This window comes from Apilactobacillus zhangqiuensis (assembly GCF_019656215.1).
In the GTDB taxonomy this organism is placed as follows: domain Bacteria; phylum Bacillota; class Bacilli; order Lactobacillales; family Lactobacillaceae; genus Apilactobacillus; species Apilactobacillus zhangqiuensis.
In genome coordinates this window covers 115,343-173,013 of sequence record NZ_BPLK01000002.1, presented here as the reverse complement: position 1 = coordinate 173,013, position 57,671 = coordinate 115,343, and the positions used below count along the sequence as shown (strand labels likewise).

The window sequence follows — 57,671 nt, the reverse complement described above, 5'->3', positions numbered from 1 at the left end:
TCTTAGCGACCAAGACAATTCCGGATGTAAAACGATCCAATCGCGTAATTAGATGTGGTCTTAAATCAGTGCTACCTTGTTTTTTTAAATAACCCTTAATGCGGTTAACTAACGTATCGACACGATTGGATGGCCCCGGCACACTGGTTAACCCAGCTGGTTTGTTCACCACTAACCAATTATCGTCTTCGTAGATGACATCGATTTTTTCATCACTAAATGCGACATCGTCATCGCTTGTTTCCGGTGGAAAGATTACTGTCACTTCGTCGCCCAAGGCAAGTTTATAATCCAAGCCAACTGCGTTACCATTCACTAGAATTGTACCAGTTGATTTAACATCATTATACATCCGATGCGAGACGCCATGGGCACCTAAGAACTTCTTGATACCAGCATTTTGTTCATCTTGATTTTGCCATGTAAATTGCACAATAATTTCCTCCGAGTTGTATTAATTACCATGTATGTTATATTAACATACTAGAAAAGCAAACTCATATTATTAATGGAAAGAAGATACATTTTGTATGTTAGATTACAATGAACAAAATAATTGGGAGAATGACTTTGGTCACCGCCAATCACCAATTATGCTATCAACTCATGACAGTCAACATTTTGCTGATTATCTGCCAATTCATGCCAATGAGTTCTACCAATTAAATACTGAAATTGATGACCACACTACCATTCGTTTAACAGGGATGGGCAATGCTACGATCTTTAATCGTGACTTTAAGTTCAAACAAGTGCATTTCCATGCTCCCGCTGAACATATCGTCGACGATAAAGTTAATCCGATTGAAATTCATCTAGTTCATGAAAATGAAATCGGCCAAACCGTAGTGGTGGCATTATTCCCAACTTTAGGTAATGCTAATGCCGAATTACAAGACATCATTAATAACTTTGAAGAAAGCAATCACCACGGTGTGTCATTAAAACTAACCAACTGGATTTCCAGTCTTTCAACTGGTTTCCACTACCAAGGATCACTAACCACCCCACCTTTAACCGAAGGGATTGAATGGTTAGTCATCGACAATTCCAAACTAACGGTGAGTCCAAAACAAGTCGATTGGTTCATCGCTCAATTTGGCAAAAACAATCGTGATTGCCAACCACTAAACGAAAGAAATGTTCAATATTACAACAAATAAAAAGAAGCCGTAGATACGGCTTCTTTTTTTAGATTTCATCAATTTCGTGTAATAACTTTTTGATTTGACCCTTTTGTTCTGCGTTTGGCTTTCCCTCACTAATATTCATGATATCTAATATTTGTTGTCCATCATTAATGACGTCTTCTGTCTTAGAATTCATGTTTTTTAGATAAGCAGTAGTTAAGATGGCTTGAAGATGTTCCATCGCATCCTCGTCGCCGTTCATCGCACGTTTACCCATACGATGAATCAACATCTTAACGTTGCGTAACTTACGCTTATTTTCAACGTGTTGGTTGTAGTAAGGAAGAAATAATGCGACAACGACTGAAGACGCTTCGGCAATTGCTGCAACCCATTCTGCAATTTCTCCACTGTGCATATGTAAACCTCCTTTATTTATTTTTATCTATATTATTTGTTTAAATACTTGAAAACTTGTTGGCCAGCTTGGCGACCAAAGACGACGGTTTCGGCGATTGAGTTTCCACCGATACGATTATTACCATGCAAACCACCGGATGTTTCTCCCGCAGCAAACAAACCGTTAATCACATCATCGTTGTCATCTAGCACTTGGGTGAAGTGGTTAATCTTAATTCCTCCCATGGTGTAGTGAACGGCTGGCGCAATGTGAATTGCCATGTAATCAGGATGAGTTAATTGACGGCTCATTCCGGTGGTACGACCTAAGTCATCCTTGCCACTTTCAACTGCTTGGTTCCACTTAGCGATGGTATCTGCCAATGTCTTTTCGTCGGCACCAATCTTGTCAGCTAGTTCTTCGATAGTATCGCCATGAATAACCATTCCCATGGAGTCATAGAACTTCACTGCTTGAGCGTGGTTAACGACTTCTTCATCTAAGATTAGGTATGCATGCTTAGTGTCTTGTTGGTTGATTGCGTCGGTCACCTTTTGTCTAGTATCCAATTCGTTAATGAAACGTTCACCCTTGGTATTTACCAGGATGGCACCTTCACCACGAATGGCTTCACCAATCAAGAATGCATGATCATTATCTTGTTGAACGGTTGGATGGACTTGAATCTTGTCCATATCTACCAATGCGGCTCCGACGTCGGTGGCTAGTTTCAAACCATCTCCGGTTGCTCCTTCTTGGTTAGTGGTACGGTAATGAGTCAAGTCATCACGGTATTGACCGATTAGTTTCTTGTTGGCACCAAAACCACCAGTAGCTAGAATGACCGCACCGGCCTTGATTGAATGATCGTTGCCATCGGCATCCTTAACTTCAACACCTGAGATGTCGAAACTGTTCTTATCAATATGTTCGACATCAACATTGTTGTAGACTTCGATGCCCATCTTTTCGATGATTTGTAGGAAACTAGTGACTAAATAAGCACCAATTGGAGCTTGTGAACTTGGACGGTGAGTACGCTTAGTATTCATCGCACCGGTAATTGTTAAGTCATCTAGTTTAATATCATGTTGGGCTAACCAATCAACGGTTAATGCAGCATGTTCAGTAAAGTATTTCAATAAATCAACGTTATTTTGTCTACCACCACCGATATATGTATCGTTGTAGAAATCTTGGAAGCTATCTACTACGTGGTGTTGTAATTGAACGGAAGTTTCAGCAGCATTCATTCCAGAAGAAGCCCTCGTTGAGTTACCACCTAACTTGTCCATCTTTTCTAATACGACTGGTTTTAAACCCAGTTCTGCAGCTTGAATTGCACTAATTAATCCTGTGGCACCTGAACCGACGATTGCTACATCGTATTGTTTCTTTATTTCTTTGATGTCATTTGGATGAAAAATATATTTAGCCATAACCAAACCTCCTAATGTCATTATTTTAGTACAAAAAAAGCATTGTCCAAAAGACAATGCTTTAATTAGTTAAAAATTATTTAGTAAAATCGATAACCATTCTACCAACAATCTTACCATTCTTCATTTCGTCGATAACATCGTTGATTTCTGATAGCTTTCTAGTGTGAACGATTGGCTTAACCTTACCTTCAGCACCGAATTGGAAAGTTTCACGTAGGTCTTCTCTAGTACCAACTAGTGAACCTTCAACGTGGATTCCGTTCAATACAGTTTGGGCAATGTTTAGGTCCATGTTACCTTTTGGTAGCGCAACGGCAACTAAGTGACCGTCTGGACGTAAAGCATTAATAGCTTGATCAAAGGCAATTGGGTTAACAGCAGTGATAACTGAAACGTGAGCACCACCGTTAGTTTCTTCCTTAACCTTTTCTGATAGGTTTTCTGAACGGTAGTCAATACCCTTCTTAGCACCTAATTCTTCAGCTTTTTCTAGGTTGTTACCACGAGCAACGGCGATAACATTAGCACCGAATACGTTGTTGGCGAATTGAACACCTAGGTTACCTAAACCACCGGCACCTACCATTTCAACCCATTGACCTGGCTTAGTGTGACCAACTTTTAGTGCCTTGTACATAGTAACACCGGCACAAGTTAATGAAGTAGCTTCGATTGGGTCCAAGCCTTCTGGAACCTTAACAGCGTACTTAGCATCAACAATTACTTGTTCAGCCATGGCACCGTCAACAGTGAAACCAGCATTCTTAACTTCACGACATAATGTTTCTCTACCACTTAGGCAGTATTCACAGTGACCGCATCCCTTGAAGAACCAAGCGATTGATACACGATCACCAATTTTTAGATTATCTACATCATCGGCAACTTGAATAACTTTACCTACACCTTCGTGACCGATAATACGGCCAGCTTGGTCACCAAAGTCTCCGTTGGCAACGTGTAAGTCGGTGTGGCATAAACCACAGTATTCAACTTGAACTAGAGCTTCACCATTTTCAATTGGGCGAAGTTCAACATCTTTAACATCTACATATCCATCTGAGTTGTCTCTTACTACTGCAGCTTTCATTGATAAAATCTCCTTTAATAAATACAATTGATACTGTTTTCACATATAATGTAACACCTTTTCATCCGATAATAAAGCTAAATATAATAAATTTTTAATAACATTTTTATCATTTTACTCTAACATTGTGAAAGATATCACTATTCATAAGGGTTCTATCATTTTCTAAAATTTCTATTCTAATTTATTTTTCTGTGGTAACGCTTGAACAAATGCCATCATCAAAATTAATTCCCCACCGATTAATTCGACAAAGGTTAACTTTAGATGCAGAAACGATACGGATAAAATCGCAGCAGTTAGCGGTTCAAACGAACTTAAGGTTCCGGTCACCGCAGGTTCTAAATAGTTTAGACTAGCGACGTAGAATAAGTAGGCAACCATAGTGCCTACAATTGTAATGAAAATCAATTCAAATATTAATGTTTCGTTTATGTTTACGTGCGGTGTGTCAATTACGACGATTGGTTGAATGGGTAAGCTACCAAGTAACATCGCCAATCCACATACTAACCTTGGATCATACTTATTTAAGAGTTTAATTGGAATCAACGTACAGTTTGCACCCGCGATTACAGCTCCAATTCCAAAGAATAATCCCAACTTAGAGATGGTTAATGATTCAAAGTCCCCTTTTGTCGCTAGTAAATATGTACCAACTGCGGCTAAAATAATTAGAATAACATCTAATCTGATAGGCAATTTTCGCCTCGAAATTGAATAATAGGGGATAATAAAGACAGGGGCAGTGAATTGTAAGACGGTTGCGGTCGCTGCGTTTCCGTACCTAACTGCTGATAGGTAGCAAACTTGTGACATCAACGAACACGGTACTCACCATTCCGAAGTAATCGTTTCTAACGACTATGCTGCCTGCGTCTACGTCAACGCCTCATCTCGTTTCACCGATGGTTTCGAATTTGGCTTTGGTGCCGAAATTGGTATCTCCACTCAAAAACTCCACGCCAGAGGTCCAATGAGACTAGAAGCATTAACATCATATAAATACGTTATTAATGGTAATGGACAGACCAGAAAATAAATAAAAAAGCTTAACCAAAATGGTTAAGCTTTTTCATTTATTTAATGTACTCGAATACTTTCTTTAGTGTTTGGTAATATTCTCTAGATGTATCCCATACTTTTCTTAAAGACTTGTATCCTGACTTACTTGGTTCGTCGCCACCATATTTATAGATTTTTCTAGTCTTCTTTTCGAAGTAGTACTTCATAATGTTGCCACGTAACTTAGATAACTTTTTCAAATCACTTCGTCTGATTTTGTTTAAAATCAATGGTACAACAGTTTTTTGCATTGAAATTACAGTATTACCTTCCATTATTACGGCTTGGCATTTACCACCGAAGTCATTTTCAAAACCATTCTTACCATAAACATAATAATCAGTTGCATTCATTCCAGCAATTAATAATTTTAGCTTGTATGCGAATGTCTTATATCCTGTTGGATATTTATTTGTTTGAACATAGTTATGATAAGTTTTTTCATATTTTTTTACGTTTGGAACATTAACTGAATAATTCTTAGATGGTAGATATTCATATCCTGTAAAATAATTCAAAGAATAATTATAAGCGTATCCTATATGAATTAGAAAATCTTTACTTGACTTTTTAACATGTTTCTTAACGTGCTTCCTAGAGGCATGTGCAGTCACATTACTTGTTTCAACACTAGTTAATGAACTAACAGCTCCCCCTAAAGTAAGCACTACAGCAAATGTGGCAAATACTTTTTTTGCACTGATCATTTTATTATCCCCTTTAATTACTCATCTTTGGTGTACTTAAGCCCTGTACCTAACGCAGCTAATCCTTCTGCACTGGTAATTTTAAATGAATTTCCGTCGTCTGATAGTTTCGCATGAGCTACAGTACCATCGTTAAACTTGAAAGTAATGTCGTTTCCGTCGATAGAGTACGTACTCTTAATGTCTTTTCCATACTTTCTTAATTCGGTTACTGTGTTTCCATCAAACTTCATTGTATCTTTAGAAGTCATAAATCCCGCATTGATAGTGGCAGTATAACTACCGCTTAATTGGTTTGGCACGAAAATGCTCTTACCAACATTGAAAATAATTAGGACGGCAACGATAATTCCACCAACCCATACGCATTGTTGAACTCGATTTAAAGTCTTGAATTTAGCTTTTAGATTATTCATATTTATTCACCCTATTATAATTATTTTACTTTGCGGTAGATGTGATGATCATATTGAACCTTTAAGTGGTTCTTATTAATCTTGGTGATTGTAATCTTAGAATTCTTTGATGATCTGAAGTTACCACCAGCATGTGTATCGTATAGAATGGTAAACTTATTGTGGCCAACCACTTTGTATCTTAAATGGTAGTTGTTCATTGGTGGCATTCCTGCTTCCCATGAAGTAAATGTCTTAGATCTCATATCCAATGTTTCCATTAGGTCAGCACCAAAGTGCTTTGTTACATAACTACCTCTTAGTGCTTTTGGCATACCGTGCTTCCAGACAGCCTTCCTATGTTTCTTGTGGTGCTTTGCTGCATTTGCAGTCACACCTGTTTGGACCATTTGGGTAGAAACAATTGCGCTACCACCCAAAATTGTTGCAACGGAAAGTGTTGCAATAATTTTATTTAATTTCATAATTTATCCCCCTTAGTATTTATGTATATGAAATAAATAAATCACTTATAAATAATACCATTAAAAAGAGAAAAATAAGAAAACACTAAGAATATTAATCTTTTCTTAAGAAAGTAAGACACATATATGCAAAAAGAGCTCAACAGCAAGTGTTGAGCTCTTTTATTTAGGAACTGATTATTCCCATTCAATTGTCGAAGGTGGCTTACTAGTAATATCGTATACTACACGGTTTACCCCTTCTACTTCGTTTGTGATCTTAGTTGAGATTTCTGATAAGACATCCCATGGAATCTTAGCAAAATCAGCAGTCATTCCATCAATGGAATTAACGGCACGGATAGCGATGGTGTAGTCGTAAGTACGACCGTCACCCATCACACCAACACTTCTAAAACCAGGTAGGATGGTGAAGTATTGCCAAATATCCTTATCTAATCCAGCTGCAGCAATTTCGCGACGTAGGATGTAGTCACTATTTCTAACAATTTCTAGCTTGTCTTCAGTAACTTCACCAATAACACGAATACCTAGACCAGGACCTGGGAATGGTTGACGCCATACTAGGTAGTCTGGCATCCCCATTTCTTCACCCAAGCGTCTAGTTTCGTCCTTGAATAATGAACGAACTGGTTCGATTAGTTTAAATTGTAGGTCTTCTGGTAGACCACCAACGTTATGGTGAGACTTGATAGTTTCAGCAGTATTAGTACCACTTTCAATAACGTCAGTGTATAGAGTACCTTGAGCTAAGAAATCAACATCCTTAAGCTTCAAAGCTTCTTCATTGAAGACTTCGATAAATTCATTACCGATAATCTTTCTCTTTTGTTCAGGATCAGTAACACCGGATAACTTGTCTAAGAAACGTTTGCTTGCATCAACTTGGATGATGTTTAGACCAAACTTACCTTCTAGACTATCCATTACTTCCTTCACTTCGTTCTTACGAAGTAGACCGTGGTCAACAAAGATACAAGTTAGTTGATCACCAATCGCCTTGTTCAATAGAACACCGGTAACACTTGAATCTACCCCACCGGATAGACCTAAGATGACCTTCTTATCGCCAACTTCTTCTCTGATTTGCTTGATTTGTAAGTCAATAAAGTCATTCATTGACCAGTTAGCTTCTGCGCCACAAACGTTAAACACGAAGTTCTTTAGGATGTCATTACCGTACTTGGTATTTCTAACTTCCGCATGGAATTGAATTCCATAGAACTTTCTAGCGGTATCTTGCATTGCAGTAATTGGGCAGCCTTCTGCAGTTGCCACATTTTCAAAGCCATCCGGAACCTTACGTACAAGGTCTCCATGACTCATCCAAACTGGTTCTTCCTTAGGCAAATCTTTGAATAGTTCCGCATTATCAGAGGTAATGTCGATGTCAGCGTGACCATATTGTCCATGATCTTCCCCATCAACTTGTCCTCCACCTAGGTTATATGCCATTAGTTGCATACCATAACAAATACCCAGAATTGGAATATTCATTTCAAAAATTTTAGGATCAACAGTTAATGCATCTTCTGCATACACACTGTTAGGACCCCCAGAGAAGATAATCCCTTTAGGGTTAAAAGCCTTGATTTCGTCGATGGTCATATCATGGGGCTTTAATTCAGAATATACACCAAAATCACGAATACGACGGGTGATTAATTGGTTGTATTGACTTCCGAAGTCAAGCACCAAGATTTTATCAAACGATGATAAATCCATTTCAGCCAAACCATTCACTCTCCAATCATTAAATTGTATTTATCATACATAGAAAAATGAATGGCGTCAAATTAAATCTAGTACTTTCTAAGCAAAATTTTATCGATACGATGGTTGTCTGTTTTGTGAATAATTAGATCCGCCCTAGTCTTGGTAGGCTTAATATTTTCCAACAAATTAGGTAAATTAATTTGTTGCCAAACATCCTTGGCAGTCTCGATAGCTTTCTTTCTATCAGTGTGAGCCATTTCGTAATAATAGTTAGATGGATTTTGGAAAGCGGTATCCATCAATTTTTCGAAACGTTCAATGTACCATTGTTCAATCAAATCATCATCGGCATCAATGTAAATTGAGAAATCGGTAAAATCAGAAACATAGATTTGTTGGTTACTTGGTAGTTGTAATGTGTTAATCCCTTCGATAATCAATACATCCGGTTGGTCGATGATATCGAACTCGTCTGGAATGATGTCGTAAACGTCATGTGAGTAGACTGGTGCTTTGACGTTATGCTTACCTGATTTAACCTCGTTTAAGAAGTTAATCAATGACTTCATGTCGTAACTTTCAGGGAAACCCTTTCTGTCCATAATGCCACGACGTTTTAATTCTGCGGAATTGTACAAGAATCCATCGGTAGTGATTAATTGGATTTTCTTGTCTTCGAAGTATCTTGATAGCAATACTTCCAATAGTCTTGCGGTAGTCGATTTACCAACGGCCACACTTCCGGAAATTCCGATGATAAATGGCACCTTTCGGTCTTGCTTATCCAAAAAGGCGGTCTTGGTCTTTTGCCATTGGTTGAAATTTTGGGTACATAGATCCAACAAATGGACGATGGGAATGTAGACGTCGCGCACGTCTTGAATTGAAATCTCATCGTTAAAGGCCTTAATTTGTTTTAGCCCGTCGGTAGTAACGGGGATCGAGCGTAACTTGTATAAGTCCTTCCACTCGTCTTTCTTAAATGCGTAGTAATTGATTGGATCTGACAATTTTACGCCTCCGTTCAAATAAAAGTAGTACGTCCATAATACCACCGAACATCTTATAAACGACAAAAAAGCGCCTAATCCCTATGGATAGGCGCTTTTATTTGTTACTAATTGCGATTATTGTAAATCATATAAATCGCTAGGCACAACATCAAACAAGTGAGTTGGCTTTCCTTCAGCTATAATTGTTAGTTCGTGCATAGCACGAGTACAGATTGTGTAAACCAGTTGACGGTCTGCTTCGTCACCAAAATGTTTGTCATCTGCGTCAAACATAACCACAGAGTCAAATTCTAGCCCTTTAGCAAGGTAAGCAGGTATTACTAGTGTTCCTGTAGTCAAACGTTGGTTTTCGGTCTGTATAAGCGTATTTTTTACATTTCTATCGTCTAATTGTTCGGATAATAACTTCGCATCAGCCAAAGTTTTGACAATAATGGCTGTTGTGTCGTGTTTTTCCTTATCATTATCGATTCTAGCGACTAACTTATCGAGAGCAGCATTCCTATTTTCAACCACTTGCATGACTGGTTTATCACCAACTCGAGCAAATGATTCGATTTGGCTACCGCCTTCTAGAATGTGCTTAGTAAAGTCAGTGATTTGTTCAGTAGAACGGTATGACTTAGTAAGTTGAACGACGTTAGTCTTTTCAGAATCGAACATAGTTGATAGTTCTGATAACAATGTATGACTATTTTCATGAGTGAAGATAGCTTGGTTCAAGTCCCCTAGTAATGTGAAACGAGCACGTGGGAATGTGAACTTCATAAATGCCATTTGGAATGCGGTGTAGTCTTGGACTTCATCAATGAATAGGTACTTGATGTCTGTCTTTGGACGTTTACCTGAGATACGGTCGAATAGATATAGGTATACTGAAACATCTGACATTGAGATGTGACCGTTCTTCATTTGATTGATTGAAGTATCAACTGACTTAGTCCAGTCTTCCTTGGTTAAGTCATACTTGGCTAGGTCAATTAGGTTTGGCACGTTTCTTAGGAAGTGTACTAGTTGGTTGTTCACCCCTAGGAAACGACCGTGGACAATTTGTTTTCTGATACGCTTAAAGGCACCTATAACAATGTGTCTTGCTAGGAAATCGAATTCCTTGTCAGCGTTTTCGAATTCGTCTGGATGTGCGTTTTGCACGGCTTGAATTTGTTCTCTACTCAAGTCTTGCACGGCTTGTTCTACCCAAGCCTTCTTCATTTCCGCCTTGACACGACGGTTCAAAATCTTGATCAAACGCTCCTTGGTAGCGTCTAGACGGTTTCTTAGGTTGTAGTTTTCATTGAAACTGTAGTAGATTTCTGCAATTTGTTCCTTTGAGATAAAGATATCGCCTTGGAACTTCAAGTTCTTGAACTTCATGTCTTCACTATTCAAATGGTTAGTGTAGGCAGTTTCAGCCTTAAAGAATTCTAGACTATTCTTAAGATTGTTGATATTTCTTAGCTTCTTATCTTCTGAATTATCTTCTTCGAAACGTTCTGAAAGAGTTTCAACCTTGAACTTAGGTACACGCAAACTACTGTATTGGTAGTAAGTCATTTGCACCATGTTTTGTTCACCTAATTCAGGCAACACTTGGTTGATGTAGTCGTTGAACAATTGGTTAGGTGAGAACAATACCACTTGCGCTGAACTTAGCTTACCTCTGTATTGATACAATAGGAAAGCGACACGTTGCAATACGGCAGCGGTCTTACCAGAACCGGCAGCTCCTTGCACGAATAACAAGTCTGACTTGGTATCTCTGATAATCTTATTTTGTTCTCTTTGAATGGTAGTAACGATACTCTTCATCTTGGTATTGGACTTACCATTTAAATTATCCAATAACATTTGATCCCCAACCACTTGGTCGGTATCAAAGATGGTTTCAATCTTTCCATCTTTAATTTGGAATTGACGTTTCAAAGTTACGTTTACGGTTTGTTCACCCATTGGTGTATGGTAGGTCAATTTACCAATCTTGCTATCGTAGTAGATACTTGAAATTGGAGCACGCCAGTCATAAATCAAGTAGTGATCTGGACTATCGGCAAAAGAACCTAAACCGATATAAATAGTTTCTGCCTTGTGTTCGCCTTCTTCTTCGAAGTCTAGACGAGCAAAGTAAGGACGTTCTTGCATCTTAGAAAGTTTGTCGTATTCCTTAGTTGCATGTTTCCAACTATTTTCACGTTCTTCTAGCATTTGTTGTTGTTGACGAATGGAGACTGATGTTTCCATCATTCCAGAGTAGGTACTGGTCTTCAAACGCACATCATTATAGAAGTTTTTATTGATATCATGCTCATCTTTTTCAGCACGATTAATTTTCTTAACGGCTTCAGCTTTAGCAACTTCAACCTTAGCTAAAACATCGTTTAAGTGTTTTTGTTCTTGTTCTTTAATTGATTCAGACATTTGAGCTACGCTCCTATCTTAAAATTTGGTTATTAATTTTAGCACATATATGATAGAAAGAAAAGCAAATCGGGACTTAACCTAATCTTTTCTCTACCCCTGCCATATATGATAAAATGTAGACATACAAATATGTCAGGAGGTTTTTTCTGATGATTAACATTTATCTTGTTCGTCATGGACAAACTTATTTAAATAAATACAACCGTATTCAAGGAATCGCCAACGCCCCTCTTACCGAAAAGGGAATTGCCGATGCCATTGATGCCGGAAAAAGATTAAGCTCAATCACATTCAATCATGCATATTCCAGTGATATGCCTCGTGCTTTTGATACTGGAAAATATGTATTGCAACAAAATCCCTCAGATATCGAAGAACCTATTGCAGATAAAGCTTTCCGTGAAGAAAACTTTGGTTACTTTGAAGGAAACGATAGTGAAGCTGCATGGCACCAAATTGGTGGACCAGACGGCTTGGACGATTACGGTAAGATGATCAGCAAACTTGGTATGGGTGGTACAGCCGATTTAATCGCTGCTCACGACCCTTACGGTGATGCTGAAAACAATCAAGACCTATTGCATCGTTTCATCCCTGGATTAAAGAAAGTCATTCAAAACGCTAACGACGGTGACAACATCATGATTGCGGCTCACGGTACCATCATCAGATGGGCTGTTGACCAATTCAAGGATGACACCATCGATGTTTCCGAACCAATCGAAAACGGTAGTGTTTCAAAATTAGTATCAAATGCTGACGCCAGTGAAATCAGCGTTGAATACTACAACAACTTAAGTAAAAACGTCTAATAAACATAAAAATAACCGTTACTTAATAAAGTAACGGTTATTTTTTTAGCTGTTTAAGCGATCCTTGTACATTTGAATTTCGTCATCGGCAGCACGAACATAATGGTTAGGAGCAATTTCAACTAACTTACGTTGCTTTCCGTCACTTTCAACACTTGCATCGTAATCTACGATCTCACGTTGTCTTTCAAATTCAGGGTCCGGTACCGGAACAGCTGAAAGTAAACTTCTGGTGTAATCGTGTAATGGATGAGCGTACAGTTCATCGGCATCAGCGATTTCTAACATACGTCCATAGTGCATAACACCAATACGGTCACTAATGTATTTAACCATTGATAAATCATGGGCAATAAATAGGTATGTTAGTTTACGTTTCTTTTGTAAGTCCTTAAGTAGGTTAACTACTTGGGCTTGAATTGACACGTCCAATGCTGAGATAGGTTCATCAGCGATGATGAACTTAGGCTTAACAGCTAAAGCACGGGCAATCCCAATTCTTTGGCGTTGTCCACCAGAGAATTCATGAGGATATCTGTTGGCGTGTTCTTTGTTCAAACCAACTGTTTCCAATAATTCTTCAACTTGAGCATCACGATCAGCCTTGTCTTTAGCTAAATGGTTAATGTCGATACCTTCGGCAATAATATCTTTAACCTTCATACGTGGGTTTAATGATGCGTAAGGATCTTGGAAGATTGTTTGAATATCACTTCTGAATTCTTTTTCATCTTTTTTAGTCTTTAGTTTTGAAACATCCTTGCCTTGAAAGATAATTTTACCACCTGTTGGTTCATACAAATGACTAATTGCACGACCTGTGGTTGTCTTTCCGGAGCCAGATTCACCAACTAGTCCAAATGTTTCCCCTTGATGGACGTTGAAGGTAATATCATCAACAGCTCTAACTTCGTCTTTACGACCAACGTTAAAGTATTGTTTTAAATTCTTTACTTCTAAAATTTTTGGTGCATCTTTATCTAACATATTGTCACCACCTATCCTTGTTTAGTCTTTTTAAAGTGTTCTTGACGCTTTACGATGTCAGCTGGTGGAGTCACCTTAGGAGCTCTATCATCTAACAACCATGTTGCTGCGTAGTGAGTGTCAGAAACCTTAAAGAATGGTGGTTGTTCAATTGTATCAATCTTTAATGCGTACTTATTTCTAGCAGCAAACGCATCCCCTACCGGTGGTTCCAATAGGTCTGGAGGAGTACCTGGGATTGATGGTAGTACATCTTCGTTGGTATCCAATGTAGGCATTGAACCTAATAGTCCCCAAGTGTATGGGTGCTTTGGATTGTAGAAGATTTCATCAACAGTTCCGTATTCAACGATTTTACCCGCATACATAACTGCAACACGATCAGCCATACCCGCAACTACCCCTAAATCATGGGTAATGAATATGATTGAAGTGTTAATCTTGGTTTGTAATTCCTTCATTAATTCCAGAATCTTAGCTTGAATGGTAACATCCAACGCAGTGGTTGGTTCATCAGCGATTAAGATTTCTGGGTAGTTTACTAACGCAATCGCAATCACGATTCTTTGTCTCATCCCACCAGAGAATTGGTAAGGATAATCATTGATACGTTCTTCGGCATTAGTAATACCAACTAGTTTTAACATTTCCAAGGCTTTAGCCATTGCTTTTTCTTTGGATAAACCTTGGTGAATCATTAGTGGTTCGGCAACTTGGCGACCAATCTTCATAGTTGGGTCCAATGAAGTCATTGGATCTTGGAAGATTTCAGCAATCTTGCTACCACGTATTTTACTTAATTCTCTTTCATCTAACTTAAGAATGTCTTGGCCATCAAATTCGATGGTACCGTCGACAACGTCGGCGTTAGGTGCGTTCAATCCCATAATGCTTCGAGTAGTTACTGATTTACCAGAACCGGATTCCCCAACGATTGCTAGGGTTTCACCCTTCTTTAAATCAAAACTAATGTCACGAATGGCTTGAACAGTACCTGCGTAAGTTTTGAAATTAATTGATAAATTTCTAACTTCTAAGATATTTTCCTTGTTTTCCATTCTAGTCACCTACTCTCTTGATTTAGGGTCAAATGCATCTCTTAAACCATCACCTAAAATGTTGAACGCAATCATTAATAATGAAAGAACGATTGCTGGAACCCACATTTGATATGGTAAGAATTGGAATGACTTTTGACCGTTACTAATCAAAGTACCTAATGAAGCTGCTGGAGCTGGAACCCCGATTCCGATAAATGATAGGAATGCTTCGAAGAAGATCGCACTTGGAATAGTGAACATAGTATTAATGATAATCACTGAAGTTAAGTTTGGTAATAAGTGCTTGAAAGCAATCTTAAATGAACTTTCACCCAGTGAACGAGCAGCTAGTACGAATTCTTGACTCTTCAATTCAAGTGTTTGAGCACGAACCAAACGAGCCATGTTAATCCAACTAGTAAATGCAATCGCAATGATGATTGCAGGAATACCTGGTTTTAATACCAATAGTAGAAGAATCATAACAACTAGGTTAGGAATTGATAGTAGGATTTCGATAATACGTTGCATGAAAGTATCAACCTTTCCACCAATCCAACCTGAGACAATTCCGTAAGCAACCCCGATAGTTAAATCGAAGAAAGTTGCGACAACAGCAATTAATAGTGAGATTCTAGTACCAAATAATGTTCTTGCGAATAAGTCACGACCTAAGTAATCACTACCTAACCAGAAGTAATGGTTGGCAGCATCACCTGTATAGGCGTTAATACGTGCTCCACCTTGCACTAAAGTTCCGTTAAATCCAGGAATGTCAATTCCAGGAATACGTGGTGGTAAGTTATTTAAGTTTGGATGTGTAGCAATATTACTGAATGCAGGAATAAATGCTGATCCAAATGATACGACAAATAAGAAAATCAAAATGTATAGTGAAATCATTGCCGCTTTATTTTTCTTTAGACGACGCCATGAATCCTTCACAAAAGTAAGAGAAGGTGCCGCGATTTTTTCATTATCTAAATGGGCACCATCTGATAATGGTTCAAAGGCGTCTTTTGGTAGTTGTTTTGCTTTATCTGCCATATTATTCTCTTCCCCCTGCTACTCTGATTCTTGGATCGATTATTCCGTATATGATGTCGGTAATTAATAATACGACACATAATAGGAAACAATACATAACTGTAAGTCCCATGATTGTTGGGTAATCGTTTGTTAACACTGAGTTAACAAATTGTTCACCAATACCTGGAATTGCGAAAATGTTTTCAACAACTAGTGATCCAGTCATGATGTTTACGGCCAATGGACCGATGATTGTTACCAAAGGAATAAGACTATTTCTTAAAGCATGGTGGTAAATAATACCGAACTTACTTAGTCCCTTGGCTCTTGCTAATTCAATGTAGTCTGAACTTAAAACGTCGACCATTTCAGTACGTACGAAACGTGCTGATTCAGCTAATGGCATTGCTGCCAATGCTAGTGTTGGAAGAATTGTGTATGCAAATCCACTCCAACCAGCGATTGGTAGTAATCCCCACTTCAAAGCAATTACGTATTGTAGTAATACTGAGAAGACGAATGAAGGAATTGAAATTCCTAAAATTGAGATGATAGTAGTTGAAGTATCAACCCATGTGCTCTTCTTGATTGCCCCGATGGCACCAACAATGATCCCAGCAATCACTCCGACAACCATTGCTTGAGCACCCAATAGAAGTGATGGTCCCATACGACTTGAGATTAGGTATGAAACCGGTTGATCACTGAATTGGAATGATGTTCCAAAGTTACCGTGAACGGCGTTCACTAGGTAACTAATGTATTGTTGCCAAACTGGTTGATCCAAACCGTATTGTTTTAACACCATGTAACGTTCGGCTGGAGAAAGTTTAGCTTCGTTAGTCAATGGAGTCCCTGGCATTAACTTCATTAAGAAGAATGTCACAGTGACAACTATGAATAACGTTAATAACAAGTAAAAAATTCGCTTTGCTAAAAACTTAACCATATTTTTATATCCTCGCAATCTTTCGGGGGAATCTCCCCCCTTTATGTACGGAAGAGTTTTAGATTCGACTACCTATATTATAGTAGCTATCTAAAACTCTTCACAATGAAAAACTTAATTTAATTAGTTTTTACTTCTTTGAAATAGTAGCATCTCTGAAGTCATAAGGTGAACCAGTAGGGAAGAATTGTACACCACTTACACGAGGCTTGATAGCTTCAGAATTTACTTGGTGGTATAGAGGAATAATTCCTTGGTCAGCCATTAATTCTTTTTCAGCATTTACTAGATCATTCCAACGTTTAGCAGGGTTGTTTGCATCTACGCCTTCAGCGTTCTTAACGTATTCGTCGTATTTAGCATTGCTCCACTTACCGTTGTTGTATGAACCATCAGAAGTAAATAGTTGTAGGAATGAAATTGGGTCTGGGAAATCAGCACCCCATGCACTAACAACCATGTCAAATTGACCATTTTGTGAACGGTTTAATCTTGACTTAAATGGAATGTTTTGTGCAGATACCTTTAGGCCAGGTAGTTTTTCTAGAGCAGTTTGTAGGAATTCAGTAGTCTTCTTACCTGAATCAGTGTCATCAGATAGGATTGAGTAGTCAACTGACTTCTTACCAACTTCTTTTAGACCCTTAGCCCATAGTTTCTTAGCTTCTGCTAAGTTGTAAGTTACACCAGTCTTGGTTCCAGCGTATTCAGTAAAGTCTTTACCGTTACGTTTTGACATATCAGGTGATACGTAACCTACAGCTGAGATTGAACCGTCACCTAAAGTGTTCTTAGTGTATTCATCACGGTCAATTGCTAATGAGATAGCTTTTCTAATATTTGCGTTCTTAAAGATAGGATCTTTCTTTTCGTTTAATTCAATGTAGAAAGTTGATGCTTGCTTTTGTGAGTGGAATTCGCTTGAATTCTTGTACTTAGCAACTTGTTGTGCACCTGATAATGCAGTTTCATCAAGTTCGCCAGTTTCATATTGGTTTAATGAAGTGTTGGCATCGTTTTGAACGTTGAACTTAACACCGGCAACCTTAATCTTGCTTGCATTGTAGTAGTCTTTGTTCTTAACTAAAGTCCATGAGTTGTTGGTACCAGTCCATCCTTCAACTTTGAATGGTCCGTTGTATACCATGTCCTTACTTGATGTACCGTAAGCTGAACCGAACTTTTTAACAGCTGATTCGCTTTGTGGTAAGAATGGTGCCATTGTTACTAAGTACTTGAAGTAATCTTGAGGCTTATTTAACGTAACAACTAGTTTGTAGTCACCTTCAGCTTTAACACCTAATGATGAAACAGGTGCCTTACCCTTACCGATTGCATCAGCGTTTGCAACGTTGGAGAATAGGTATGAGTATTGTGAAGCTGTCTTAGGACTTACAGTACGTTGCCAACCGTAGACAAAGTCTTTGGCAGTTACTGGCTTACCGTCACTCCATTTTGAATGACGTAAGTTGAATGTGTATGTCTTACCGTCTTTTGATACCTTGTAACTTTCGGCTACACCAGGTTTTAACTTGTTGTTAGCTGCATTGATCAATAGTCCTTCATTACTATTGTTTAATGCACCAAAACTAACTGTATCGGTTGCTTTTGAAGCATCCAATGTTGGTAATTGAGAACTGGTTTGCCAGTTAATATACTTACTTGTGGATTCTTTTGAAGAATTACCACAGGCTGCTAATAGGAATGCTGATGCTGCACCAACAACCCCTAGCTTTACTACGGATTTCATTTTCATTTCCATTACCCCCAATTTCCTTACTAAAAAGTTTTTGTTTAAAAGGATTGAGAAAATCATACCACCAGACGATTATAAAATGCAATACTTTTTCTAATTTAATTTTAATTTAGTTGAATTTTTCTAAATCTAAAAGTAAAGAAAATGTTAATGCATCAAGACTTGTGAATGGTTTAGATAATCTAATCATTATGAAAGTTATGCTCATAATTTTATTAAATCCCTCTAATTTTTTATTATATTTCATCTTTTGTATAATCATTCTTATTCACCATATGTAAATGGTATAATGGATAAAAATAACAAGGAGGTATTCATTTGGATACAGAACAACAAACTGCCGTTATCATAGGTTTAAACCTAGACAATGAGCAATTCGAGTACTCAATGACTGAATTAGCTGCCCTAGCTGAAGCTAATAACCTAGAAGTTGTGGCTCGTTTGGTTCAAAAGCTAGATCATCCCGATAAAGCCACATACTTCGGTAAAGGTAAAGTTGAAGAATTAAAGATGACCGTCTTGGATAAAGGCGCTGACATGGTCATCGTTAATGATGAACTATCACCTAGCCAAATCAGAAACCTAGAAAAGCAAACTGAAACGAAAATCATCGACCGTACAGGCCTAATTTTGGAAATCTTTGCTAACCGTGCTAGAACTCATGAAGCCAAGCTTCAAGTTCAATTGGCCAAGTTGCAATATCAACTTCCCCGTTTGCACACCAGTGCTAGTCAACGACTAGATCAACAAACTGGTAGCGGTGGTGGTGGATTCACCAACCGTGGTTCCGGTGAATCCCAACTTGAATTAAACCGTCGTGTGATTGAAAAGGATATTTCTCACATTAAACAAGAACTAAAGGATATCCAAAAATCAGACCTAACACAAAGAAAACAACGTGATGGTAAAAACATCCCTACTGTAGCCTTGGTTGGATACACCAACGCAGGTAAGTCGACCATCATGAACCAACTGGTTAACCGATACGGTGAAAACCAAGAAAAGCAAGTCATGGTTAAAAACATGTTGTTTGCTACCTTGGACACCAGCGTTAGAAAACTAATTTTCGATGACAACAAAACCATGTTACTATCTGACACCGTTGGTTTCGTAAGTAAGTTACCTCACCAATTGGTTAAGGCCTTCCGTTCCACTTTGGCCGAAGCTGCTAATGCTGATTTATTAGTTCAGGTGGTCGACGAAGCCGATGAAAATAAGGAACTAATGATGAAGACCACTGAGCAAACATTGAAGGAAATCGGGGTCGAAAACATCCCAATGATTACCGTCTTTAACAAGGCTGACATCCTAGATGAACCTCGTCCTCAACGTGCTGGTGATAACCTAATCATGGCAGCACTTGAAGAAGACTCTATCGACGAATTGGTTCAAATCATTCGAGAAAATAGTTACAAGGATTACGTTACTGAAGAATTTTTAATTCCGTTCGATAAGGGTGACATTGTTAACTACCTAAACACTGATGCCAACGTACTTTCAACCGAATACGTGGCCGAAGGAACCAAGGTCAAAGCAGAACTAACTGCAGTTGACAGTGAACGATTTAAACAATATCTTATTAACAACTAATTTTTTTATAAGGATGTGATGAGGTATCGACAATCAACTAACTGCAAAAGCAGCAATCAAAGATAGTATTCCCACCATGTTTGGCTACATCGGAATCGGACTCGCTTTTGGGATTATCGGGAAGTCCCTTGGTTTTAGCCCCTGGCTAGTCGCCATTTTATCGTTAACCGTTTATGCCGGATCGGCTCAATTCATTTTGGTATCAATGATGGCTTTACACAATCCCGTTTTCTCGATTGTGCTTGCGATTTTTCTGGTCAACTCCAGAATGATTCTAATGAGTATCACAACCGCACCATACTTTAAGAATGAATCGATGTTCAAAAACATCTTAATTGGTTCTTTTTTGACAGACGAGAGTTTTGCTTTGGGTATGAATAAGGTTAACTACACTGATAATCAGTTAACGTTTACCTGGTTTAATACCGCCAACATTGTCTCTTATTTCACCTGGGCCGGTGCCTCATTTGTCGGTGCCATCGCCGGTAGTTTCATCCATAATCCATACGCAATTGGATTAGACTTTGCCCTTGTCGCAATGTTCATCGGATTATTATACCTACAAGTGATTGCCAAAAATGGTATGCCATTGAAATTGAAACTATTGATGATTTTAATCACCTTCATCATGGTATTTATTGGATTAATCTTTATTCCAAGCAACCTATTAATCCTACTAGTAACACTGATTACTTGTCTGATTGGAGTGATTATCAAACATGTCTTCTTTTAATTTCACGCTACTAACCATTATTGGATGTACGCTAGTTACTTGGTTGTCACGTGTGATGCCGTTCATCCTATTAAAGAAATTCAAATTATCGAAACCAGTTGAAGAGTTTCTAAGTTTCGTCCCCATCGTGATTATGGCAACGTTATGGTTCTCAGAACTGTTCGTCCAACACCTGGGACACTTACCTTCCATCAACTGGGAAAACTTAATTGCTTCAGTTCCATCTCTCATAGCTGCTATTATCACTAAGAGTTTATTAGTAATTGTGATTATCGGAATTATCTCGTTAGCAATAATTAGATTAATATAAATAAAAAGACCTAACTTTACGTTAGGTCTTTTTTAGATTGTTTTGATTAATTCATCAACTTGGTTTTGCGCTTTTTGCCAATCATTATTTTCGATGATTGTCGCTACATCTTTTAAGTTATCTGGGATTTCAATGTCGCGCTTGTATTCATTACTATCAATTCTTTGATTAACATGTTCGATGTCATCGCCACGTTTAATCATTCGTTCACGAAGAATAACTGGATCGTTAACTTGGACAAACCAGACAATGGCTTGATCACCTAATTTTTGCTTGTATGTAGCAGCTCCTAAGGTATCAAGCACAATAATAGCTAAATCATTTTCGTTCCATGCTTCGTTAATCCCCTCCATTGAAGAGCCGTACTTAGCGTGTGAATATTGAACATGTTCTAATAAATGCAATTGATTAAATGATTCGTCATTTTCAAAATAATAATCAATACCATTTTGTTCACCATCACGCGGTGATCGAGTGGTATGCGTAATTACTTTAGCTGCGTGGTACTTGTCAATCACGTAGTCGCGAAGGGAAGTCTTCCCACTTCCAGCCGGACCGGTAATCACTATTAATTTTTTTGCATCCATTGGCTATCCCAGCTTTTCTACGATGTATTCGTTAGTCTTTTGCAAAATGTCTTTTAGATTATCAAAGGTAACTGTCTTGATTGCTTCATCATATGGAGCCCAAACATAGTCACTGATTTCTTCAGCTTGTAGCGTTACTTTATCACTATCGACTTGAGATGTATAGAAAGTAACCACTTTATGATGACCATTTTTCATGTCATAGTTTGCATCAATACTAAATTCAGTATCAATAGTGGCATCAATGCCGGTTTCTTCCTTAATCTCTCTAATCGCTGCTTGTTCTAGTGTCTCGTCACCTTCCACATGGCCCTTGGGGAACCCCCAGAAGTCACTAGTAGCACTTTTTTCTAATAGGTAGACTGGTTTGTTATTAACTACACGGTACACAATGGCGCCTCCGTCAATCTCTGTTACCATAATCATCCCTCCACGTTTTATTTGCTATCATTATATCATTTTGCTAGATTATCATTAAGTATTTATCAGTAAAACTAAATAGATGTTAGGCTTAATCTGATATAATGAAAACAAACCTATACATAGTTAGGAGAATAATTATGAAAAATCATCAATATGCAATTGCTGATTACAATTTAAAAGTCGCTAAGAATGAACTACGAGCAATTCATTTCTTAGACGATGAAACAGATAAAATTGATAATCCATCTGCTTTACTAAAACACTTCTTGATGACTTACTTCTTGGATTCACAAAGTTTAGCCATTCGAGGTCAAAAAATTTCACAAATCATGGCTAGTTTCGAAGATGACGCACTAACCTACCTAGACAAAAACGCCCCACTATCAAAGATTGCGTTTTACAACATTGCGTTACAACTTCTACAATTTAGCGTTGGCGAAGATTTCTTAATCGATAACTCAATCACTAAGATGCAAACACTAAATCTACCAGTCGCTGACGTTCATGATCCAATGAATTTATATGACGTAATTTGTGCATGGTATCTTCTATTAAATACCCACACTAAGTACGGCGTGACTCTAATCGACTACCTAGCCGGTGAAGGTTACTTCGCACAAAACTACAATCAATTCGATAAACCACTTATCTTCAATGGAAAGAGTATGCCAGTATATGACACTAATAATTTAATCCGTGAAGTTGTCTATGTGGAAGCACCAATGGACACCGATAATGACGGTAAGTTGGACTTGCTAAAGACTGAAATCATTCGTCCAAAGGAAAGTAATAAGAACAAGGTGCCGGTCATCTTTACCGCTAGTCCGTACAACCAAGGCACTAACGATGCCGACGGTGAAAAGTTAACTCATAACGTTAACAAAGGACTAAAGCACAAACAACCTAACACTGTGTCTCTATCAGATTTAAACAAGAAAGAAAAAGAACCAGAACTACCCGCTGCACGTAACGTTGAAGGTAAGACTAGAAAGGCAGAACAAACATTTAGCCGTGAACAATCATATACTCTAAATGATTACTTCTTGGCCCGTGGATACGCAGTTGTCTACTCTGCTGGAATTGGTACTTACGAATCTGATGGATTTAGAACCACTGGTGACAAGTATGAAACCATCTCAGCAACTGCCGTCATTGAATGGCTAGCTGGTAACCGTGTGGCCTTTACCAACCGTACAGACAACAACCAAATCGAAGCCTACTGGTCAAATGGAAACGTTGCAATGTCTGGACGTTCATACCTAGGTACATTACAAATTGCTGCTGCAACTACCGGTGTTGCCGGACTAAAGGCTTGCTTAGTTGAAGCCGCAATTTCTAGTTGGTACGACTACTACCGAGAAAACGGACTAGTTATGGCACCCGGCGGTTTCCAAGGAGAAGACGCCGATGTTCTAGCTGCCGAAACTTACAGTCGTAAGAAATCCGCTGCCGAAGACATCAAGAACGAAAAGAAATGGGAAATTCAATTAACCAATATTACTAACGAGCAAGATCGACAATCTGGTGATTACAACGCCTTTTGGAACAAACGTAACTACCTAAACGATGCCAAGAAGATTAAGGCTGACATGTTCTTCGTCCATGGTTTAAACGACGAAAACGTAAAACCAGTAAACGTCGCTAACATTTGGCATGCTGTCGACCCACTAAACATCTCAAAGAAGATGATTTTACACCAAGGTCAACACATCTACATCAACGCCTTCCAATCACTTGATTTCACTGACATGGTCAACCTATGGTTCACCAACAAGTTGATGGACGTTGAAAACAATGCTGACAGCCTAATTCCTAACATCTTAGTTCAAGACAACACTACCGACCAAAATTGGTATGAGGTAGATGAATTCGACGAAGATGAAAATCTAAAGCGTCTCGAACTAACAAAACCATCAGACAACTCTGAAGTTACTGACGATAAGGTTATCTTCTCTGATTCATTGGATCAAAATGATTTTGAAGCTTATTGCAATGACGTCAACAAATGGGAAAACAATCTAGTGATTGGAAAAGATGATGCTCCTATTGCTAACAACCGTGTCGTCTTCACCTTCGACAAACTATTAAAGGATGTCACCATCAACGGTAAAACTCACATCCACTTAACCGCGTCATCTTCAAAAGACTTTGGTATGCTAAGTGCTCAATTAATTGATTTAGGTGAAGACTTTAGATTAAACGCTCAACCTGAATCAGTTGATCACGCTAAGATTCAATTAGGCTACCTATGGCGTGAAGATAACCTTCGTGAATTCAAGATGAGCAAGAAGAAGACTCCATTCAAGAAAATTGCTGAAGGTCACATCAACATGCAAAACAGAAACAACGCTTACCAAGTGAGTGAACTTCAAGCTAACGAATTCTACGAAATTAACTTTGATTTACAACCAAATGTCTACAAGGTTAAGGCTGGTCATCAACTAGCTGTCGTAGTCTACGCAACAGACTTTGACAAGTCTATTCGTGGTAACCAAGATGTTAAGTACACTCTTGATTTATCAGACTCAGCTGTTGAACTACCCTTCAACAAGGACTAAGATTAATAATAATTTAGATTGAAACGAGGGATTGTCATGAAACAACAAACAAAAATTATCACTTTAGATAATGGCTATCATTTATGGACTCATACTTCTGGTGAAGGTAAGATTAACTTACTTGCTTTACACGGTGGCCCTGGTGGAACCCACGAATACTGGGAAAACTCAGCCGACCAATTAAAGAAACAAGGTCTAGATGTTGCCGTTACCTACTACGATCAATTAGGTTCATGGTATTCCGATACCCCTGATTTTTCAGACCCTAAAGTTGCTGACGAAATTTTAACTTACGACTACTACGTTGACGAAGTTGAAGAAGTTAGACAAAAATTAGGACTAGACGACTTCTATCTAATCGGTCAATCTTGGGGTGGTGTGTTAGTTCAACTATACGCACAAAAATACGGTGACCACCTAAAGGGTGCCATCATCTCATCAATGGTTGATGACATTGACGACTACACTAAGCACTTAGATGAAATTCGTGAAAAGGAATTTGCTCCTGACGAATTAGCCTTCATGAAGAAGTGTGAAGCCGAAAATGACTACGATAACGAACGTTACCAAAACGATGTTGACCAACTAAACAAGGGGTACATCGACCGTAAACAACCATCTAAGTTGGAACACCTAATTGGTATTTCAAACACAGATATTTACAACAAGTTCCAAGGTGACAACGAATTCGTTATCACTGGTAAATTAGGCGAATGGCACAACACTAATCATTTATCAGAAAACCACGTTCCTACCCTAGTTACCTTCGGTGAACACGAATCAATGCCAGTTGAAACTGGTAAGCGAATGGCTAAAATGATTCCAAACGCTAAGTTTGTTTCAACTCCTAATGCTGGTCACCATCACATGATTGATAACGCACCAGTATATTACGACCATTTGGCTACTTTCATTCGAGAAGTGGAAAACGATACATTTAATAAGTAATAACTCTTTGAAAAAGACCCACTGGGGCTGAAAAAAGAACCCACTGGGTTCTTTTTTTATATTATTTTTAATGTTTTCGTGGTATAACTATCTTTAATGAATTAAAGGAGTTCATCAAAATGCAAAACGTCTATAATATCGTGTTGAATCGAACCAACAGCAACAGCGTTGAACGATTCATCAACCTATTCAGAGAAGGCGCAATTATCCTTGTTGTCCTAGAAATCTTTGGATATCGAGTACCGTCTTTTCTAACCAATTCAATGAATAACTTCCTATTAAGTATCTTCTACTTAATTACAAGTTATAAAATTCCACTAATCTGCTTTATTCTCTTATGCGGATTATTCTTGGTATCAGAGGCATCGATGCACCATCGCTATCTTGATAACTTGCACCACAACTTCTGGCGTCAATTAATCAAGCTATACAAATACGTGTGGATTATCGTCTTCACTGTTTGTTTACTTGCGACAAACTTGGAAAGTCTAATCGACTTCAAGTTCATTATGGAAGCCAGATCATTTACCGCTGGTTCCAACTTCTGGCCAACACTATTTAGAAACTGTTTCGCCCTATTCATGTTCTTCTTGAATATTTACTGGTTCTTGGTTTACTTCTGTAATAGTGACAACGCCCTTGCAGAAAAACATCCCCGTCAAAACCAATTGAATTCAAAGGGATACATCAAGCTATCAAAACGTGAATTGGAATTCTCCAATCAACACGTTTACCTACAAATATATGTAAGAAACAATGAATCACAGGCATTAGATGATATCAAGGAATACTTCTTGGTTAAACAAGTCGCTTATAGAAACAATCGCCAACACAAAGAAGACATTACCATCATCAGTCAGTTCGCCTCATACAGTGATGCTAAGAACTTCATGAACGACTATGCTGACGAACCAAGCAACTTTATGTAAATAAAAAGAACCTATCGTAATTGATAGGTTCTTTTTTATTTAAAACAAACTAATTAAAATAAATAAAGCAAAACAGGCAGCTGTTATGACGCTGTATTTCGTATCAATCAGCTGGCCATTATCAACGTACAAATTGCGACCGCCGAAGAATAATACCAAGGCGATGAAAATCAACTTTACAGATAGCCATTCGATACATATAAGCGCCCAAATCAACATCATAATATCTGCGATGATTAGCCATACTTTTCGACTATTATAGATGTTGCCCGCCTCCTTATTGTAATTAGTTATTTACTTGTCCTTGTGCTTTAGCAATTTCATCGGCATCCCTTAGACTTAGTTTTTCAACATCTAAGACTTTGTCCACTAGTCCATTATAGAAGCTAGTTTCGTGAGATACGATGATTGCGTTTCCTGGGAAGTTATTAATTGCGTGTTTTAGTGATTCCTTGGTTTCGTCATCCAAGTGGTTAGTAGGTTCGTCCATGATTAAGAAGTTAGATGGAGTGAATTCCAACATCGCTAACTTAACCTTGGTTTGTTCTCCCCCGGATAATTCACCGATTGGTTTAGAAGCGTTAGCTGAATCCAAACCACACTTAGCAAGTTTTGTTCTGATTTCTTTTTGTTCCAACTTAGGGAACTTGTTTTGAATGATTTGCATTGGAGTTTCGTTGTTGTTGCTCCATACCAAATCTTGGCTAAAGTAACTGACTTTAGCTGATGGTGAGAATGTTGCTTTTCCACCCTTTGGCTTTAGGATTCCTAAGATAGACTTGATTAGAGTTGACTTACCAACCCCATTAAATCCTTGGAAACCGACCTTTTCATCAGTATTAACTGAGAAACTAACTGGTTTTAGTAATGGTTTGTCATAACCAACAGATAGTTCGTCAACAACCAGTGCATTTTGTGAACCAGTATCTTCGTAAGGGAAGTTAAAAGATGCATGGATGTTAGTCGAAGGTGGATCAACCAATTCCATATGTGATAGCATCTTTTCTCTTGATTTGGCCATTGTTGATTTTGAACCAGCCTTGTTCTTTCTAATGAAGGCTTTGGCCTTTTCAATTTCAACTTGTTGCTTATCGTATTCTCTTTGTTGAACCATTTCACGTTCAGCCTTTTGACGCATAGCTGACTTGAAGTCACCACGGTACTTGGTAATCTTACCAAAGGCGATGTTTACGATACAGTTTGTAACGTTTTCCAAGAAGTCGTAATCATGGGAAATTACCATAACGGCACCGTCAAAACCGTTGATGTAGTCTTCCAACCAACCAATATGGGCAACGTCTAGATAGTTAGTAGGTTCATCAAGTAAGATAACGTCTGGATCTTCTAGGATTAATTTAGCTAGGATAATCTTTGAACGTTGCCCACCTGACATGTTAGTGATTTGTTGATCACGTTTGACATCATCTAGACCTAAACCTGTGATTACTCGTTCAATTTCGGTCTCAATATCATAGAATCGTTTTGCTTCTAGTTCTTCTTGAATTCTTCCCGCTTGTTCTAATAACTTGTCATCAAAGTTTTCAGCATATTGTTCGTACAATTCTTGCATGTGCTTTGATTTATTATATAGGTCTTGGTAAGCAGTGTGTAGGAAATCAATTAATGTCATTCCTTCTGGAATATCAGCGTATTGGTCCAAGTAACCAACGCTAACATTGTTTTGCCACTTAACAGAGCCTGAGATTGGCAATTCTACCCCGGTGATAATCTTAATCAAAGTAGATTTTCCTACCCCGTTTTGTCCAACAATTCCCATATGTTCACCCTTATTAAGGGTGAAACTTGCTTCATCGTATAGCTTTTTGTCGGCAAAACCCATACTGATATCTTTAACATCTAATAAAGCCACAGTCTTTTTCTCCTTTTTCTATTCCGTACTTATATATAATTACAAAATTAACACATTTTAGGGCTAAACGTCAATTTTTCGGCGTTTTCAGCAATATTAAATCGTACCAATTCCTCCGATAATGGTATAATTGAGTATGTAAAAATTAAAAAAAGGAATGATCATAATGAAGGTCAAAGATATTGACCATATTACAATCTTTGCTAAAGATCTAAAGCTATGCATGCGTTTTTACCATGAAGTTTTAGATCTTCCAATCGTTGAATTCACTGATAACAGACTTGAATTTCAACTTGGCAAACAAAAACTAATCTTCCTTCAAAATGATAGCGATGATAATGTCCCGGAAAATCCTACACCTGGTTCATCAAAATTCTGCATCATTGTGAAGGACTCATTGACTGACTTAAGTGCGCATTTAGCCAACTATGGTGTCACCATTATCGACGGCCCCAAAAAAGTTCACGGTTCGAATGGCCCAATGAACTCACTTTTCATAAATGATCCAGAAAAAAATGTAATTGAGATTTGTGAATATTAATTAAGAATTATAATCAATATCACACTTTTTTTAATTATTTTTAAGTGCTAACAAACGTTATTATTATGCCCAATAAGCAGCAAAAACTGTGTCACAGTAGGTCTTTAAACATTTTACATGCACATGGATTTTTGTTAGTATACTCAAAGACCATGAAAGGAGTTTTATGAAAAAAAATAAGAAATCAAGAAAAGTAGGTTTATTTCAAATTGTAATGTTGGGACTTAGTTCCATTATTGGTTCAGGTTGGTTATTCGGTTCATGGGAAGCCTCCCGTGTTGCTGGTCCAGCTGCTATCATCTCATGGGTAATCGGTGCTATTGTTATCGGTGCTATCGCCTTTAACTACATCGAACTAGGTTCAATGTTCCCCGAAAGTGGTGGTATGAGTAAGTACGCTCAATACACCCATGGGTCTCTATTAGGATTTATTGCTGCCTGGTCTAACTGGGTATCATTAGTTACCTTGATTCCAATCGAAGCCGTTGCCGCAACCCAATACATGGGTTCATGGCCATGGAAGTGGGCTCATTGGACTCACGGTTTTATCGTAAATGGAGAAATTTCTAATCTAGGTTTATTTGTCGTTTTTCTTTTCATATTAGTCTTCACGCTATTAAATTATTGGTCTGTTAATTTACTAGCTAAATTCACTAGTTTTATTTCAATTTTCAAGCTAGGAATTCCGCTACTTACTATCATCATGTTGATCCTATCAGGATTCCATGGTGGAAACTTCACATCACAAGGCTTCATGCCTTATGGTAGTGCTGCTATTTTCTCAGCTACAACAGCATCAGGAATCATCTTCTCATACAATGCATTCCAAGTTGTTATTAACATGGGAAAAGAAATTAAGAACCCTAAACGTAATATCGCTTTAGGTATTACCATTTCATTGGCTATTAGTATTGTGATCTACGTCGCTTTACAATTTACATTCATTAGTGCCGTAGAACCATCAGTACTTGCAAAAGCTGGTTGGCATGGTATCAATTTCGAATCACCATTCGCTGACTTAGCAATTATGTTAGGCCTACATTGGCTTGCCGTATTGCTATACTTTGACGCTTTCATTTCACCATTTGGTACTGGAGTTTCATTTGTTGCTCAAACAAGTCGTACTCTTGCTGCCATGGTCCAAAATGAACATATGCCTAAGTTCTTAGGTAAAATTAACGAACGTTGGGGTGTTCCAAGAATTGCGATGGTTGTTAACATGATCATCTCCGTTCTATTAGTTGCACTGTTCAGAAGTTGGGGTACACTTGCTAGTGTTATCTCTACTTCTACATTGATTGCTTACTTAACTGGTCCAGTTACTGTAACATCATTGAGAAAAATGGCACCTAATTTCAAACGTCCAATTCGTATGAGAATGCTACAATTCATGGCTCCTCTTGCCTTCGTATTAGCTAGTTTAGCTGCTTACTGGGCAATGTGGCCAACAACTGTTAAGGTTATCGTAGTTATTCTATTAGGTCTTCCATTCTACTTCTACTTCGAATGGAAGACTGACTGGAAGAAGACCAAGAACCAATTCGCCGGAAGTTTCTGGATGATTGGTTACCTAATCTTCATCTCAGTAATGTCATATGTAGGTTCAACACCTTTCGGTGGTCAAAACTGGATTCCATATCCATTGGACTTCGTTGTGATTATTATTGTTTCCCTAGCCTTCTACAGATGGGGAATTTCCAGTTCAATGGTAAGTACTGATCTTCATAATGCTAAAGTGGTCAATGACCAAATCAATCTAGACGCATATGAAGATGAACCAACTGACGAAAATAAAGAAGACAAATAAAGCAAAAGAACACCATTTGGTGTTCTTTTTTATTTGCTCAATGTTTTATTTCTTGACAATTCTAATTCTTAAACTTAAAATGAACTTAACTTAAATTGAAAGGAGAAAGAACCAATGAAGAATATTTTATCAACAAGTCTAAGTTCTCGTTGGCAAAGCTGGTGCCTATAGGTCGCATTACTAGTATAGATGCGACTTATGATGCAATCATTGAGCGCATCTGTACCGGCTTCTTTCTCACGAATAAATAAGCCTGTGCGGATATGATTCGGACACCACAGGCAGAAAACGGGTAACCTGTAGTGTTTGGGTTATCCGTTTTTTTATTGCATTTATTTACCATTTTAAGCTTTATACCAAAAGGAGAATGAGTTATGAAAAGACTTTATACAGTCATATTTATCCTAGTCGTCTTGCTAGGATTTGGTTTTTACCAAGAAAAACAACCACATAAAATCAATCCAAACCACACACCTACTGTTGGAATCCTACAATTAACTGAACATCCCGCTTTAGATGCTATCCATAAAGGAATTATCGATGGCTTGAAAGAATCTGGTTACACACCAGGTAAGAACATCAATATCGATTTCCAAAATGCCGAAGGTGATCAAGGAAACTTAAAGACAATGAGTTCTAAGTTTGCGACCGAAAACGTCGACATGTCGATCGGTATCACTACCCCATCAGCACAAGTATTAGCCAACACAGTTAAAACTGCCCCACTTATTCTAGGTGCCATCACCGATCCTAAATCAGCCGGATTAGTTGATTCAAATGAACACCCTGGTCGTCAAGTTACCGGTGTTTCAGATTTTCCTCCAATGAAGGAAGAACTAAAGCTAATCAAGGAAATTATGCCTAATCTACATACTTTAGGGGTAATTTACACATCAAGTGATGATTCAGCTACATCTCAATACCATCAATTCGTAAAACTATGTAAAGAAGAACACGTTAACGTTAAGGGATACTCAATCTCAAACACTAACGACTTAAACCAAGTTGCAACAGAAATGGTTCAACATGTTGACGCTGTCTACGTACCAAATGACAACACCGTTGCCTCAGCAATTCAAACACTAGTTAACGTTGCTAACACTAGAAACGTACCAGTATTCCCCACTGCATCAACCGTTGTTAAACAAGGTGCATTAGCTACCATTGGTTTGAACCAATACAAGCTAGGTGTTCAAACTGGTAAGATGGCTGCCCGCGTTCTAAAGGGAGCTAATCCAGAAGACATGCCAATCGAAAAACTAAGTCATGGTGACCTAGCAATCAACTTAGGCCAAGCTAAGAAACTTGGTATCGAGATTCCTGACTACCTAATTAAGGAAGCCAAAAGAAACGGAGTGATTTACAAATGAGTTTAATTATTTCAGCAATCGGGCAAGGACTATTATGGGCTATAATCGGAATTGGTCTTTACCTAACATTTAGAATTCTAGATTTCCCTGATATGACCGTTGAAGGAACTTTCCCAATGGGTGCTGCTACAGCAGTTACAGCAATTGCTCATGGTGTTAATCCAGTTTTAGCTACTATCCTAGCCTTCTTAGTAGGATGTGTAGCTGGTCTTGTTACCGGTCTTTTATACACTAAAGCAAAGATTCCTGTGCTACTTGCCGGAATCCTAGTAATGACTGCTTCTTATTCAATCGATCTTCGTATCATGGGTAAACCAAACCAATCACTACTTGGTCTACCTACCCTATTAAGTGGTAAGTTTTTACAATCATTACCACCTTACTTCGATGGTGTTTTCGTTGGTTTCGTAGTCATCACCGTTGTTACATTAATTCTTATTTACTTCCTACAAACTGATTTAGGTCAAGCCTTCATCGCTACTGGTGACAACGAAAACATGGCCGAATCATTAGGTATCAACACAGACAATATGAAAATCATGGGTGTGAGTGTATCTAATGGTCTAATCGCTTTGGGTGGTGCTTTAGTAGCCCAAAACAACGGTTACTCAGACGTTAACATGGGTATCGGTATCATCGTTGTCGCTCTTGCTTCAATCATCATTGGTGAAGTTATCTTTGGTGATTTGACCATGAACCAACGTCTAGTTGCCGTAATCGTAGGTAGTATCCTATACCGCCTAGTATTACTACTAGTGCTACAACTTGGTTTCAACGCCAACGACTTGAACTTAATTTCATCAATTCTACTTGCGATTTTCATGGGTCTTCCCGCATTCGAAAGTCGTTTCCATCTAAAACATGTCTTGAAGAGGGGGCTAAAAAATGACTAAGACAATCTTTCAATTAAAAGACGTCGTAAAGACTGTTAACGAAGATACTCCCGAAGAATTAAACATCTTAGATCACGTTGACCTAGATATTCATGAAGGAGACTTCATTACCATCCTAGGTTCAAACGGTGCTGGTAAATCCACTTTATTCAATACCATTGGTGGTAACCTTCGCCCTACTTCTGGTCAAGTTATCTACAAGGACAAAGACATCACTAACATGTCAGTTGTTAAGCGTACATCATTTTTAAGCCGTGTTTTCCAAGATCCTAAACTAGGAACTGCCCCTCGTATGACTGTTGCAGAAAACCTATTACTTGCGGAAAAACGTGGTTGTCACCATCACCTAATCCCACGTAAGTTAAAGGGTGAAATGAAACGTTTTAAAGACATCACTGCTAAGATGAACAACAACCTAGATCATCGTTTAAACACCGCAACCGGTAGTCTATCTGGTGGACAACGCCAAGCATTGAGTTTCCTAATGGCAACCATCAAGAAACCTGGCATCCTATTACTAGACGAACATACCGCTGCCCTAGATCCTAAGACTTCTCAAAACTTAATGGACATCACCGATGAAACCATTAAGGAACAAAACTTAACTTGTCTTATGATTACCCACCACCTAGAAGATGCATTGAAATATGGAAACCGTCTATTGGTATTACACCAAGGTAAGATTTCATATGACATCTCAGGTGAAGATAAACAAAAGCTAACTAAAGAAGAACTACTTACATTCTTCAACGATATTCAATAAAAAAGAAGGCATCGTTTGATGCCTTCTTTTTTATTTGTCTTATTTATCGTAAATTTTGACAAGTCCTTGGGTTCCGTCATTACCTAATTGATAATCGTTAACCATCTTGTCATATAGTTGTTTAGCTATTTTGGTAGCTGGTAAATCGATGTGCATTTCTTCAGCACCTTCGAGAGCGATTCGTAAGTCCTTCAAGAAGTGCTTGGCTGAAAATCCTGGCTTAAAGTCACCCTTCAAAACACGAGGACCATAGTTATCTAGACTCCAGTTATCCGCACTACCACTTGAAACGGTGTCCATCATTGAAGCTAGGTCTAATCCGGCAGCCTTGCCATATTCGTACATTTCGACCATTCCGGTCATGGTACCGGCAATCATGATTTGGTTAGCCATCTTGGTGTGTTGACCCTTACCAGGTCCACCAAATAGTTTTACTTGGCTGCCCATGGTATCTAGAATTGGTTTAACTTTATCAAAGGTCTCCTTATTACCACCAACCATGATGGTCAATGTTCCTTTCTTGGCACCGACGTCACCGCCAGATACCGGCGCATCCAATGTTTCGATACCTTTCTTTTGACCTTCTGAAAAAATTTCTTCGTCTAATTTTGGTGTTGAGGTAGTGGAATCAATTAAGATGGTGTCTTTATCCGCACCCTTAAATAATCCATTGTCACCAAAGTAAATTTCTTTTACGTCATCAGGGAAACCTGCAATCGTGATCACTACATCTGAAGATTGAGCGATTTGTTCAGGTGTATCTAACCATTTAGCACCGTTATCGATTACGCTTTGCGCATGTGCCTTAGTACGGTTAAATACGTTCACTTCATATCCTGCTTTCAATAAATTATTAATCATTGAAGAACCCATTACACCGGTTCCGATAAATCCAATTGTCATGTTTCATCCCTCCTTAAATAAAACACTATAGCTATTTGACTATATCTTCAAACATTTAGCTTAATTCCTATCAAGTGCGATATTTGTTATAATATAGGTGCAAATCTTTTTTCCGAATGGAGGATTATTTATTATGAATAATGGTGACAATGACAACCGTATTCGTAAATATACTTTCGATGATACATTTATGAACTCCGAAAATAATCAGTCAAATTCAAATCACATTTGGCCAATTATTATCTTTATCGTCGTTGTGGCAGCATTAATCCTAGGTGGGGTCAAAGCCATCACCTACTTCACTAGCAGCCATGACAATCAAACCACTAAGATGACTCAATCAAGTAATCAAAGTAGTTCAAGTATGGATGAAGCAAACACATCTCAACAAAGTAAAAATAACCAAGCAAAGGGTAATTCATCAAGCCAACCGCAGAAGAAAACCATGTTTGATGGTACTCATATCTTTAGTTCTGTTGCTGATGCGCAAAATTACGCTAAGGCAACCCAAAGTCAGTGGATTCAAGCAGGATATTCAACCTACACTGTTTCAGCCGATTCACAAGGTTATTACATCCTAAAATTTGTTAGATAGGAGGATTTTTAATGAAAGTAAACGTTAAACTGGACAACAATCGTCTACCAGATAAGTACACTCGTCACGCAGCTGATGAATTTAAGCAAAACGATTTTCCAATCGTCTCATTCCCATTCTCAATAAAAGACGTTCCTGCTGACACCAAGGAAATCGCCTTTGCTCTAACTGACTTAGACTCAATTCCAGTCTGTGGGTTTGAATGGATCCACTGGTTAGTCGCTGGACTAGATGGCAAGGATGTGGACGTACCTGAAAACGCCAGTCAAGAAAATCCATTACACTGGACCCAAGGTAATAACAGTTCAGCTGGTCATATTTATAACCTAGGTGATCAACATATCAGTCACAAGTATATGGGACCTAAGCCACCAAGTGGTGTCCATGAATACACATTGACCGTTTATGCATTAGACCAAAAGTTAAACTTCAAAGATGGCTTTTGGTACAACGAACTACTTCACAACATTGATGGTCATATTATCGAACAAGTAAAAGTCGATTTACCTGTTGAAAATTAATAAAAAAAGCGTTGCCAATTTGGCAACGCTTTTTTTATAGTCGAGCAATTCGTTGAGCTTCATCTTCTAATCTAAAGCACAAGTCTAATGCATCCTTCTTGAAGTCTTCGATGAAAGTTTCACCATTTGATTTAAATTCAGCAATTTGACGACCACTGATACCGGTAACTGTGAAGGTTACTCCATCATCAGCAAGCTTAGAAGTATCGTAGTGACCTTCTTCTGCTTCTTCTAGATAATCTTGAAACAAATCAGCAACAGCTTGGAAAATTACTTCTTCCTCGGTAACCTTATGTCCGTCGATTAGCATACGAGCCATCTTTAATTTTACTTCGTCCATGTTTTCTGGAATTAATTCACTCATTATTAACACCATCCTTAACTGCTATTTTATCATAATCCATAATCATTTTTAGAAAATAATGCGTTAAAAATGAAATCACTTTTTCAATCATGTTATTATCTTATTATAAAGGAGTGTTCGAAATGAAAATCGGAATTATAGGTGCAGGCCCTCGTGGTCTGTTAATGCTTAACAACTTGATTCAAAACTTTGAATCATCTAACCTTAATAACTTAACAATTCATCTTTTCGACCGTGCCGTCGCAGGTGGCCGCGTCTGGAAAGTTAAACAACCAATTAGTCTAATTATGAATACCCCTGCCAATGAACTAACATTATTCAATGATGGACAAGACGGTGCCTTATGCATTGCTCAATGGTGCCAATCTGATATCTCAAACGAATTTATCAACAGTCTAGATGTTGATAACAAAGAAGAGTTACTAACAGCTGTTGATAAGATTAACGACAGAAGTTACGTCCCTCGTGCTATTTGCGGAGCTTACTGCCAATGGTTCTTCCAACGATTAGTTGATCAAATCAAAGATAACGCCAAACTCAATTTAGATGTCCACTTCAATCAAAATGTGGATAACGTTGAAAAGGTTAAGGACGATTCATTCGTCGTATCTGTGGGTGATGTGGATTACCCTGTTGATAAACTAGTATTTAGTCTCGGCCAACAAGAAAACAAGTTAACCAAGGATCAAGAATCACTTCAAAAGTACTCTAATGATTACGGGCTAACCTACATTCTTCCTGGTGAAGCTGATGAAGCCGACTTATCAACAATCACCAGTAATCAAAATGTGATTATTCGCGGAATGGGTCTTAGTTTTAACGATTACGTTTCTCGTCTAACCGAAGGTCGTGGTGGCTATTTCACCGATAATGGTGATGATACCCTAACATACCACACATCAGGTGATGAACCTACTATCTATGCTGGTTCTAGACGTGGTGTTCCTTACTATCCAAAGGCCATCAGTCAAAAGGCATTTAATGAAAACTATCCTGCAGTATTTCTAACCAACGAAAATGTGGATAAACACCTAAAGGATGGTCATATCTCCTTTGAAGATTTCCACATGTTATTAAGATTAGACATTGAATATCGTTACTACAGCTTCTTATTCAGTCTAAAGCACCCTGAAATCGATGTTAACGACTTTCAAAAGAAGTTCAGAGAAACCGATAACCACAATGCTTTAATCGGTAGTTACCACCTACCAACCGAAGAAGTATTCGACTGGGATAAAATCTTAAATCCTGTCGCTGGTGTAAAGATATCCACACTGGACAACTATCAAGAACACATCAAAACTTGGTTGTCCGAAATGATTGACGACGCGCTACTAGGCTCTAAGACCGGTCCTGTCATCGGTTCACTAGAAATGCTTCGTGATCTTCGTGATAACATTCGTTACGTTTTATCCAATCACTTATTCACAAATGACGATTTGGTGCATAAGTACCTAGGACGTTTCTCTTCTGACATGAAGTTTCTATCTCAAGGTGCTCCAGCCGTTAGAAGTCAAGAAATCTTAGCCTTAATGAAAGCCGGTATCGTTAAGATTATCGGCCCTCAAATGCAAGTCATTGGTGCAAACCACAAGTTTATCACCCGTTCTGCCTTCTACGGCGAAGAAATCATTCAAGGTGATGCTTTAATCGAAGCTCGTACCAATGCTCCCGTTACCAAGTTTTCAGCCAACCCAGTTATCACCAGCATGTTGGACAAAGACTTAATTAAGCCACTTCCAATCACTCTATCCGATGGTGAAACTGTGGACAACTCTTCTGTTGATATCGATATCAAGACAGACCAGGTTGTTGGTCAAGATAACTTATACACATGGGGATTAAATACCGAAGGATTATACTTCGTTACCTCAGCCATCCCTCGTCCTGGAGTGAATGACTCAATTTTATCTGCTGGAGACGATATCTCTAAAAGCCTATTAGACATTGAAGTAGTAAACCCAACAATTTATATGTAAACAAAAAGCCATTCTAATGAATGGCTTTTTTATTTGAGTTCTTCTTTTCTATCGATAATAAACTTCGCAAAGTGTTGACTTGCAATTGGTAGTTCGTCCTTATTCTTATACACAATTGCAACTGGTCTAGTGACGTTTGGTTTGACAGGCTTGCTAACAATATTGAAGTCTGTTCGACGATAAACCAGTTCGGATAGAATACTTACCCCTAGACCTGCTTCCACCATCGCCATGATAGTGTAGTCATCTTGAATCTTGTAGCGAACGTTTGGTGTCACACCAGAGCGATTAAAGGCTTCAAGCGGTTCACTGTATCCACCACCCTCTACTAGGATGAATGGATCATCTGAGAGTGCTTCAATTGGCACAGCATCAGCATTCGCATATGGATGGTCAACCGGAATGAACGCATTCATGTTGGTATTGTGGATAATGGTCTTATTAAAGCCTTCTCCGTATTCAGCGGTCATGATGGCGAAATCAATTTGGTCGGTTTTCAACCAATCGATGATTGTCCCATAGTCACCCTGGTTTAAAACAAAATTAATTTGTGGATAAAGAGCCTTAAACTCTTTGAAGAGATCTGGCAACCAGTAACAACTAACACTTGTAATTGCTCCGATTTTAACCGTTCCGGCTTGAAGACCATTAATCGCGTTAGCGGTATCGATTAATCCACGGTATTGACGAAGTGCTTGTCTGATGTGTGGATAAAGTTTTTCACCATCAGGTGTTAATTCCACACCCGATCTGGAACGCTTTAGGATGTGCATGTTGAATTCCTTTTCCAGATTGGAAACCATTTGACTCACGGATGATTGTGTATAACCCAGTTGTTCCGCTGCTTTTGTAAAACTCTTATTCTGTAAAACTGCTTCTAGTACAATAAATCGATTCATCTTATATCATCTTTTCTTATGTAAATATTGAATTTATTAATTTTACTTATGTTAATGCTCATTATATAGTTAACAGTACAAATAAACAAGAAAAGGTGTTGATATCTATGCAAATTTTTAAAAAAGATTCGGTTAGCAATTATTTAGAGGCCGATTCACGATTATCCAAGTCTTTGACCACTAAAGACTTAATTGGTTTGGGTATCGGTGCCGTGATTGGTACCGGGATCTTCATCCTTCCTGGACATGAAGCTGCCAGTCATGCTGGTCCAGCCGTTGCGATTGCTTTTTTAATGGCAGCCATCGTTTCTGGATTAGTTGGTATGGCCTACGCTGAATTTTCATCAGCCATGCCAATAGCCGGATCAGCTTACTCATTTGGTTCAGTTGTATACGGTGAAATCGTCGGTTGGATTTTAGGTTGGGTCTTAATCCTTGAATACTTCTTAGCAGTATCTGCAGAAGCAACTGGATTTGCCGCTTACTTTAACAACAATATCTTAGACGCCATCGGAATTCATTTACCAACCGCCCTACAAGCCAGTCCAATGGAAGGTGGCGTGATTAACATCTCAGCCGTCATTATTGTGGTGGTCATTGCAGGAATTCTTCTAATGGGTTCTGAAATGTCTAAACGCGTTGAAAACTTCGCCGTAATCGTCAAAGTCGCCATTATCATTATTTTCATCATCATTGGTGCTTTCTACGTTAAGACAAGTAACTATGTTCCTTTCTACCCTGCTCAATTCCACTCAACTCCATTTGGTATGGGTGGTATCTTCACAGCTGCCGCAACTGTCTTCTTTGCTTTCATCGGTTTTGATGCATTAGCTTCTAACTCCGCCGAAACCATCGACCCAGGAAAAAACGTTATCAAGGGAATTATCGGAACTGTGGTTTTCGCCGTGGTTCTATATGTTGCATTTTCAATGGTACTTACTGGAATCGTTAACTATAAAGAGCTAAACGTTGATGATCCCGCCGCTTATGCTCTTCAAATCATTCATTTGTCAGCGTTCAACAAGCTAATTACTATCGGTGCTTTGTTTGGAATCTTTACCGCCATGGTAACCATGTTTATCGGTGGTTCTCGCTTAGTGTACGCACTTGGTAGAGACGGCCTTCTACCTAAGTTCATTGGTCGTGTTAACTCCAAGCATTCAGTACCAAAGAATGCGATTATCATCGCAACCATCGTTCAAGCTGTCTTTGCTGGTTTGGTTCCATTGACTCAACTAGCATCATTGATTAACGCTGGTACATTGATTGCTTTCGCATTTATCTCATTTGGTATTATCAAACTTCGTCGTAGAAAAGATATTAAAAACACAGGATTTAAGATGCCCTGGTACCCATTCCTACCAATCGTCGCCGGAGTATTCAGCATCTTCTTTATTATCATGCTTCCAAACATTACCAAGATTTCCGTTGGTATCTGGGTCGTGATTGGATTTATCTTCTACTTCGTTTATGGAGTTCACCATTCAAAACTACAAAAACAAGACTAAACAAAAAAGCCCTGGATCAACTCCAGCGGCTTTTTTATTTATCGTTATAAATAAATGAATTATCCGGAATTCGGATTAGAGTATAACTCTTGAACTGACGTCCTGCATGCAATCCAATTCCATTCCAAAAACTGTCTTTATACGTAACGGTTACGTCGGCAACCCACGCTCTTTGGTATTTCTTGTCTAGCGTCTTAGCTTCGTCATCGCTCCATCTAACCGCTGACTTTTGAACATTAATTTCGCTATTAGTACCAACCAGCACACTTGATGCTGAACTGGAAACTGATAGACGTTGTCCATTAACCAAATATGAGTAAGACTGATTCAAAGATGAATTATTCCCACTTTTGACCTTCACATAGTAAGAGCTGTTACCATTGGTATCCAAAATTAATGGCTTGAAGTCACGCGTAGTGACAACATTTGATCCATCAACGTTTGGATAGAATGTCTCAAAAGACATAAATCCAATCCCAGCAAATAACACGACGATTTGAACAACCGTCTTTAAATGGTGAGTTAATGAAAAGTCGTAGTGCCCATTTATGATTAGCCTACTTCTTCTTACCCCGATGTTATGAATAATAAAAATTGCATAAATAACCAAAATTATCCAAAGAAGTAGGCCAACTATATTCCAGGCCGATTCCATAAATCTTCTCCTTTATACTAGTAATCAAAGATACTTTACTATTCTACACTATTTTGGAAAAAATACAAAATTCTTATACTAACTATTATTATTTCAAGGCTGAATCGTTCTTATTCACCAATTTAATCAACTCGGCGGTGTCAGAAAATTCTGCGTAATCATTGACGACCACGGTAATAATTCTATCCTTACCTGGTTGTTGAGCGGTCGCCACTAAGCACAGACCGGCTGCAACTGTGTATCCGGTCTTTAATCCATCAACGTGAAAACTAGCATCGTAGAATGGACGACCTGGTAATAAACTATTTTCATTAAATAACGTTTGACCGTCGACAACTTCGGTCACCTTCTTGGCATCATCGATGACCTTTGGATAAATTGATATCACGTGATCAGCAATGATAGCGATACTTTTAGCGGAGATCATGTTAGCGTCATCTTTGCCACCAACTTGAGCGTAGCCAAATTTGGATAAATCACTATTTTCTAGTCCGGATGATGACACAAATGTTGCATCTAAGTGCCATGCTTTGGCTTGTTTATTCATCATCTTGATGAATTTAACGTTTGATCCAGCTACCCATTGACCTAACGCAATCGCTGAATTATTTGATGATTGCACCAAGGCTGCTTCATATAAATCACGCACGGTGTATTTATGACCGTCCTTAAACTTAAAGCCACCTAACTCTAAGTCGGAACCTAACTTCTTTAATCCCTTGTTACTAGTATCTACAACTTGGTTCCAGCCGTGGGTCTTTTCGGCCTTTTGAATTGTTAGATATAAAGTCATTAATTTAGCTAGTGATGCCACCTTAATCTTTTTATCCCCATTTTGAGAATAGACAAACTTATTCTTAGTAGAATCAAGTGCCACGGCAGCGCTAGCGTTCTTCACTTTATCCTGTGAAAACCTTAATAATTCGGTCTTATAGTTTTGTGAATCTTGTTGGTAGTTTGGTTGGTAACCTTGATTTTTAGTTGTTAATTTTGTGTATTCTTCGCGAATAAATGAAAAGGGATTACTAAATTGTTCATATGCCCCCAATCCTATCGCCGCGACGAAAATTATTGTTAGTCTTTTCACTGATTTTTTCATTCATACTTACTTCCATTATCATAATTTCACTATCTAAAGTTACCACTAAATGACTGATACGACAAGGGTTTCAGCTGTTTAAATTTATTAATAAAAATATAAACATTGCATTTAATTTTAATAAATAGTATAGTTGATTTAAATTGATAGTTAATGTTTGGGGTGCCGGAATTCGGCTGAGATTCATACCCATAGTACCTGATTCAGGATAATCCCTGCGAAGGAAAACAACCCTTTTATTTTTAATGCTTTACAAATTATAAAAATAAATTGGACTCCAAACACGTGTTGTTTGGGGTCCTTTTTTTCTGGAGGAAACTATGAAAAACACATGGTCACTTAGAAACATCATTTTACTTACATTAATCTCAATTATCTGTGGAATCATCTTTTTTGCCACAGGTTTCTTATACAACGCTGTAAGTCTTGCTCTTACACCTTACGGTCTAGCACCGCTTGCTAACGATTTACTACTTGGTCTTTGGGTAATGGCAGCTCCACTTGCTGGATTTATCTTCAAACGTCCAGGTGCTCCATTACTAGCAGAAGTGATTGGTGCAATTGTTGAAATGTTCTTAGGTGGACAATGGGGTGTTGAAACAGTTATTACCGGTATCGAACAAGGCATCGCAACTGAATTAGGTTTCGTTGCTACTAAGTACAAACACTTTGATTGGTTAGGTGTAATTGCTACTACTATCACAACTACTGTCATTACATTTATCTATGACTGGTTCAAGAATGGATACAATGCATATGCTACCCACTTACTAATCATCATGTTCATCGTGAGATTCATTTCTATCTTCATCTTTGGTGGTGTGCTATCAAAACTAATCGCCAACATGTTGGAAAAGAGTCACGTTATCAAATAATAGGAGTGTCAATTTTTGAATAACTTATCAATTAACAGTTTGACATACCAATATACTGGTACTTCGAAGCCGACTTTTAAAGGGGTTAGTCTGGCTTTCGAATCAAATCAAATGTCATTGATTTACAGTCCTTCTGGGTCTGGAAAATCAACGCTTTTGAAAACAATCGCAGGATTTTATCCACAATATAACGACGGTACCATCGACGGCGTTATCAATTTTAACAATCAAGATATTTCTAAATTTTCGGAATGGAAATTACGTAAGACCATTTCCATGATGTTCCAAGATCCAATGCAACAGTTTTGTATGGCAACCGTGGAAGACGAATTCATCTTTACATTGGAAAACCAACAAGTTGCTCCCGAGAAGATGGACCCAATCATTGAAGACGCCCTTTCTTTCACTCATACCAGTGATTTAAGGAATCGTGAATTCAAGACCCTTTCCGGTGGTGAAAAACAAAAGGTTGCACTAAGTATCATCGTAGCAATTAACGCTCCTGTTATTCTATTGGATGAACCATTTGCTAATGTCGATATCAAATCACGCCTGGAACTGATTAGTCTAATGAGCCAGCTAAAGAAATCAGGCAAGATTGTCATCGGTATCGATCACGATCTAACGGGCTACGAAAATCAAATTGACCAGCTAATTGGTTTTGATGAAGACAATTTAACATTTAAACCTTTAAATGAAGCGGCAGTCAAAGAATTATTTAATCAATTCAATGACTCCACAAATCGTCAGATTTCAAACGAGGTTGTTGGAGAACCCATCGTCAGCTGTGTCGATTTATCAATCGCTAATTACGATATGCAATTAATTAATCACTTAGACTTAGACTTTATTAAGGCCAAGACGACCTTAATTACTGGTCCTAACGGCTGTGGTAAATCAAGTCTGTTCAAAACATTTATCAAGCAACATGATTTTGATGGTGAAATTAACTTTGACCACAAATCAATTCGCAAAATCCGTTTGAACAAATACTTACAAAGTGTTGGCATGATTTTCCAAGAATCAACCAAGCAATTCATTAAAATCACCGTTGAGGAAGAACTAGAACTATCCAAGAAGAATGCATTTAACCATTGGTTGGACGACCAACAAATCGCAGAATACACTCAAAGACTTGGTCTAGACGAGCTATCCGATCGCGTCATTTATTCCTTAAGTGATGGACAAAAGAAACGACTACAAATCCTAAGCATGGTCATGATGGGACACTCATTTCTTCTTTTAGATGAACCTTTTAATGGTATTAACATTGAATACGTTGCCGTGGTCGTTGACTTATTGAATCACGCAAAGGCAAATGGGCAAACTCAATTATTAATTTCTCATCAAACCCATGGTCTAGATGACTTAGTTGATTACCATTTAGCATTCGATGATCACAAACTAACTTATCAGGAGGTCTTTTAATGAATCCCGTATTAAAGCTACTGATGATGTTAGTGATTGCCCTGGAAATCTCATTTACAACATCAGTTAGACTAAACATCGTTATCTTTGTCGTTAGTCTAATCTATCTAATCTTCTTTTCTTCAATCAAGCGAATTTTATACTTATTATTCGTTACCCTAATCCCCGCAACTGGAATTTTCTTTGCACAAAAGATTAACGGTGACTACCAATACGGTATCTTATTGGTGACTCGTCTATACGCCTTCGTCACCCTTGGTGGTACCTACACATGTAAGACAACCATCCAAGATCTGGCCGGTAGTCTGGAACAGAACTTTAATGTTCCCAGCAAGTTTGCCTACGGAGTCATGGGCGCATTTAACTTGATTGATACAATTAAACAAGAAATTGCAGACATCAAGTTAGCTGCCAAAATGCGAAACATTCACTTATCGTATCTTTCACCCACTCTTTACTTCAAGTCAATCCTAGCTGCCATGAACTGGTCCACCCTACTTGCTCAAGGAATGAATTCACATTTATTCGTTGAAGGTAATAAAAGAACCCACTTCAAGAAAATCACAATTAAACTATCTGACTACCTAATCTTGTTTACTGTGATTATTGCTGTCCAAATTATTTTAATTTTTTAGCCTTTATTTTTCTACTTATACTAAAATAAGTTATAATGTAATTGTCGGATGGATTTTGTTAGGAGGGTTCTTATGAATCGTAAGTTGAATAAGATTGCTGAAGAAATTGTTACTTATCAAAAAAATAATGATATGCCAGATACATTATTGGCTTATAACCTACATTTTAGTGTAGAGGAATTGCATGACATTAAGAGCATGCGCAGATCCCCAAATCAAGATGAAGTAGATATTATCAAACAAAAATTAGGCTAAGCAAAAAGGAACCCGAAATATCGGGTTCCTTTTTTATTTACATATCGCCTTTTCTTCTTAGGCGTTGTTCATCCAAATAGGCATAGATGTATTCAAAGCCAACTTCGACGATGTCATTTAACGGAATCTTTTGACCGTAAATGAAGAAGTTTACCGTTTCATCCAATAAACTAAACTTCATTGATTCCGGACCAATCTTTTCTGGGTAACCCAAAAAGTTACTACCAGACTTTAATTGAAGACGAATCAATTGGCGCTTGTTCATGGATTGAGTCAAAATGGCATTTAGATTATCCTCGGTACTATCGAATTCACGTGAATCGTTTAACACCGGTTGTGATGCATTATGATCAGCAATGTTTTGGTCCTTCATTAGTTGAACCAATTCAAGGTAATCGTTGCCAACTGTGACGCGTTGAATGCCATTCATTCTGATGAAGACATATCCACCAAATTGCCCGGACATGTCGACAACCTTTAGGATAGCTCCACTGTCGTTTAACATGATGACTTCACCAACGTAGAAGAAGTGATCATTGTATCGACAACGAACTTCAACTAGGTTGTGATGATGAAATGAATCATTTAATAAATCGATAATATTATTGATTGATTCGGCAGTCTTGGCAATGTTTTGTTCTTTAACCTTGCCAATCACCTTACTCATGACACTTAGTTCACGTCCCTGGAATTCAATAATCATACTTTGATTAAAGCCCATGGTAACCAATTCGTTTTGCATGAAGTCGAACTTGTTAATGCGCAAAAACTTAAAAGAATCGTTGCTGATTTTTTTAACCATCCCTGTGTAAAAACGTTCCGCTTCATTGTCATGAATTAAGATAACTTCTTGGTTTAAGTATGCTTGGATTAAAATTTGTGGGAACAAGTTGTTGTTAGTATCAAAATGTAATTCGCTGGGTTTGGATTCCATTAATCCTTCTTCCTTTGCGATTTGCATCTTTTCTTTGATACTATCCAAGTCTTCACTTTGGCGTTCAACACTTTCGATGATGGCAGTCTTCATCGAAACGTATCCATCGGCTAAACCACTTGATTCATATGTGGCAATGATGACTTCATCGTCGTTATAATTTTGAATATAGCCAGTGTAGAAAATATCTCCTGTATTTAGGTAGATATTAACCAACTGTTCCTTGTTCATTGCTGCATTCAAATCTGCAATGATAGAGTTCATAAACATCCCTCACTCTATGATATTGCGTTACTCATAAATCTAGCTAGTTCTTCACCAGACTTGTGCGCACTTAACGCAATAATTAGTTTAATACGTGCTTTTTGACCGTTTAGACCGTGACAGAATTCTAAGCCCATTTCTTCTAGTTGAATCCCCCCACCTTCGTAGGCGTAAATGTCTTGGGCAACCCCACTTAGACATCTGGAAACCAAAATGACTGGAATGTTTCTGTCGACTAAACGTTTAACTGAAGCTAGTGTTTCTGGAGGTAGGTTACCAGCACCTAGTCCTTCAATTACTAATCCGTTAGTTTGATCGTTATCTAAGGCGTCAAACAAGGTGCCGTCCATTCCGGCAAAGGCCTTGATTAAGTACACGTGATCGACTAGTGAATCAACGTTAACAACTTCACTTTGGATTAGTTCTTGGTAAAATGTTGGTTCATGCTTGGAAATAATTCCGATTGGGCCAAACGTTGGTGTTCTAAATGTAGCTACGTTAGTAGTGTGGGTCTTAGTAACGTATCTAGCGGTATGAATTTCATCATTCATTGCCACTAAGACACCCTTGTTCTTAGCTTGTGGACTGGCAGCAGTTGCTGCAGCATTCAATAGGTTATATAGACCATCTGAACCAATTTCATTAGATGAACGCATGGCACCAGTTACGACAACTGGAAAATCATTGGCCAATGTTAAATCTAAGAAGTAGGCAGTTTCTTCTAAGGTATCAGTACCGTGGGTAACAACGACACCATCGTATCCCTGTTTTCTAGCTTCTTTAATTCTGTTGGCAATTTCAAGCATTCTATCAGGGGTCATATGAGGAGATGGTAAGTTAAAAATCTCCTCGTTAGTAATATCGATTCCTTGATCTAATAAATTATCTTGTTGATTCGCGATTGGATTTTGTTCGTTTTGAACAACTTCTCCGCTTTCGTCTTGAGACATTGAAATAGTTCCACCGGTGTGAATAGCTAAAATATGCTTCAAGATTATCCCCCCTTGTTTCTATCAAATAGTACTTTCCATTGTACCTTATAATCGTGAAACTGAACAATTATATTAATGATAAGGATTGCTTTTTTCGCAAAATTCGTCTAATATTGAATTACAAAATTAAATCAGTTATTGCCTATATATTTACCATAATAAGGTTGGTAAGTTTCTACCCGAAACCGTAAAGTTCGGACTATAAGCAAAAAGATGAAGGTCTCTTTGCTTTTTCTAGCATTGAGGCTTTTTTATTTTTCTGGGTAATAATTAAATATTAGGAGGAATTTTGTTTGGATAATCATGAAAGCAATTTGCAACAGGTGTCCCAAGTCAAAGCAGCCATTTTAGGTTTCCAACACTTGTTAGCAATGTATTCAGGTGACGTTATCGTTCCATTGCTAATCGGTGCTTTCTTACACTTCAATGCAGCTCAAATGACTTACCTGGTTTCTGCAGATATTTTTATGTGTGGGATTGCCACACTACTACAACTTAAGAAGACCCCAATTACTGGGATTGGTCTTCCCGTTGTATTGGGATGTGCGGTACAAGTTATTACACCACTTGAAACTATCGGTGGTACTCTAGGTGTCGCATATATCTATGGAGCTATTATTTGTTCTGGTTTATTCGTATTCTTAATCTCAGGACTTTTCGCAAAACTACGTAAGTTCTTCCCACCAGTAGTTACTGGTTCACTAATTACCATTATTGGTTTCTCATTGGTACCAGTTGCCGTGCAAAACTTGGGTGGTGGAAATGCTTCAGCTAAGAACTTCGCCGACCCTCACGATTTAATCGTCGGTCTAATCACCATGGCCGTTATTATATTGATTAACATCTTTGGAAAAGGTTTCTTCAGATCAATTTCAGTATTAATTGGAATGGTAGTCGGAACTGTGATTGCATATGCACTTGGCATGATTTCATTTGCTTCAGTTGCACAAGCTAGCTGGTTCCACTTCCCACAACCTTTCTACTTCGGTACACCTCACTTCAGTTGGTCAGCTATTTTAACCATGATTTTAGTATCATTAACTACCATGGTTGAATCAACCGGTGTCTTCTTGGCATTAGCTGATTTAACTGGTCGTAAGTTAAGTGAAAAAGACCTAGCTAATGGTTACCGTGCTGAAGGTATCGCCGCTATGCTTGGTGGTGTCTTCAACACCTTCCCATACTCAACTTTCTCAGAAAACGTGGGTGTGGTTCAACTATCAGGTATTAAGACAAAACGTCCAATCTACTACGCTGGATTATTCCTATTAATCTTAGGTTTACTTCCTAAGGCTGGTGCTGTGGCAACCGTTATCCCAAGTTCAGTACTTGGTGGTGCCATGGTCGTAATGTTTGGTATGGTTGGGGTTCAAGGTATCCGTATTCTACAAAGCGTTGACTTCACCAAGAATGCTAACCTATTAATTGTTGCCCTATCAGTTGGTACTGGTATTGGTGTGACAGTTTACCCACAAATCTTTAGAGCTCTTCCACAGGCTGCTCAAATCATCTTAGACAACGGTATCGTTGTTGGTGGTTTCCTAGCTGTTTTATTAAGTTTCTTATTCAGCTTAACTGGTCAAATTGAATTGGAAGACTAATCAATGTAAAATGATAACCATCATGTATAATATGCATGATGGTTATTTTTTTGGAGGCAATTATGGATAATAACGAAAGATTTTACGAACCTAAAAACTCAAAAGACGCAATGCGTTTTATCGAACGCCTATTCAACTCATACAAAGACTCCCCTTTGACTCAATCTCTTTTGGTCTACCACCAAAAATTGATCAATCAACTAAGGGATAATATCGAACCAGCTGCTAAAAGCGAAGGCATTGAAAGTCGCGTTAAGGCAGCACAAAACATGCAACGCATCATGGGTGACTGGGTGCAAATCAAGATGGCGGGCAAGCCTTACAACGGTCGTATGCATCATTTTGATTTCCAACCAGATTCAGCTCAACAAAAGTTCAAGAGAAACAACATTAAACTTTCAAATAACGGTGGCCACCAATCAAGTCGCCACTAAAAAAAGCCGCTTTTACAAGCGACTTTTTTATTTACTGTTTTTTCTTTTGGCACATAACAAGATGTAGCAAAGAATTCCAGCAACGATAAAGATGAAACCATCAGTAATCGCAACGCTATCAATTCCTCGGTAAAAGGCATTGTGTACAATTGATAACAATGATGAGTTATGCATCTTTTCAGCGATTTCACTACCCGCCAATGGTCCAGCATTTTGGAACACGTGCATGAATGAATCACTCATCTTAGAAGTAACTAAGTGATCGTTGTAGGTATCGGTCAATGCTAAACCTAAAACAACAAGGCCTAGACTAGTTCCGAATTGTTTACCAACGTTTAGTAATCCAGAAGTCATCCCGATTTCCTTTGGTTCAACCGAACTAACGGCAATGTTAGATGAGAGTGGATTAACGAATGCATTGGCTAACCCAAGTGTGACAAATGTAGGAATCAAACCATACCAGTGGTTTTGGTTCCCCAAGAAGATTGGTAAGACAAACATTCCGACACCGGCCAATAATAGCACAAAGCTGATGATTAGACCTGGATTGATTTTGGTAGCAATCTTTCCAGATATTGGTCCAATCACAAGTGAGAACGCACTAATTAGCATTAGTTGAGATCCACTTTGTAGTGCTGAGTAGCCCATATAGTTTTGCGATAGCACGATGATGTAGCTAAATGCCGCGTAGATGGCAATTCCTAATGTTAGGTTGGAAATGGCACTTCCAACAACCTGTCTGTTTTTTAACAAACCAAGATCTAACATTGGACTTGAAAAGTGTTTTTCCCAAACGGCAAAAATGGCGATTAGAATAACACCAGCTGCCAACAAGGCAAATACGTGCATATCGAACCAAGAGTATCCATAGTGGTTTTCTTTTTGAATTAAACCTAAAATAATACAGAACATAAAGGCAAATGATAATAGCATTCCAATAAAATCGATTTTGCCACTATTAAACGTCTTAGAAGTTGGAATATATCTGGCACTCATAAATAGTGCGATTACTCCGATTGGGATGTTCATCCAAAATATGGATTCCCAACTAAAGAAGCTAAGTAGGATTCCCCCGAATAATGGACCAAGTGCGGTGGATAAACCAGCCACACTTCCCCAAACACCGAGTGCTAAACCTCTAGATGGTCCTTCAAAGATGTCGGCAATAATACTCATGGAAAGACTAAGCATTCCGGCACCACCGATTCCTTGAATTCCACGGAAGATGATTAACCAAGTAATACTTGGTGCGACACTACATGCTAGTGAGAAAGCAGAGAATAATACCAAACTGATGATAAAAATGCGTTTTCTCCCTATTAAGTCCCCTAACTTAGAAATCAGGAACAACACAGCCGCAAACATTAATGTATAAGCATTAATGACCCATTGTAACTGGCTAAAACTGCTGTTAAAGCTAGTTTGAATGGTTGGTAGAGCAACGTTTACAACGGTAACGTCTAACAGACCCATGAAGAATCCTAGACAGACGGCAACCAATGCAAACCATTTATTTCGACTTTGCATAACAAGTCTCCTTCGTATAGTATTTCCTTCGCGTCTAGCTAACGCGAACCCACCTATCGATATGCCTATCGATTGTTCCCACCGAGGAACACTATACTGTTTTAACTAATATATCATATTAACGTATTATTATATTTTCGACTAGTAAAAGCTATTTGCTAGCAACTTGGCCCACCTATTTGTATAATAATCTTCTATTAAAGTATAGGTGGTGGATTGATGAAGTACGACAAATATTTGGATGATTTAGAATACGAAGATGCCGATACAGTCTTAGGTAGTGTCATGAGTGCTGCGGGCTTTCCTAAGATTGACAACATCGAGGACGCCTGTGACGTTGCCTACTTATCAGGGGATGCGTCCGATCGTAAAATCATTGAGCAGCATCAACCCATGTTTTATAACACCTTAGACCATCGTCTGGTCAACAAACAAGACGTGATTAATGTAATCGAGTACCTCAAACAAAATAAAAAGTGAAACCAAAAAATGATTTCACTTTTTATCTGATATGGTTTTAATTTTATTTCAATAAGTGATAATGTATCATTTGTAGACAGCTAAAGGAGGGATGGAAATGAAACTATTATTAGGTGAATTTATCGGAACCTACATAATGTTATCTTTGGGGTTAGTGACCAGTGTTATCATTAACTACTTCTTATTTCCCAAAGGTCAAAATCGTTTTATTACCGGATTTTACTGGGGCGTTAGTATCCTGCTTCCATCCCTTCTAACGACTTTCTTCTTTGGGACCGCCGAATACAATCCGGTCGTTTCACTCACCCTAGCAGTTAACCACCAAATTCACTGGTGGCTAATGATTGGTGAAGTGATTACCCAAATTCTCGGTGCTTGGCTAGCATCCCTAACCGTTAAGGTCGTGTGGTCAAAATGGTTGGCTAGCCTTCCTTTGAACTTGAACTTCTATGCAACCGTCCCTCGTGACGTCAACAATTGGAAGCGTAACTTCAAGTGGGAAATCATCGGGACCTTCTTGATTATCGTTAATACAGAAATGCAAAATGACATCAATGCCCAATGGTGGATCAAGACCTTATTCTCATCATTACTAATGATGATTATCATAAGTATCGTTGCTCCAATCACTGGGGCCGCATTCAACCCAACTCGTGATTTGGTTCCTCGTTTCTTCTTTTCTAGAACTTACGACAAACGCCTATCACAATGGAGATATGCGGTGGTCCCTTTCTTAGGACCTATCATTGGTGCCATTTTAGGAATTATCTTTTCAGTTATCTTTAGTCATCTTCTCTACAAGTCATGATGGCAAATGCATTTTCACCGGTATGAACCGCAACAATTGATGAAGTATATTGAACTAATACGTTAACGTTTGGGAATTGTTCTTCCAGACGTTTTTTTAATGCCATCGCAAATTCGTCGCTACCGGTGTAACTGATACCGATAAATTTGTATTTGGTGTTGGCGTTTGTTTCGAAGAATTGGTCTAGCCACTTGGCAATGGTCTTCTTACCACGACCCTTTAGTTGTAACTTTAGGTCATCCGGTAGTAGTTGGAAAACAACGTGTAAATTCATCATCTTTGAGATGATACCAGTTGCCTTGCTGATACGACCACCCTTTACTAGGTTTTCAAGTGTACTTACACCGATGTATAGTTCAGAGTTTTCAATGTCACGGTTAACGTGGTCGATGATTTGATCACGGGTGTAGTCACCTGATTGAGCCATCTTAGCTGCTTCAACGACTAGAAATCCTAAACTTTGGTCGATGTAGTGAGTGTTAACCACTTTAACGTCACCGTCAGCAATTTCACTTGCTTGGGTAGATGCGTGAACAGTACCACTCAATAAATCGGTCATGTGTAATGATAAGACGGTGTCGCCATCCTTGGTTAGTTCATTGTATACTTCAACGAATTGACCGATTGAAGGTTGACTGGTAGTAGGAAAGTCACCCTTTGGATTATCTTTGATGTATTGAATTAATTTTTGACCATTCATATCAACACCATCTTGGTAAGCGTCGTTACCAATGTTGACGTTCAATGGAATTACTTTAATGTCTAATTTGTTAACAGTTTCTTCTGGAATTAGAGCTGTTGAATCCGTCACAATTTTAATCATGTTATATCTCCTCGAATTCTTATTCTACCTATATAATAACGGTATTTAGAATATTTTTCAGTAATTATTTATTTAAATTTAGATTTATTCAAAGAAATAAAAAAAGCCACCGTATATCCGGTAGCTTTTCATGACTATTTTTCATCAATTGCGGCTTGAATCTTACCTAATAGTAAACGACAGATTGGGCCAACAATCACTAATTGTAATGGTAATGCTAAGCATAGGTTTAAGATCCATGCACGACCATACATTGCCCATGTGATGTTTTCAAAACCAAAAGTAACGACGATACCAAATAGTGACATCAAGGTTACCATACCAAGTACCATCATGGTTGAAATGCATAGTGCAATCTTAATTGGTGTTTGTTCCCATTCTGGTTTGAATATATAATTGAAAAAGATAGCTTTAACGATGGGACCAACCAATACTAAATCTAAGATGGCGGCAACTACCAATGCAAGTGGGTATCCCACTAGTACTTCGACGATAAAACCGGCATGAATTCCGCTAGCCATCGCGATGTTATATGCTTCCATCACGATAACCATAAGTCCGGCCATCATCCCAGTAAACATTAATTCTTCTTTAAATCCTCTAGGCATAAATATACCCCTTTCTTTTATCTCTATAATTTAGCCTAGCATATTAAAATTTTTTTCATAAGTTACAATTCTGTTACAAATTACATATCAATTTTAAACGAAAGGAGGAACCATCTTGAATCGAATCGGAATCAGAGACCTAGTCGAGTTTACCCTGAGAAGCGGTGATTTAAATGCCCGTCTAAATAGCTCCAACACCGCCAGAAAGGGCGCCCAAATTCACCGCAAACTCCAAAAGAGTAAGTACATGCACTTTGAGAGTGAATACTATTTAGATACCAAGCTTAAAATTAACGACATCGACTTTCATATTGAAGGCCGTGCCGACGGTGTTTTAATCGACGGTAAGGATGCAGAAATCATTGAGATTAAAACATCTGACGTCGAATTCAAGGACCTACCGGAAAGCATCATGACACTCTACTGGGGCCAAGTAAAGGTCTACGCCTACTTATTGATGCAAAAATTCGAGGAATTAGATGAAGTCAAGATAACTCTCACCTACGTTCAAACCCCAGATGAAGTGATCACCGATAATGAAATCACCGTCAGTCGTGATGAGGCCAAGCAGTTCTTCGACGAACTCATCAGTGAGTACGAAGAATGGTTAAAACTAAGAACCGACATCATCAAGGAACGTAATAAAACCGCCAATAAGATGGCATTTCCATTCAAAGAATTCCGTCATGGTCAACGCAACTTTTCTGCCGTCGTCTACAAGACCATTGCCAATCACAAGCACTTGTTTGCCCAAGCACCAACTGGAACCGGGAAGACTATTTCGACCCTCTTCCCCGCTGTTAAGTCGATGGGCCAAGAACTAGCCAACCGCATTTTCTACCTAACGGCTAAACAAAGTACGCGTATCGTTGCCAAGGAAGCGATGGACTTGATGATGGATAAAGGACTAAAGGCCAAAACTATCACATTGACCGCCAAGGAAAAGATTACCTTTGATGCCGAAAAAGACTTAAAGCCCGAAGATAATCCTTACATGATTGGTTACTACGACCGTTTGAAACCTGCCATCAAGGATGTATTAGAACACGTCGATCAAATCGATTTTGACGTCATCCAACAATACGCTGAACAATACAAGATTGACCCGTTTGAATTCTCACTCGACCTAAGTCAATTCTGCGACGTCATCATCTGCGACTACAATTACCTATTCGATCCACAAGTACACCTCCAACGTTTCTTCACAGTTGAAGATTCAGATAACATCTTCTTAATTGATGAAGCCCATAACCTGGTCAACCGTTCCCGCGATATGTACTCAGCGGCAATTTCTAACAAGTCGTTACCCGATTTAATCAAGGCAACAAAAGATAGCGAGGACAACGAGAGATTGCATAAGGCGCTGAAATCATTTCGCCGTTCATACTCCTTAAACGTCAAGCCACTGACCGAAAGTGAGGAGGAATACATCCACTTGGACAATCCACCAAGTGCATTCGTGAAACAACTTAACAAGCTCTGTGATGTCATCTCCGATTGGTTGGGAAAGGACGAAAAGGATGGAGAATTAAACGACGAAATTGTCGATTACTACTTCACCCTCCTTAGTTTCCAACGTATCGCTGAATTATACGATGACACGTTTAAAACCAGAATGTTCTATGACCGTGATCAAAACGTCATCATCAAACTCTTCTGTATGGACCCCAGCCCATTTATCGGTGAATCATTGAAACTCGGTGGTAGTGCCGTTTTGTTTTCAGCAACGCTATCACCAATGGACTACTATCAAAGAGTCTTGGGCGATGAAGAAGACAGCTTAGTTTATGAAATCGATTCGCCGTTTAATCCGCAAAATCAACAGGTGATTATTACTAACTACATTCAAACCACCTACGCTAAAAGAAAGAATAGTATCCAACCAATCGTTGATACTATTGATGCAATGATTAACACTAAGAACGGACACTACCTAATTTTTCTACCTTCGGGGAAATATTTAAACGATGTCGTCGAAGCATTTGAGAAACAGAATCCAACCATCGATGTCTTAGTTCAGGAAAGTGAAATGAGTCCAGAAGAGCGTCAATCGTTCATAGATACTTTTAAACGCGATGACGACGATACGCTCATTGGATTTGCCCTACTCGGTGGCATCTTCTGTGAGGGAATCGACCTTAAGGGAAGTCACTTGATTGGTGTCGGAATTGTGTCGGTTGGTCTACCCGGTTTGAATCCAGAAAACGATTTAATCAAGTACTTCTTTGATGCCGAAAATGGTCATGGGTTTGACTTTGCCTATCAACTACCAGGATTAAACAACGTCTTTCAGGCAGCTGGTCGTTTGATTCGAACCAACCAAGATGTTGGAAATGTTGTGCTAATGGATCAACGATTCAAGCAAAATCGCTATCAGCAACTATTCCCACGTAATTGGTATCAAGGACAACTATCGACTTCGTATAACATCAATCAAACTAAACAAAAATTAAATCACTTTTGGCAACAACACTAAAAAAAGACTTACGGAAAATCCGTAAGTCTTTTTTTAATTAATTATTTTTCGCGAGCGACACAGACACCTTCTGGAACATGAACATCCTTTTGAACAACGGTTAACTTACCGCTGTTAGTATCACGTTCGTATAAAGTAGCATCGTTAGTATTTTGGTTAACCACGACCATGAACTTTTCATCGCTACTGAAGTTAAAGTCACGTGGGAAGTCACCTTCAGTGCTTGCTAATTGGATTAACTTAACTTTAGCATTGTCATTAACTTCAAAGACCGCAATACTGTTGTTTCCACGGTTTGAAACGTAGACAAATTTGCCATCACTTGATAGACGAATTGCAGCTGCACCATTGTGTTCAGTCCAATCATCAGGAATAGTTGCCACGATGTGATCCAAGTGGAAACTACCATCATTTTGGTCATAGTTAACAACGGCTAGCTTGCTGCTTAATTCACCAACGATGAATGCAACGTGTTTTTGTTCGTCGAAGACAACGTGACGAGGACCAAAACCCGCTTCCATCTTTAATGTAGAAACTTCAGATAAGTCTCCATCATCAGCAATGTCATATACGTAAACCATGTCTTGGCCTAAATCAACGACAACCAAACGGCCATCTGGAGTTAAGTCGGCATAGTGAGGATGCGCACCACTTTGTTGTTCAGGACGTGGGCCAACTTTTCCTTCATGAACGACTTTGTTTAGGTAAGTTAATGAACCGTCTTCTTCAATCTTGTATACCATTACTTCCCCTGTATGGTAGTTAGCAGTGTAGACAAATTGACGACCTTCATCAACAGTAATGTATGCAGGGTTAGTGTCTTCATTTAAACAAACATTGATTTCCTTAGCAGGACGAGTTGAGTTATCTAGTGATAATGCACCACCCTTACCGTTGTCACCCTTATCGATGGCGTATAAACGGTTAGCTTTTGAAACGGCTACATATGTTGGGTTACCTGCTTTGGCAACCAATTGTAAGTTTTGTAATTCCTTTTTATTTTCATCTAATTCGATTTCATAGATTCCTTCACTTGTATCTCTAGTGTAAGTACCAATTAAGAATTTTTCAGTCATAATTAAATCTCACTTTCGCTTCAAATTTAATATCTCCCCTCTATTATTGCATATTTTGCCAATAATGCTAAACAGTTAATTCAAAAATTTATCCTTGAAAAATTTTATAATGTATCTATAATTAAAAATACATAATAATATATTAGGTTTTGATGAGAAAAGTACATAATGGATGA

General features: G+C 38.4%; 56 protein-coding genes, 1 pseudogene, 2 riboswitches and 1 other annotated feature (2 of these 60 running past the window's edge). Of the genes and pseudogenes, 27 read left to right on the top strand and 30 right to left on the bottom strand.

Annotated elements, in window-relative coordinates; translation table 11 throughout:
• Positions 1-433, bottom strand: the 5' portion of a protein-coding gene (locus K5Q07_RS02070; RefSeq protein WP_251067618.1) for an RluA family pseudouridine synthase. It extends 458 nt beyond the left edge of the window; the window shows 433 of its 891 coding nt (coding positions 1-433); it begins with the start codon at positions 431-433; the stop codon falls past the left edge of the window.
• 97 nt (positions 434-530) lie between these two features.
• On the opposite strand from K5Q07_RS02070, the gene K5Q07_RS02065 reads away from it, so the two are divergent.
• Entirely contained in the window at positions 531-1,163 is a 633-nt protein-coding gene (locus tag K5Q07_RS02065; RefSeq protein WP_220729361.1) for a carbonic anhydrase family protein, read from the top strand.
• Positions 1,164-1,191: 28 nt separating this feature from the next.
• Here K5Q07_RS02065 and K5Q07_RS02060 read toward each other — a convergent pair whose 3' ends face one another.
• The 4 genes from K5Q07_RS02060 to K5Q07_RS02045 all read right to left on the bottom strand — a co-directional run bounded on the left by K5Q07_RS02060 (position 1,192) and on the right by K5Q07_RS02045 (position 4,881).
• Entirely contained in the window at positions 1,192-1,548 is a 357-nt protein-coding gene (locus tag K5Q07_RS02060; RefSeq protein WP_054606822.1) for a hypothetical protein, read from the bottom strand.
• A 32-nt stretch (positions 1,549-1,580) separates the two neighbouring features.
• Positions 1,581-2,969 carry a flavocytochrome c gene (locus K5Q07_RS02055; RefSeq protein WP_220729360.1) on the bottom strand — a complete coding sequence of 463 codons (1,389 nt, stop codon included), beginning with the start codon at positions 2,967-2,969 and terminating at the stop codon, positions 1,581-1,583.
• Positions 2,970-3,045: 76 nt separating this feature from the next.
• A complete protein-coding gene (gene adhP / locus K5Q07_RS02050; RefSeq protein ID WP_034535094.1) occupies positions 3,046-4,062 on the bottom strand; it encodes an alcohol dehydrogenase AdhP in 1,017 nt (338 codons plus the stop codon).
• A gap of 174 nt (positions 4,063-4,236) precedes the next feature.
• Positions 4,237-4,881, bottom strand: a complete 645-nt coding sequence (locus K5Q07_RS02045) for a DMT family transporter (RefSeq protein WP_220729359.1) — start codon at positions 4,879-4,881, stop codon at positions 4,237-4,239.
• Here K5Q07_RS02045 and proA point away from each other — a divergent pair.
• Positions 4,880-5,104: pseudogene (gene proA / locus K5Q07_RS02040) on the top strand (glutamate-5-semialdehyde dehydrogenase); the annotation flags it as partial. The gene K5Q07_RS02045 and the pseudogene proA sit on opposite strands and share 2 nt — an antisense overlap.
• A 37-nt stretch (positions 5,105-5,141) precedes the next feature.
• Here proA and K5Q07_RS02035 read toward each other — a convergent pair.
• From K5Q07_RS02035 to helD, 6 genes are all read right to left on the bottom strand, one after another.
• Entirely contained in the window at positions 5,142-5,834 is a 693-nt protein-coding gene (locus K5Q07_RS02035; RefSeq protein ID WP_220729358.1) for a hypothetical protein, read from the bottom strand.
• Positions 5,835-5,851: 17 nt separating this feature from the next.
• Positions 5,852-6,250 (bottom strand): hypothetical protein, encoded by a 399-nt coding sequence (locus K5Q07_RS02030; RefSeq protein WP_220729357.1) that lies wholly within the window; start codon positions 6,248-6,250, stop codon positions 5,852-5,854.
• 20 nt (positions 6,251-6,270) lie between these two features.
• On the bottom strand, positions 6,271-6,714 hold the full coding sequence (locus tag K5Q07_RS02025; protein WP_220729356.1) for a hypothetical protein: 444 nt from the start codon (positions 6,712-6,714) through the stop codon (positions 6,271-6,273).
• A gap of 177 nt (positions 6,715-6,891) precedes the next feature.
• Positions 6,892-8,439: a glutamine-hydrolyzing GMP synthase gene (gene guaA / locus K5Q07_RS02020; protein WP_220729430.1), complete on the bottom strand. Its 1,548-nt coding sequence runs from the start codon at positions 8,437-8,439 to the stop codon at positions 6,892-6,894.
• Positions 8,440-8,516: 77 nt separating this feature from the next.
• A complete protein-coding gene (coaA, locus tag K5Q07_RS02015) occupies positions 8,517-9,440 on the bottom strand; it encodes a type I pantothenate kinase (protein ID WP_220729355.1) in 924 nt (307 codons plus the stop codon).
• Between the two features lie 117 nt (positions 9,441-9,557).
• Positions 9,558-11,858 carry an RNA polymerase recycling motor HelD gene (gene helD, locus K5Q07_RS02010; RefSeq protein ID WP_220729354.1) on the bottom strand — a complete coding sequence of 767 codons (2,301 nt, stop codon included), beginning with the start codon at positions 11,856-11,858 and terminating at the stop codon, positions 9,558-9,560.
• A 152-nt stretch (positions 11,859-12,010) separates the two neighbouring features.
• Between helD and K5Q07_RS02005 the strand changes: the two genes are divergently transcribed.
• Positions 12,011-12,673, top strand: coding sequence for a histidine phosphatase family protein (locus tag K5Q07_RS02005; RefSeq protein ID WP_308442862.1), 663 nt, complete (start codon positions 12,011-12,013; stop codon positions 12,671-12,673).
• A 45-nt stretch (positions 12,674-12,718) separates the two neighbouring features.
• On the opposite strand, the gene K5Q07_RS02000 is transcribed toward K5Q07_RS02005, so the two are convergent.
• The 5 genes from K5Q07_RS02000 to K5Q07_RS01980 all read right to left on the bottom strand — a co-directional run bounded on the left by K5Q07_RS02000 (position 12,719) and on the right by K5Q07_RS01980 (position 18,434).
• The gene (locus K5Q07_RS02000) at positions 12,719-13,660 is read right to left on the bottom strand and encodes an ABC transporter ATP-binding protein (protein WP_220729353.1); all 942 of its coding nucleotides are present in this window, start codon (positions 13,658-13,660) and stop codon (positions 12,719-12,721) included.
• Positions 13,661-13,671: 11 nt separating this feature from the next.
• Positions 13,672-14,718, bottom strand: coding sequence for an ABC transporter ATP-binding protein (locus K5Q07_RS01995; RefSeq protein WP_054606833.1), 1,047 nt, complete (start codon positions 14,716-14,718; stop codon positions 13,672-13,674).
• Positions 14,719-14,727: 9 nt separating this feature from the next.
• Positions 14,728-15,747, bottom strand: coding sequence for an ABC transporter permease (locus K5Q07_RS01990; protein ID WP_220729352.1), 1,020 nt, complete (start codon positions 15,745-15,747; stop codon positions 14,728-14,730).
• 1 nt (position 15,748) lies between these two features.
• The gene (opp3b, locus tag K5Q07_RS01985) at positions 15,749-16,678 is read right to left on the bottom strand and encodes an oligopeptide ABC transporter permease (RefSeq protein ID WP_054606835.1); all 930 of its coding nucleotides are present in this window, start codon (positions 16,676-16,678) and stop codon (positions 15,749-15,751) included.
• Between the two features lie 130 nt (positions 16,679-16,808).
• Positions 16,809-18,434 carry a peptide ABC transporter substrate-binding protein gene (locus K5Q07_RS01980; protein WP_220729351.1) on the bottom strand — a complete coding sequence of 542 codons (1,626 nt, stop codon included), beginning with the start codon at positions 18,432-18,434 and terminating at the stop codon, positions 16,809-16,811.
• A gap of 312 nt (positions 18,435-18,746) precedes the next feature.
• Between K5Q07_RS01980 and hflX the strand changes: the two genes are divergently transcribed.
• From hflX to K5Q07_RS01965, 3 genes are read left to right on the top strand one after another with little or no spacing between them, the layout of a single operon-like run.
• Positions 18,747-20,024, top strand: a complete 1,278-nt coding sequence (gene hflX, locus K5Q07_RS01975) for a GTPase HflX (RefSeq protein WP_373310026.1) — start codon at positions 18,747-18,749, stop codon at positions 20,022-20,024.
• A 25-nt stretch (positions 20,025-20,049) separates the two neighbouring features.
• Complete coding sequence (locus K5Q07_RS01970) at positions 20,050-20,757, top strand: AzlC family ABC transporter permease (RefSeq protein WP_220729428.1); 708 nt, start codon at positions 20,050-20,052, stop codon at positions 20,755-20,757.
• Positions 20,744-21,067 (top strand): AzlD domain-containing protein, encoded by a 324-nt coding sequence (locus K5Q07_RS01965; RefSeq protein ID WP_220729349.1) that lies wholly within the window; start codon positions 20,744-20,746, stop codon positions 21,065-21,067. The genes K5Q07_RS01970 and K5Q07_RS01965 overlap by 14 nt, the downstream gene beginning before the upstream one ends.
• 32 nt (positions 21,068-21,099) lie before the next feature.
• Here K5Q07_RS01965 and K5Q07_RS01960 read toward each other — a convergent pair whose 3' ends face one another.
• A complete protein-coding gene (locus K5Q07_RS01960; protein ID WP_220729348.1) occupies positions 21,100-21,654 on the bottom strand; it encodes a guanylate kinase in 555 nt (184 codons plus the stop codon).
• A 3-nt stretch (positions 21,655-21,657) separates the two neighbouring features.
• Complete coding sequence (locus K5Q07_RS01955) at positions 21,658-22,074, bottom strand: bis(5'-nucleosyl)-tetraphosphatase (RefSeq protein WP_220729347.1); 417 nt, start codon at positions 22,072-22,074, stop codon at positions 21,658-21,660.
• 140 nt (positions 22,075-22,214) lie between these two features.
• Between K5Q07_RS01955 and K5Q07_RS01950 the strand changes: the two genes are divergently transcribed.
• The 3 genes from K5Q07_RS01950 (at position 22,215) to K5Q07_RS01940 (ending at position 26,512) form a co-directional block, all read left to right on the top strand.
• On the top strand, positions 22,215-24,635 hold the full coding sequence (locus K5Q07_RS01950) for a Xaa-Pro dipeptidyl-peptidase (protein WP_220729346.1): 2,421 nt from the start codon (positions 22,215-22,217) through the stop codon (positions 24,633-24,635).
• A gap of 36 nt (positions 24,636-24,671) precedes the next feature.
• Entirely contained in the window at positions 24,672-25,583 is a 912-nt protein-coding gene (locus K5Q07_RS01945; RefSeq protein WP_220729345.1) for a proline iminopeptidase-family hydrolase, read from the top strand.
• A 119-nt stretch (positions 25,584-25,702) separates the two neighbouring features.
• Positions 25,703-26,512, top strand: coding sequence for a hypothetical protein (locus K5Q07_RS01940; RefSeq protein ID WP_220729344.1), 810 nt, complete (start codon positions 25,703-25,705; stop codon positions 26,510-26,512).
• A 286-nt stretch (positions 26,513-26,798) separates the two neighbouring features.
• Here the strand turns inward: K5Q07_RS01940 and K5Q07_RS01935 are convergent, their stop codons facing one another.
• Positions 26,799-28,382: an ABC-F family ATP-binding cassette domain-containing protein gene (locus K5Q07_RS01935; protein WP_373310021.1), complete on the bottom strand. Its 1,584-nt coding sequence runs from the start codon at positions 28,380-28,382 to the stop codon at positions 26,799-26,801.
• Positions 28,383-28,548: 166 nt separating this feature from the next.
• On the opposite strand from K5Q07_RS01935, the gene K5Q07_RS01930 reads away from it, so the two are divergent.
• From K5Q07_RS01930 to K5Q07_RS01910, 5 genes are all read left to right on the top strand, one after another.
• Positions 28,549-28,923, top strand: a complete 375-nt coding sequence (locus tag K5Q07_RS01930) for a VOC family protein (protein ID WP_220729343.1) — start codon at positions 28,549-28,551, stop codon at positions 28,921-28,923.
• Positions 28,924-29,089: 166 nt separating this feature from the next.
• The gene (locus K5Q07_RS01925; RefSeq protein ID WP_054606846.1) at positions 29,090-30,730 is read left to right on the top strand and encodes an APC family permease; all 1,641 of its coding nucleotides are present in this window, start codon (positions 29,090-29,092) and stop codon (positions 30,728-30,730) included.
• Between the two features lie 374 nt (positions 30,731-31,104).
• The gene (gene trpX / locus K5Q07_RS01920) at positions 31,105-32,100 is read left to right on the top strand and encodes a tryptophan ABC transporter substrate-binding protein (RefSeq protein ID WP_220729342.1); all 996 of its coding nucleotides are present in this window, start codon (positions 31,105-31,107) and stop codon (positions 32,098-32,100) included.
• Positions 32,097-32,993, top strand: coding sequence for an ABC transporter permease (locus K5Q07_RS01915; RefSeq protein WP_220729341.1), 897 nt, complete (start codon positions 32,097-32,099; stop codon positions 32,991-32,993). Before trpX ends, K5Q07_RS01915 begins: the two co-directional genes overlap by 4 nt.
• On the top strand, positions 32,986-33,756 hold the full coding sequence (locus K5Q07_RS01910; RefSeq protein WP_220729340.1) for an ABC transporter ATP-binding protein: 771 nt from the start codon (positions 32,986-32,988) through the stop codon (positions 33,754-33,756). The genes K5Q07_RS01915 and K5Q07_RS01910 overlap by 8 nt, the downstream gene beginning before the upstream one ends.
• 39 nt (positions 33,757-33,795) lie before the next feature.
• On the opposite strand, the gene K5Q07_RS01905 is transcribed toward K5Q07_RS01910, so the two are convergent.
• Positions 33,796-34,659: an NAD(P)-dependent oxidoreductase gene (locus tag K5Q07_RS01905; RefSeq protein WP_220729339.1), complete on the bottom strand. Its 864-nt coding sequence runs from the start codon at positions 34,657-34,659 to the stop codon at positions 33,796-33,798.
• A gap of 133 nt (positions 34,660-34,792) precedes the next feature.
• Between K5Q07_RS01905 and K5Q07_RS01900 the strand changes: the two genes are divergently transcribed.
• Together K5Q07_RS01900 and K5Q07_RS01895 are read left to right on the top strand one after the other, a co-directional pair.
• Entirely contained in the window at positions 34,793-35,254 is a 462-nt protein-coding gene (locus K5Q07_RS01900; protein ID WP_220729338.1) for a hypothetical protein, read from the top strand.
• An 11-nt stretch (positions 35,255-35,265) separates the two neighbouring features.
• Positions 35,266-35,775, top strand: coding sequence for a YbhB/YbcL family Raf kinase inhibitor-like protein (locus tag K5Q07_RS01895; protein WP_220729337.1), 510 nt, complete (start codon positions 35,266-35,268; stop codon positions 35,773-35,775).
• 34 nt (positions 35,776-35,809) lie between these two features.
• Here K5Q07_RS01895 and K5Q07_RS01890 read toward each other — a convergent pair whose 3' ends face one another.
• Positions 35,810-36,139 (bottom strand): hypothetical protein, encoded by a 330-nt coding sequence (locus tag K5Q07_RS01890; protein ID WP_054606853.1) that lies wholly within the window; start codon positions 36,137-36,139, stop codon positions 35,810-35,812.
• Positions 36,140-36,261: 122 nt separating this feature from the next.
• Here K5Q07_RS01890 and K5Q07_RS01885 point away from each other — a divergent pair, with 122 nt between their 5' ends.
• Positions 36,262-38,118, top strand: a complete 1,857-nt coding sequence (locus K5Q07_RS01885) for an FAD/NAD(P)-binding protein (RefSeq protein ID WP_220729336.1) — start codon at positions 36,262-36,264, stop codon at positions 38,116-38,118.
• 29 nt (positions 38,119-38,147) lie between these two features.
• Here the strand turns inward: K5Q07_RS01885 and K5Q07_RS01880 are convergent, their stop codons facing one another.
• Complete coding sequence (locus K5Q07_RS01880) at positions 38,148-39,017, bottom strand: LysR family transcriptional regulator (RefSeq protein WP_220729335.1); 870 nt, start codon at positions 39,015-39,017, stop codon at positions 38,148-38,150.
• A 107-nt stretch (positions 39,018-39,124) separates the two neighbouring features.
• On the opposite strand from K5Q07_RS01880, the gene K5Q07_RS01875 reads away from it, so the two are divergent.
• Positions 39,125-40,525 carry an APC family permease gene (locus K5Q07_RS01875; protein WP_220729334.1) on the top strand — a complete coding sequence of 467 codons (1,401 nt, stop codon included), beginning with the start codon at positions 39,125-39,127 and terminating at the stop codon, positions 40,523-40,525.
• Positions 40,526-40,559: 34 nt separating this feature from the next.
• On the opposite strand, the gene K5Q07_RS01870 is transcribed toward K5Q07_RS01875, so the two are convergent.
• Both K5Q07_RS01870 and K5Q07_RS01865 read right to left on the bottom strand, forming a co-directional pair.
• Positions 40,560-41,180: an LVIS_2131 family protein gene (locus tag K5Q07_RS01870; protein WP_054606858.1), complete on the bottom strand. Its 621-nt coding sequence runs from the start codon at positions 41,178-41,180 to the stop codon at positions 40,560-40,562.
• Between the two features lie 88 nt (positions 41,181-41,268).
• Positions 41,269-42,279, bottom strand: a complete 1,011-nt coding sequence (locus tag K5Q07_RS01865) for a D-alanyl-D-alanine carboxypeptidase family protein (RefSeq protein ID WP_220729333.1) — start codon at positions 42,277-42,279, stop codon at positions 41,269-41,271.
• Positions 42,280-42,427: 148 nt separating this feature from the next.
• Positions 42,428-42,522, top strand: a riboswitch (TPP riboswitch).
• A gap of 77 nt (positions 42,523-42,599) precedes the next feature.
• Here K5Q07_RS01865 and K5Q07_RS01860 point away from each other — a divergent pair.
• The 4 genes from K5Q07_RS01860 (at position 42,600) to K5Q07_RS01845 (ending at position 45,472) form a co-directional block, all read left to right on the top strand.
• On the top strand, positions 42,600-43,154 hold the full coding sequence (locus K5Q07_RS01860; RefSeq protein ID WP_220729332.1) for an ECF transporter S component: 555 nt from the start codon (positions 42,600-42,602) through the stop codon (positions 43,152-43,154).
• A 15-nt stretch (positions 43,155-43,169) separates the two neighbouring features.
• Positions 43,170-44,582, top strand: coding sequence for an ATP-binding cassette domain-containing protein (locus K5Q07_RS01855; RefSeq protein WP_220729331.1), 1,413 nt, complete (start codon positions 43,170-43,172; stop codon positions 44,580-44,582).
• Positions 44,582-45,217 carry an energy-coupling factor transporter transmembrane component T family protein gene (locus K5Q07_RS01850; RefSeq protein ID WP_220729330.1) on the top strand — a complete coding sequence of 212 codons (636 nt, stop codon included), beginning with the start codon at positions 44,582-44,584 and terminating at the stop codon, positions 45,215-45,217. Before K5Q07_RS01855 ends, K5Q07_RS01850 begins: the two co-directional genes overlap by 1 nt.
• Positions 45,218-45,289: 72 nt before the next feature.
• A complete protein-coding gene (locus tag K5Q07_RS01845; RefSeq protein ID WP_034530908.1) occupies positions 45,290-45,472 on the top strand; it encodes an LBP_cg2779 family protein in 183 nt (60 codons plus the stop codon).
• Positions 45,473-45,509: 37 nt separating this feature from the next.
• On the opposite strand, the gene K5Q07_RS01840 is transcribed toward K5Q07_RS01845, so the two are convergent.
• Positions 45,510-46,670, bottom strand: a complete 1,161-nt coding sequence (locus tag K5Q07_RS01840; protein WP_220729329.1) for a hypothetical protein — start codon at positions 46,668-46,670, stop codon at positions 45,510-45,512.
• Positions 46,671-46,684: 14 nt separating this feature from the next.
• Complete coding sequence (locus tag K5Q07_RS01835; RefSeq protein WP_285289176.1) at positions 46,685-47,665, bottom strand: asparaginase; 981 nt, start codon at positions 47,663-47,665, stop codon at positions 46,685-46,687.
• 119 nt (positions 47,666-47,784) lie between these two features.
• Positions 47,785-47,884: riboswitch (purine riboswitch) on the top strand.
• A gap of 71 nt (positions 47,885-47,955) precedes the next feature.
• Here K5Q07_RS01835 and K5Q07_RS01830 point away from each other — a divergent pair.
• Positions 47,956-49,263 (top strand): nucleobase:cation symporter-2 family protein, encoded by a 1,308-nt coding sequence (locus K5Q07_RS01830; protein ID WP_251067617.1) that lies wholly within the window; start codon positions 47,956-47,958, stop codon positions 49,261-49,263.
• Positions 49,264-49,325: 62 nt separating this feature from the next.
• Positions 49,326-49,697 carry a hypothetical protein gene (locus K5Q07_RS01825; RefSeq protein ID WP_054606865.1) on the top strand — a complete coding sequence of 124 codons (372 nt, stop codon included), beginning with the start codon at positions 49,326-49,328 and terminating at the stop codon, positions 49,695-49,697.
• 27 nt (positions 49,698-49,724) lie between these two features.
• Here K5Q07_RS01825 and K5Q07_RS01820 read toward each other — a convergent pair whose 3' ends face one another.
• Entirely contained in the window at positions 49,725-51,224 is a 1,500-nt protein-coding gene (locus K5Q07_RS01820) for an MFS transporter (RefSeq protein ID WP_220729327.1), read from the bottom strand.
• A gap of 219 nt (positions 51,225-51,443) precedes the next feature.
• Here K5Q07_RS01820 and K5Q07_RS01815 point away from each other — a divergent pair, with 219 nt between their 5' ends.
• A complete protein-coding gene (locus K5Q07_RS01815) occupies positions 51,444-51,704 on the top strand; it encodes a hypothetical protein (protein WP_220729326.1) in 261 nt (86 codons plus the stop codon).
• A 97-nt stretch (positions 51,705-51,801) separates the two neighbouring features.
• Complete coding sequence (locus tag K5Q07_RS01810; protein ID WP_054606868.1) at positions 51,802-52,512, top strand: MIP/aquaporin family protein; 711 nt, start codon at positions 51,802-51,804, stop codon at positions 52,510-52,512.
• On the opposite strand, the gene fakB is transcribed toward K5Q07_RS01810, so the two are convergent.
• Positions 52,487-53,335, bottom strand: coding sequence for a DegV family protein (gene fakB / locus K5Q07_RS01805; RefSeq protein WP_220729325.1), 849 nt, complete (start codon positions 53,333-53,335; stop codon positions 52,487-52,489). The genes K5Q07_RS01810 and fakB overlap by 26 nt on opposite strands.
• Before the next feature lie 134 nt (positions 53,336-53,469).
• A complete protein-coding gene (locus K5Q07_RS01800; protein ID WP_220729324.1) occupies positions 53,470-53,943 on the bottom strand; it encodes a DUF2798 domain-containing protein in 474 nt (157 codons plus the stop codon).
• A 112-nt stretch (positions 53,944-54,055) separates the two neighbouring features.
• On the opposite strand from K5Q07_RS01800, the gene K5Q07_RS01795 reads away from it, so the two are divergent.
• Complete coding sequence (locus K5Q07_RS01795) at positions 54,056-56,419, top strand: ATP-dependent DNA helicase (RefSeq protein WP_220729425.1); 2,364 nt, start codon at positions 54,056-54,058, stop codon at positions 56,417-56,419.
• A 41-nt stretch (positions 56,420-56,460) separates the two neighbouring features.
• Here the strand turns inward: K5Q07_RS01795 and K5Q07_RS01790 are convergent, their stop codons facing one another.
• The gene (locus K5Q07_RS01790; protein WP_220729323.1) at positions 56,461-57,495 is read right to left on the bottom strand and encodes a lactonase family protein; all 1,035 of its coding nucleotides are present in this window, start codon (positions 57,493-57,495) and stop codon (positions 56,461-56,463) included.
• 140 nt (positions 57,496-57,635) lie between these two features.
• Positions 57,636-57,671: a binding site (T-box leader), on the top strand (it continues 211 nt past the right edge of the window).

What these genes read in the sequence shown, in the direction of transcription:
- K5Q07_RS02065 (WP_220729361.1), top strand. Translation starts at nt 531, where the DNA reads ATGTTAGATTACAATGAACAAAATAATTGGGAGAATGACTTTGGTCAC.
- K5Q07_RS02060 (WP_054606822.1), bottom strand. Translation starts at nt 1,548, where the DNA reads ATGCACAGTGGAGAAATTGCAGAATGGGTTGCAGCAATTGCCGAAGCG.
- K5Q07_RS02055 (WP_220729360.1), bottom strand. Translation starts at nt 2,969, where the DNA reads ATGGCTAAATATATTTTTCATCCAAATGACATCAAAGAAATAAAGAAA.
- adhP (WP_034535094.1), bottom strand. Translation starts at nt 4,062, where the DNA reads ATGAAAGCTGCAGTAGTAAGAGACAACTCAGATGGATATGTAGATGTT.
- K5Q07_RS02045 (WP_220729359.1), bottom strand. Translation starts at nt 4,881, where the DNA reads ATGTCACAAGTTTGCTACCTATCAGCAGTTAGGTACGGAAACGCAGCG.
- K5Q07_RS02035 (WP_220729358.1), bottom strand. Translation starts at nt 5,834, where the DNA reads ATGATCAGTGCAAAAAAAGTATTTGCCACATTTGCTGTAGTGCTTACT.
- K5Q07_RS02030 (WP_220729357.1), bottom strand. Translation starts at nt 6,250, where the DNA reads ATGAATAATCTAAAAGCTAAATTCAAGACTTTAAATCGAGTTCAACAA.
- K5Q07_RS02025 (WP_220729356.1), bottom strand. Translation starts at nt 6,714, where the DNA reads ATGAAATTAAATAAAATTATTGCAACACTTTCCGTTGCAACAATTTTG.
- guaA (WP_220729430.1), bottom strand. Translation starts at nt 8,439, where the DNA reads ATGGATTTATCATCGTTTGATAAAATCTTGGTGCTTGACTTCGGAAGT.
- helD (WP_220729354.1), bottom strand. Translation starts at nt 11,858, where the DNA reads ATGTCTGAATCAATTAAAGAACAAGAACAAAAACACTTAAACGATGTT.
- K5Q07_RS02005 (WP_308442862.1), top strand. Translation starts at nt 12,011, where the DNA reads ATGATTAACATTTATCTTGTTCGTCATGGACAAACTTATTTAAATAAA.
- K5Q07_RS02000 (WP_220729353.1), bottom strand. Translation starts at nt 13,660, where the DNA reads ATGTTAGATAAAGATGCACCAAAAATTTTAGAAGTAAAGAATTTAAAA.
- K5Q07_RS01995 (WP_054606833.1), bottom strand. Translation starts at nt 14,718, where the DNA reads ATGGAAAACAAGGAAAATATCTTAGAAGTTAGAAATTTATCAATTAAT.
- K5Q07_RS01990 (WP_220729352.1), bottom strand. Translation starts at nt 15,747, where the DNA reads ATGGCAGATAAAGCAAAACAACTACCAAAAGACGCCTTTGAACCATTA.
- opp3b (WP_054606835.1), bottom strand. Translation starts at nt 16,678, where the DNA reads ATGGTTAAGTTTTTAGCAAAGCGAATTTTTTACTTGTTATTAACGTTA.
- K5Q07_RS01980 (WP_220729351.1), bottom strand. Translation starts at nt 18,434, where the DNA reads ATGAAAATGAAATCCGTAGTAAAGCTAGGGGTTGTTGGTGCAGCATCA.
- K5Q07_RS01965 (WP_220729349.1), top strand. Translation starts at nt 20,744, where the DNA reads ATGTCTTCTTTTAATTTCACGCTACTAACCATTATTGGATGTACGCTA.
- K5Q07_RS01960 (WP_220729348.1), bottom strand. Translation starts at nt 21,654, where the DNA reads ATGGATGCAAAAAAATTAATAGTGATTACCGGTCCGGCTGGAAGTGGG.
- K5Q07_RS01955 (WP_220729347.1), bottom strand. Translation starts at nt 22,074, where the DNA reads ATGGTAACAGAGATTGACGGAGGCGCCATTGTGTACCGTGTAGTTAAT.
- K5Q07_RS01950 (WP_220729346.1), top strand. Translation starts at nt 22,215, where the DNA reads ATGAAAAATCATCAATATGCAATTGCTGATTACAATTTAAAAGTCGCT.
- K5Q07_RS01945 (WP_220729345.1), top strand. Translation starts at nt 24,672, where the DNA reads ATGAAACAACAAACAAAAATTATCACTTTAGATAATGGCTATCATTTA.
- K5Q07_RS01940 (WP_220729344.1), top strand. Translation starts at nt 25,703, where the DNA reads ATGCAAAACGTCTATAATATCGTGTTGAATCGAACCAACAGCAACAGC.
- K5Q07_RS01930 (WP_220729343.1), top strand. Translation starts at nt 28,549, where the DNA reads ATGAAGGTCAAAGATATTGACCATATTACAATCTTTGCTAAAGATCTA.
- K5Q07_RS01925 (WP_054606846.1), top strand. Translation starts at nt 29,090, where the DNA reads ATGAAAAAAAATAAGAAATCAAGAAAAGTAGGTTTATTTCAAATTGTA.
- trpX (WP_220729342.1), top strand. Translation starts at nt 31,105, where the DNA reads ATGAAAAGACTTTATACAGTCATATTTATCCTAGTCGTCTTGCTAGGA.
- K5Q07_RS01915 (WP_220729341.1), top strand. Translation starts at nt 32,097, where the DNA reads ATGAGTTTAATTATTTCAGCAATCGGGCAAGGACTATTATGGGCTATA.
- K5Q07_RS01910 (WP_220729340.1), top strand. Translation starts at nt 32,986, where the DNA reads ATGACTAAGACAATCTTTCAATTAAAAGACGTCGTAAAGACTGTTAAC.
- K5Q07_RS01905 (WP_220729339.1), bottom strand. Translation starts at nt 34,659, where the DNA reads ATGACAATTGGATTTATCGGAACCGGTGTAATGGGTTCTTCAATGATT.
- K5Q07_RS01900 (WP_220729338.1), top strand. Translation starts at nt 34,793, where the DNA reads ATGAATAATGGTGACAATGACAACCGTATTCGTAAATATACTTTCGAT.
- K5Q07_RS01895 (WP_220729337.1), top strand. Translation starts at nt 35,266, where the DNA reads ATGAAAGTAAACGTTAAACTGGACAACAATCGTCTACCAGATAAGTAC.
- K5Q07_RS01890 (WP_054606853.1), bottom strand. Translation starts at nt 36,139, where the DNA reads ATGAGTGAATTAATTCCAGAAAACATGGACGAAGTAAAATTAAAGATG.
- K5Q07_RS01885 (WP_220729336.1), top strand. Translation starts at nt 36,262, where the DNA reads ATGAAAATCGGAATTATAGGTGCAGGCCCTCGTGGTCTGTTAATGCTT.
- K5Q07_RS01880 (WP_220729335.1), bottom strand. Translation starts at nt 39,017, where the DNA reads ATGAATCGATTTATTGTACTAGAAGCAGTTTTACAGAATAAGAGTTTT.
- K5Q07_RS01875 (WP_220729334.1), top strand. Translation starts at nt 39,125, where the DNA reads ATGCAAATTTTTAAAAAAGATTCGGTTAGCAATTATTTAGAGGCCGAT.
- K5Q07_RS01870 (WP_054606858.1), bottom strand. Translation starts at nt 41,180, where the DNA reads ATGGAATCGGCCTGGAATATAGTTGGCCTACTTCTTTGGATAATTTTG.
- K5Q07_RS01865 (WP_220729333.1), bottom strand. Translation starts at nt 42,279, where the DNA reads ATGAAAAAATCAGTGAAAAGACTAACAATAATTTTCGTCGCGGCGATA.
- K5Q07_RS01860 (WP_220729332.1), top strand. Translation starts at nt 42,600, where the DNA reads ATGAAAAACACATGGTCACTTAGAAACATCATTTTACTTACATTAATC.
- K5Q07_RS01850 (WP_220729330.1), top strand. Translation starts at nt 44,582, where the DNA reads ATGAATCCCGTATTAAAGCTACTGATGATGTTAGTGATTGCCCTGGAA.
- K5Q07_RS01845 (WP_034530908.1), top strand. Translation starts at nt 45,290, where the DNA reads ATGAATCGTAAGTTGAATAAGATTGCTGAAGAAATTGTTACTTATCAA.
- K5Q07_RS01840 (WP_220729329.1), bottom strand. Translation starts at nt 46,670, where the DNA reads ATGAACTCTATCATTGCAGATTTGAATGCAGCAATGAACAAGGAACAG.
- K5Q07_RS01825 (WP_054606865.1), top strand. Translation starts at nt 49,326, where the DNA reads ATGGATAATAACGAAAGATTTTACGAACCTAAAAACTCAAAAGACGCA.
- K5Q07_RS01820 (WP_220729327.1), bottom strand. Translation starts at nt 51,224, where the DNA reads ATGCAAAGTCGAAATAAATGGTTTGCATTGGTTGCCGTCTGTCTAGGA.
- K5Q07_RS01815 (WP_220729326.1), top strand. Translation starts at nt 51,444, where the DNA reads ATGAAGTACGACAAATATTTGGATGATTTAGAATACGAAGATGCCGAT.
- K5Q07_RS01810 (WP_054606868.1), top strand. Translation starts at nt 51,802, where the DNA reads ATGAAACTATTATTAGGTGAATTTATCGGAACCTACATAATGTTATCT.
- fakB (WP_220729325.1), bottom strand. Translation starts at nt 53,335, where the DNA reads ATGATTAAAATTGTGACGGATTCAACAGCTCTAATTCCAGAAGAAACT.
- K5Q07_RS01800 (WP_220729324.1), bottom strand. Translation starts at nt 53,943, where the DNA reads ATGCCTAGAGGATTTAAAGAAGAATTAATGTTTACTGGGATGATGGCC.
- K5Q07_RS01790 (WP_220729323.1), bottom strand. Translation starts at nt 57,495, where the DNA reads ATGACTGAAAAATTCTTAATTGGTACTTACACTAGAGATACAAGTGAA.